The following is a 57,671-nucleotide window of genomic DNA, read 5'->3' as shown; positions in this document are numbered from 1 at the left end:
GGCCGTTCGATGTGGCGCCTCGCCCAGGAGGCACCGCGGTCGGCAACGTGCCCTTCATGGACCGGAGCTCGGCCGGCGCGTTCAACGGAGCTCCGGCGCCCGGCTACGGCGGCGCCTACGGGGGCGGCGCGCAGGGGTACGTCCCTGGGACGGCGCCGATGGATCCGCTGCCCAGGGCCTCGCACGCCTCCTCGGCGCACGGGGCGAAGCAGCCCGCGCGGCGCGGGACCTCGCTGTTCACCATCCTGCTGCTCGCCACGGGGATCACCGGGGCCGTCGTGGGCGGCGTCTACATCGCCAGCGAGCTCGGTCGGAGCGAGCAGGCCGACGTGGCGCCGGCCATGCCGACGTTCCAGCCGACCGCGACGGTGCCGTCGGAGCCGACCACCCCCGCGACGACGGCGCCCCCCGCCGTGACGCCGCCCCCGGTCGAGCCGCCGCCGGTGGTCGCCAAGCCCCAGCCCCGGCCGACGTCGACCTCGACCTCGAAGCCGCCGGCGACGCCGAGCGCGACGGGGACGCAGCCGGCGCCGACGACACGCCCGAGCGGGACGTCGATCCTCCCCAACCTGCCGCCGATCGTCATCCCGTCGACGTTCCCGTTCCCGTTCCCCGCGCCGACCGGCGCGCAGCCGCCGGCCAACCCCCAGCCCACCCCGAACACGACGACCCCGGCGCCGACGACGCCGCCCACCACGCCGTCCAGCAAGCCGCCACGGCGCGTGATCATCGTACCGAACAACTGACTCGCCCGGCGCAGGCGGTAGGATGCGATCTCGATGAGCAATCAGAATAGCGGTCCGCCGCCCGGATGGCCTGCGCCCCCGAGCGGCATGTACGGCCCTGGCAAGACCGTGCCCGGCGAGCCTCCGCTCGCAGGGCTCAACTCGCCTCAGGGCGCCTTCCCCGTGCCGCCAGGCACCGCGCCGCACGATCCAGGGTCCGCGGGCGGAGCCGTCCCGCGGACGATCGTCGAGGGCGGAGGCAACAGCGCGCCTCCGCCCGGCGCGCCGGCCCCTTACGGATCGCCGGCAGGCGCGTACGGCGCGCCGCCGGCCGGCGCGCCCGGCCCGTACGGCCCCGGCGCAACCGCGACTTACGGCGGCCCTCCCGGACCAGGGGGCGCCTACGGGCAGCCGCCCCCGCCTCCCGCGAGCCCGTACGGCGGCTCGCCGTTCGGGGCTCCGAGCGGGGCCGCCGGCGCGCCGGGGTTTCACGGCGGCGCTCCGGCGCTGCCGGGCAGCGGCGGGCCGTACGCGGCGCCGATCCCCGCGCGGCCTCGCCCGAAGAGCTCCGGCCCGACGCTCGCGCTGATCGGGCTCGCCGCCTTCGTGGTCATCGGGGGGATCACGACCACCCTCTTCGTGATGCGCAGCGGAAGCTCGTCCGACGACGCGACGGCGCTGCCGCCGATCGACGCGCCCCCGGCGCCGGCGTCGGTCGCCGGCGATCCAACGCCGCCGCCGCCCCCGGCCGCGACCACGACGCCCGAGCCGCCCCCGCCGGAGCCGGTCCCCGTCCCCGCGGCGGCCCCGAAACCGCCGCCGAAAGCGCAGCCCAAGCCGGCGAACCCGACCACCACGCCGACGATCCCGTCGACGACCGCTCAGCCGACGGTCCCGACGACGCCCAGCGCGACGACCCCGACGACCACCCCGTCCGCATCCTCGACGGGCCGGAAGAAGATCATCCTGCCCGGCAGGAATTGAGCGGATTTCCGCGGCCCGCCGCGCCGCCGCGGGCGCAATCCGAAGCTCTCGCCCGAGTCCGCTTGACAAGGCGGTCAGGGTGATCAGCTTCCGACCTCATGAGCAAATCCGGGATCGCCGCAGTTCTGTCCTTCCTCATTCCGGGCGTTGGGCAGCTCTACAACGGCGCGTTTCTGCGCTGCATCTTCTGGCTGATCGTCACCCCCGGCCTGTGGATCGGCACGGGCGGGTGGCTCGGCTGGGTCTGCCACCTGATCTCGGCCTACACCGCGTACCAGTACGCGAAGCGCTCGGGCGGCTGAGCCGCGACCCGCGAGGCGGCGCGCCGGGGCGAGCCGGCGCGCCCGCTCACGTCGCCTTCGCGAAGATCCTCTTCAGCACCTCGCCCGTCGCCGTCGGCTGACGCGCCAGCTCGCGCGGGGTGCCCTCGGCGACGATGCGCCCCCCGCCGGCGCCGCCCTCCGGGCCCAGCTCGACCACGTGATCCGCGCAAGCGATGACCGCCGGATGGTGCTCGATGATCACCAGCGTGTCGCCGCGCTCGACCAGGCGGTCGAGCACGCGGACGAGGCGCGTCACGTCCGCGAGGTGCAGGCCGGTCGTGGGCTCGTCGAGGACGTAGAGCGTCGGCTTGGGCCGCGCGCCGGCCGTCAGCTCCGCCGCGAGCTTGAGCCGCTGGGCCTCGCCGCCCGAGAGCGTGTGCGAGCCCTGGCCGATGTGGAGGTAGCCCACGCCGAGATCGCACATGGTCGAGAGCGGCGCGCGGATCCGCGGGTGCGCCGCGAAGACCTCGACCGCCTCCTCGGCGGTGAGATCGAGGACATCGCCGACGGACAGGCCGAGGTAGCGCACGTCGAGCGTCGCCGGCTCGAAGCGCGCGCCGCCGCACGCCTCGCACGGCGTGGTCACGTCGGGCAGGAACGACATCTCGTGCGCGATGACGCCCTGCCCCTCGCACGCGGGGCACCGCCCGCCCGAGGCCGTGTTGAACGAGAACCGCGCGGGGCCGTAGCCGCGCACCTGCGCGTCGGGACAGGCGGCGTAGAGCTTGCGGACCTCGTCCCAGACGCCCAGGAACGTCGCCGGGATCGAGCGCGGCGTCCGGCCGATGGGCGACTGGTCGACGGCCACCGCCCGCAGGATGCTCTTCGGCAGCCGCAGCGCCTTGTGCGGGCCCGGCTCGGGCGCCTCGAGCTTCAGCGCGCGGCGCGCGGCGGGGTAGAGCACCTTCTGGATCAGCGTGCTCTTCCCGGAGCCGGACACGCCGGCGACCACCGTCATCCGGCCCGCGGGGATCCGGAGCGCGTCGCCCTGGAGGTTGTGCGCGCGGGCGCCGAGGAGCTCGATGTGCTCGCGCGACGGCGGGCGCGCCGGGCGCGCGCTGAGCAGGGCGTCCTCGCCGGCGAGCGCGCGCGCGGTCGGCGAGTCGGGGTTCGCGAGCACCTCGCGCGACGGCCCCGCCGCGACGATCCTGCCGCCCTTGCGGCCGCCCGACGGGCCGAGGTCGATCAGGTGGTCCGCGGCGCGGATCGTGTCGGCGTCGTGCTCCACCATGAGCACGGTGCTCCCCATGGCGGCGAGCCGACGCAGGTTGGAGAGCAGCCGATCGGTGTCGCGCGGGTGGAGGCCGATCGTCGGCTCGTCGAGCACGTACAGCGCCCCGGTGAGGCCGCTGCCGAGCTGCGCCGCGAGCCGCAGGCGCTGCATCTCGCCGCCCGAGAGGGTCGACGCGCGCCGATCGAGCGTGAGGTAGCCGAGGCCCACCTCGCAGACGAAGTCGAGCCGGCGGCAGAGCTCCTTGTGCGGCGCCTCGGCGATCAGCGCGCGATCGCCCGTGAAGCGCAGGCCCCTCGCCCAGGCGGCGGCCGCCGCCACCGACCGGCCCGACGCCTGGTGGTAACGCTCGCCGGCGAGCCGGACGGCCCGGGGGATCGGCGCGAGGCGCGAGCCGCCGCACGCCTCGCACGGATCGGGCGTCGCGAGCGCGTCGTCGTCGAAGTCCGAGGCGCCGGTCCCCTCGCACGCCTCGCAGCGGCCCTGCTTCGTGTTGAACGAGAACCAGCGGGGATCGAGCTCCGGGACGCCGACGCCGCAGCGCGGGCAGGTGCGCGTGGTGGAGAGCAGCTGCTCGCCGCCGCGGCCGCCGGCGAGCTTCACCGCGCCCCGCCCGAACGCGAGGGCGCGATCGAAGAGCGCGCGATCGAGGGCGTCCATGCGCCCCTCGTAGATCACGAGGTCGATCGAGTGCTCCCGGCGCTTGTCGAGGCGGGGAGGGCTGTCGGTCGCGCACGGCTCGCCGTCGGCGAGCGCGCGGGTGATGCCGGCGCGGGCGGCCGCGGTGAAGACGTCGAGGTACGTCCCCTTGCGCGCCACGACCGCGGGGGCGAGCAGCGTCCGCGCGCCGCGCGTCGCGAGCAGCGAACGATAGACCTCGTCCGGCGAGCGCGCCTCGATCGGCACGTCGCAGTCCGGGCAGCGCGCCTCGCCGACCTTGGCGTAGAGCAGCCGCAGGTAGTGCGCGATCTCGGTCACGGTCGCGACGGTGGAGTTGGCGCCGGAGCGCGTGGTGCGCTGCTCGAGCGCGATCGACGGGGGTACGCCGGTGACGCGATCGACGTCCGGCCGCGGCAGCGTCGGGAGGAACTGGCGCGCGTAGGGGGTCAAGGTCTCGAGGAAGCGCCGCTGGCCCTCGGCGAAGACCACGTCGAACGCCAGCGTGCTCTTGCCGGAGCCGCTCGGGCCGGTCACGACGACGAGCTCGCCGTGCGGGATCACCGTCGAGACCTCGGCGAGGTTGTGCTCGCGGGCGCCCTCCACCTCGATGCGCCGCCGGTCGAGCGACGCGCGCGCCGCGCCGTTGCCGTTGCGCTTGCCGGATTTCGGGGCGGCGGCGGGCGCCGCGGCCTTGGCGCCGCGCCGCGGCCTCGGCGACGCGCCGTCGCCCCGCAGCGCGAACCACTCGGCCAGCGCGCCGCCGGTCCGCGTCGCCGTCCTGGCCACCGCCTCGGGCGTCCCCTCCGCGACCACGCTCCCGCCCTCGCTGCCCGCGCCCGGCCCGAGATCGATGACCCAGTCGGCCGCCGCGACGACGTCGAGGTCGTGGTCGACCACGATCACGGAGGCGCCCTCGGCCACGAGCACCGAGAGCGAAGCGTTGAGGTGCTTCACCTCCTCCGGGTGCAAGCCGGCGCTCGGCTCGTCGAGGAGGAAGAGCGCGCCCGCGCACGGCTCGCCCAGCGCGCGCGCGATCTTGAGCCGCTGCGCCTCGCCGCCGGAGAGCGTCGAGAGCGGCTGGCCGAGCGTGAGGTAGCCGAGGCCGAGCTGCTTGAGCGGCGCGAGCGCCCGCCGGATCGCGGGCTCCCGCTCGAAGGCCGCGAACGCCTCCTCGATCGAGAGATCGAGCACGTCGGCGACCGAGCGGCCGTCGAGCTTCACCTCGAGCACCTCGTCGCGGAAGCGCTTGCCCTTGCAGGTCGGGCAGGTCAGCGACACGTCGGCCAAGAACTGCATCTCGATCGTCTCGCTCCCCTCGCCGGCGCACGCCTCGCAGCGCCCGAGCGCGACGTTGAACGAGAAGTGGCCGGGCCCGAGATCCCGCGCCGCCGCCTCGGGCTGCTCGGCGAAGAGCGCGCGGACGCGGTTCCACGCGCCGGTGTAGGTCGCGGGGTTGCCCCGCGAGGTGCGCCCGAGCGGCGCCTGATCGACGAGCGTGACGGTGCGGATGTCGGCCGTGCCCTCGATGCGCCGGTACAGGCCCGGCGCATCGATGTCCTTGTAGCCGCGGGCCCTCGCGATGTGCCGGTAGAGCACGTCGTTCACCAGCGTGCTCTTGCCCGACCCGCTCGGCCCCGTGATCGCCACCACGACGCCGAGCGGGACGTCGACGGAGACGTCGCGCAGGTTGTTCTCGCGCGCGCCGTGGATCGTGATCTTGCCGCTCGGCGACCTTCGCTCCGCGGGCGCCGCGGGCAGCGGCCTCTGCGCGGCGAGCCCCTCGGGGGGCCCGTCGAAGGTGACGCGCCCGCCCTGCTTGCCCGCGCCGGGGCCGAGCTCGACGACGCGATCGCTCGCCCGGATGACGAGCGGCTCGTGCTCGATGACGAGCACGGCGTTGCCGCGGTCGGCGAGCTCGCGCATGGCCGCGATGAGCGGCGGGATGTCCGTCGGATGCAGCCCGACGGTCGGCTCGTCGAGCACGAAGAGCGCGCCCGTCAGCGACGTGCCGAGCGCCGCGGTGAGCGCGACGCGCTGCGCCTCGCCGCCCGAGAGCGTGCGCGCCTGGCGGGAGAGCGAGAGGTAGCCGAGCCCGACGCGCTCGAGGTAGCCGAGCCGCGCGATGAGCTCGCGGCGCGCCATCTCCCCCTGGCCCGTCTGGGGGCGCTCGGCCTCGAGCCGCGCGCGCGCCTCGCGGAGCTCGAGCTCGTGCCACGCGGCGAGATCGAGGCCGCCGACGCGGTAGAGGAGCGACTCGGGCGAGAGCCGCTTGCCGTGGCACGCGCCGCACACGTCGTAGGTGCGGTAGCGCGCGAGCAGCACGCGGACGTGCATCTTGTAGGTGCGCGTCTCGAGCCAGCGGAACCAGGCCTTCACGCCGGGGTACTTGCCCTGGCTCCACGTGCCCTCGCCCTCGAGCACGAGCGCGCGCTGCGCCTCGGAGAGGTCGCGCCACGGCCGGTCGGTGCGGATCCCGTTCCGCTCGCAGAAGGCGCGGAGCACCTTCCGCTCCCACGTGGTGGAGCGGCCGTTCCAGGGGCGGATCGCGCCGCCCGCGATCGATTTCGACGGGTCCGGGATCACCTTGTCGTAGTCGATGCCGAGGGTGCGGCCGAAGCCGCGGCACGAGGGGCACGCGCCGGTCGGCGACTGGTACGAGAAGAGCCCCGGGCGCGGCGGATCGAAGGCGCGCGCGCACGAGGGGCAGGCGAGCCCGCGCACGAGCCGGAGCCGCGTCGACCCCGCCCCGTTGCCGCCCGGCTCCTCGGCCTTGCGCTGCAGGTGGAGCGACGCGTCGCCTCCGCCGCCCTTCCACGCCTCCTCGATGGCGGCGCCGAGGCGCCGGCGCTCCCGCGGGGCGACTCGGACGCGATCGACGATGACCTCGACCTTGTCGGTGCCGCTCATCGCCTCGGAGGGCGCCACGCCGTCGAGATCGCGCGCCTCGCCGCGGACGAGCAGGCGCCGGTAGCCGGCGGCGAGCAGCGACTCGCGCACGTCGAGGAACCGCTCGGTCCCCGCGACGGCGATCGGGTACGTGACGAGCGCGGTCGCGCCCTCGTGCTCGCTCGCGGCGAGCTCGGCCGCCCGCACCGGGTCGGTCCGCGCGGCCGGCGCCTCGCAGGACGGGCAGACGGGCACCGCCTCGCGCGCGAAGAGCGCGCAGAAGTACGGCTCGAGATCGGCCATCGTGGCGACGGTCGACCGCGAGCTCTTGACCGGCGCGCGGCGGTCGACGGCGACGCCGGCCGCCACGGGCTCGAGCGCGTCGATCGGCGGCCGCTCGAGCCGCTCGAGGAACTGGCGAGCGTACGGGCTGAAGCTCTCGACGAACCGGCGCTGCCCCTCGGAGTAGAGCGTGTCGAGCGCGAGCGAGGACTTGCCGGCGCCGGACACGCCGGCGATGGCCACGAGCTCGCCGGGCCGGAAGTCGAGGTCGATGCCCTGGAGGTTGTGCGTGCGGGCGCCGCGGAGACAGATGGATTGCATAGAGGCGCGGATGGGTGGGCCCCGCGGGGGTGGCGTCCCGGGTGGACAGGCCCGCGTGAAACCGCGAGTGTTTAGCCCCCTTTCCGCCCATCGTCGCGGACGATCGTACGTGACGGCGCGCAGAGCACGCGCCTCGGGGCATTGCGCCCTTCGGCGCGGGATTCTCGCGTTCGTGTCGAGGCGCGCGGAGGGAGCGCGCGTGCTCCGAGCTGCCCCCGTCTGCCCGTGCGTCCGTCGCGACCGACGGACTCAGCGGCTGGCCGCGCTGGACTCAGCAACTAGCCGCGGGCGGACCCAGCGGCTAACCGCCGTTGACGAGGATGAGCGAGAGGTAGCCGTAGTCGTTGCTGGTCCAGTTCGGGCTCAACGTTTGGCCGCACATCCCGATGTTGTACGTGCCCGGGCTGAGGCCGGTGATGACGGCGTTGACCCCGAAGGGCACGCGCGTGCCTGCGGGGACCCGGCCTCCGGTCATCCCGAGACCGACCGCCTTCGGCGCCTCGAACACCGGGCCGGACGGCTCGGAGCGAACCCGCTGGTAGCACATGAACAGGCTGAGGCTGTTCGCTGGCTGGGTGCCCGATCCCAGGTACCGATGCGCCGTCGCGTAGATCGACTGGCTCGCCGACGAGACCTCCACCGAGCCCGTCGGGCCGAAGAAGTCGACGCCCGCTCCCACCGGGAGCGTGACGTGGTCGCCCGCGCCGCTGACCATCAGCGAGAGCACGACCCCCTGGGGCCCGGTCGGCCCGACGGGGCCCGTGAAGCCGCGGGGCCCCTCAGGCCCGATGGGGCCCTCGGGACCGGCCGGGCCCATCGGCCCTTGGGGGCCCGTCGGACCGATCGGCCCCTCCGGGCCGATCGGACCTATCGGACCTATCGGACCTATCGGACCTTGGGGGCCCACCGGACCGATCGGGCCAATCGGCCCCTGCGGGCCCATGGGGCCGACCGGGCCCTCCGGCCCGATCGGGCCCACCGCTCCCGCAGGCCCGACCGGGCCTTCGGGGCCTCTGGGGCCGGCCGGCCCTTGCGGCCCCGTGGGGCCTTCCGGCCCCGTTGCGCCCGTCGGCCCCGCCGGCCCCGTCGGCCCTTCCGGGCCCGTCGCGCCGGTCGGCCCGGTGGGGCCCGGCGGCCCTTCCGGGCCTTCGAGCCCTGCCGGCGAGCCGACCCACTCGCCGTCCTCGTTGATCACCTGGCCGCCGTTCACGGAGACCCCGCTCGCGTCGATCACCACCGTGCTGCCGTTCGCGGTGTTCACCGTGACCGAGGTCGGCGTGATGTCGCCGTTCACGTTCCCGGCGAGGAGCGCGTAGGGCACGCTCGCGACCGTCGCGCGCGGCTTCAGCTCGACGTCGTCGCCGACCGTGATGCCGAGGTACCGCTCGGCGCCGTCGAAGATCGCGCCCTGGAACGGCGTGATCGAGCCGAGGCGCACCGAGAAGAAGCCGTCCTCGAACGTGATCGCGTGGACCTCGCTCCAGATGGGCGTCGACGCGTCGCGCGCGTCGTACAGGGCGAAGACGACATCGATCGTCTCGTTGATCGGCGCGTCGCGATCGTCGAAGAGCCGGCCCTGATGGGTGATGGTCGCCGGCACCGCCGCGGCCGCGGTCCCTGCGCCCGCGAGAGCGCCCGCCGCCAGGGCGGCGGCCGTCATGCGCCGCGCGATCCTCGATGTCCTCATCGCCACATCCTCGTCATGGCAAGCTCCCGTTGGCTCCGAGGAGCCCACCCTGCATCCGCACCTTGGGCGAGGCCGACGTCCCCTGGTTCTGCGTCGGCTGGCCGAGCGTGAACACCATCCGGTAGCGGGAGCTCCTCGCGACCTCGCCGGCGGTCACCGTCTCGGTCGCCTCCACGCCCGTCTCGGCGGGCGCGCTCCCGCCCTGCCCTTCGCCGCCGTGGCCACCGCCGCCGACGCCGCCCTCCCCGCCGCTGCCCGCGCTCGCGCCCTGACCGCCGTCGCCCCCGACCCCGGCGCCGCTCGCGGCGTACGGCGCGTCGACCATCGAATCGGCGGCGCAGCTGCAGCTGCACGCGGGGGCCACCGCAGAGAGCGCCACCAGCGCTCCGAGCCAGGCGGAAAAGCCCCGTCCGCGATTCACTCCGTCCTCCGGTCCGACAGCACGTCGCGCTCGATGCATCCCATTGGACGAGCAGCGGCGCTCGGCGTCAAGCGACCGCACCGCGGCCGCGCGGCACAGGAGCGACGGCACGGCGCGGCGCCGCGGGCGCGCACGGCCCCCCACAGGGGCCGCGCCGCCCCGGCGCGCCGGCGCGAGCCGCCAAGAGACCGCCGTCGACGGCGCCGTGCGCGGAGAGGCGGTGGACAGACGGCGGCGCGCGCGCTATGCGGCCGCGTGAGCCGCGCTGGCAAAGAGAAGGAACGAGAGGGGGAGAAGCTCATCGTGCGCAACAAGCGCGCGACGTTCGACTACACCCTCGACGATCGGTTCGAGGCGGGGTTGGTGCTGCTCGGCAGCGAGGTGAAGATGCTCCGCGAGGGCGCCGCCGAGCTGACGGACAGCTGGTGCGCCATCGAGCACGGCGAGGTGTTCCTGAAGGGCGTCAACATCCCGGTGATGCCCGGGGCCGCCTTCGGGCACGAGGCGAAGCGCCCGCGCAAGCTGCTGCTCCACGAGAGCGAGATCGAGGCGATCCGCAAGGGCGTGGAGCGCGAGGGCATGACCGTGATCGCGACCCGCCTCTACTTCAAGAACGGCCGCGTGAAGGCCGAGATCGCCCTCGCGAAGGGGAAGAAGACCGTCGACAAGCGCGAGAGCCTGAAGGAGAAGGACGCCGCCCGCGAGGCCCGCGCGGCGATCGAGCGGGCCCGCGGCGGCGACCGCGGGCGCAGCCACGCGCCCCGCGCGGCGCGCGGCGAGGCTCGCCCGAACCCCCGGAGGCCGGAATGACCTGGCACCTCACCTGGTCGAGGGGCGGCGAGGCGGAGCTCGTCGAGATCGACGGCGACCGCGTGCGGCTCCGCTCGACCGCGTCGTCGGCCCCCGGCGCGCGCGTCGAGGGCGCGCTCCGGTCGACGGGGACGGCGATCCGGCTGAAGGTGGCCCGGTGCCGCCTGCGCGCCCCCCACGAGCCCGGCGAGCCGGCGCCGGCCGACCGCATCTACGAGCTCGAAGGCCGGCTCATCGACGCGACGCGTGAGGTCCGCGCCGAGCTCGCGCGGCTGGTCGCCGACGAGCCGCGCGAGCGTCCGGGCTGATCCGCGCCGCGCGGCGGAGCTGGCCGCGCTGCACCACGGCGAGCGTCCGGGCCGATCGGGACCCGCTGCGGCCCGTCCGGCAGCAGGTGTTGCGGTGACTCACGGCGACACTTACGCTGGTGATCCATGAAAATCGCGTCGCGCCCTCGTGTCATTTTGCGGCGCTGCTCGACGTATGATGTGGAGAAGATCCGCAGCATCGTGCGCAGCGGTCTCGAGGAGCTCTCGCTGCGCCCGCGCGGCCGGACGCTCATCAAGCCGAACGTCGTCGCGTCCGGCGCGCACTTCCCGCACGCCTATACGCGGCCCGAGTTCATCGAGGGGGTGATCGGCGCGCTCAGGGATCGCGACGACGGGCGCGTGACCGAGCTCGCCGTCGGCGAGCGGTGCGGCATCACGCTCCCGACCCGCATGACGTACGAGGGCGCCGGCTATTACCCGATGTTCCGGCGGACCGGGGTCAAGCACTACCACTTCGAGGAAGAGCAGCAGGTCGAGATCCGGCTCACGCACGAGGGCCGGCTGCGTGACTACCTGTTCACGCCGGAGCCCGTCGCGAAGGCCGACTTCTTCGTGAACTGCCCCAAGTTCAAGTCGCACCCCTGGACCACCGTCACCTTCTCGATGAAGAACTACATCGGGATCCAGGACGACCGGCACCGGCTCATCGATCACGACCACCGGCTGAACGAGAAGGTCGCCGACCTCCAGTACATCGTGCAGCCGCAGTTCATCGCGATCGACGCCATCACCGCCGGCGAGGGCCGGATGCTCACGCCGACGCCGTTCGACCTCGGCCTCATCCTCATGGGGAACAACCAGGTCGCCTTCGATTCGGTGTGCTGCCAGATCATCGGCGTCGATCCGAGGAGCGTCGACCACATCCGCCTGGCCTCGGAGCGCGGCTTCGGCCCGATGGACCTCGGCGAGATCGAGATCACCGGCGACGTGACGCTCGAGGAGGCGAGGCAGAAGGCCAAGGGGTTCAAGGTGGGCCTCGTCCGCGTCGAGAAGTACTTCGAGGGCACCAACATCACCGCCTACGCGGGCGCGCCGCCCGAGCCCGAGCACACCGACTACTGCTGGGGCGGCTGTCCAGGCGCCATCGAGGAGGCGATCGAGATCCTGCGCGAGTACGACAAGGAGTGCGACGCGAAGATGCCGCGGATGCACGTGGTGTTCGGCGCCTACGAGGGCCCCATCGACGCCAAGCCCGGCGAGAAGGTGGTCTTCATCGGCGACTGCGCGACGTACAAGGGCAAGATCGGCGATCAGCTGATCAGCATCGACAGCCTGTACCGCGAGCGGAGCGCGCGCGACCCCTACACCGCGAAGCACGACGACGTGCTGGCGAAGATGGTGAAGGTGACGACGAAGCTCGCGAAGGCCCGGAACGAGAGCGTCATCCGGCTCGAGGGCTGCCCGGTGAGCGTGGCGGAGCAGGTGCTCACGCTCGTCACGCTGGGCAAGACGAAGAACCCCTACTTCGCCGCCGATCAGGTGCTCGAGTTCAACAAGGCCTACGTCGCCTGGCGCGGGGCCTCGCTCGTGAAGCGCCTCGCCGGCAAGCCCTACCAGGTCCACGGGGCGTGCTCGCGCGGCGAGGCCGCCCCGGAGCTCCCGGCCGAGCCCCCTAGCCCGCCGGCCGCAGAGTGAGGTCGAAGAGGACCTCGAGCTCGTCCCGCACCTTGAAGGCGCCGAGCGGCCCCTTGACCTCGCGCACGCCGAGCGCGGCCAGCGAGACCTGACAGCCCCCCGTCACCCCGATGCGCCCCTCGCCGAGATCGCGCGAGGACAGGCGCGCCGCCAGCGCGGCGCTCCCCGAGGCGACCTGCACGCGCACGTCGGCGCGATCGCGCGCGGTCCCCGAGGCGCGGACCTCCACGACCTCGGTGCCCCCGAGCACCTCGCCCTGGATGCGGCGCTCGATGTCGCGGCGATCCCCGGCCGAGAGCGCATCCGGGTCGAGCCGGTCGCCGCGCAGGACCCCCGCGACGCGGAGATCGGCGACGCGGATCTCGAGCTCGGCCGTCCACGCGTCGCCGTCGAGCCGCGCCCGGCCGCGCAGCGCCGGCGCGGCGATCTCGAGGTCGTGCGCGAGCCGCGCGAGCATCCCGGCGGCGCGGGTGCGGATCGTCAGACGGGACGCGGCAGGCTCGAGGTGCAGCTCGTTCACGGGACGGGGATCCTTGTCACGCTTTCAGGAAGGAGGACGCCGCGCTCAGCGGCGCTTGGAGCGGCGCGGTCCGTCGGGGACCAGCACGTACCGGCTCGAGGACGGCTCGGGCTGGCGGAGGAGCTCGGCGCGGAGCAGCGCCTCCGAGAGCCGCGCCTCGATGACCTCGTCCGTGACGCCGGGCTCCAGGGTCACCACCGCGGCCTGGATGTCGCGCGCCAGCGCGTCGAACTCCGCGCTGTCGAAGGCGTAGATGTCGTCGGGGAACAGCAGCGCGAGCGGCTTCCGCTCCACGGCCGTGTTCGTCAGCGTCGCGAGGTCGCTCTCGACGATGAGCATGACGCGGGCCCGCAGGCACATCCCCCTGCAGCGCGCCGCGAGCGCCTCCGCCGAGCCGACGAGCAGGACCGAGCGAGGCGTGTTGACCGCCTTGGTGGCCTCGTCGTCGTCGTGAGTCATTCCTCGAAGAGTACGTGAGAACGGGCGGATGAAGCCATCCCCCTCGCGTGGCCGGCGGCTCCGCGCCTCGGAACGGAGGTCGAGCGGCCGGCCGCGGCAGCCGGACCGGCGGCGGAAGCCGTAACGCGCGCCCCCGCCGCCGCGGCGCGCGACGCTACTCCCTGCAGCGCGCCGCCGCGGCGAGCGCGAGGAGAACGGCGCTCAGCGCGAGCCAGCCGGCGCTCGCCGCCTGGCCGAGCCCGAGCGGCGCGGGACCGCCGAGGAGGTTCACGGCGTTGCCCCGCGGCATCAGCGCGCCGACCACCCCGGCCGAGCCTCCGAAGAGGAAATCGGCCGCGAGCGGCGCGAAGCGGCCGAGGCCGCGCCGGTGGAAGGTCGCGCCGAGCGAGAACCAGCCGGCGTAGGCGGCGCCGGTGAGCGCGCCGATCCACCCACTGATGAGCATGTCATGGACGAACGGCGCAGCGCCGGGCCCCCGGGCGGTCGCGACGACGACGACGGCGAGCAACGCGCCCACCACGGCGGCGGCGAGGGCCGTGGTCAGTGCGATGCCGAGCGCGACATGGTGGGAGGAGGCGCCGAAGCGGGCCGCCGGCCAGGCCGCGTCGCGCAGCGCGGTCCGATCGGCGGCGTCGGCGGCGAGGGCGAAGATCGTGAGCGGTGTGACCAGGCGGAACGTGGCGAGCAGCGCCCGGTCGACGGCGCCGGACGACCCGAACGCGACCTCGATGACCGCCGCCGCCACCGCGAGCGCCACGCCGAGGCCGAGCGCCAGCAGCGGGCGCCGCGCGCGGAGGCGGCTCAGGGCCATCTCCATGCCGAGCCGGACGCCCACCCGCGCGGGCGTCCCCCGCTCGGAGCCCCCCTCCGCGGGGGGAGCCGGCTGCGCTGCGTCGATCGGGGCGCTCTCACCCACCATGCTGGCGTCCTGTCTCCGCGGCGCGCGGCGAGCCGTCGGCGGCCGGCGCGTCGAACGCCGCCACGGCGACGGGGCCCTCGGGCGGCGCGCCGGGCAGCGGCGCAGCGCCGTCCCCCGCAGGCGCGCCGAACGGCCGGCGCGGGCGAACGGCGGCGAGGTGCAGCGCGGTCGCGGCCCGCACGTCGTGCAGCGACGGCGCCGGGGACGAGATCGCGATCAGCGCGACGTCCTCCCGCGCGGCCGCATCCACGAGCGCGAGCGCCGCCGCCTCCCGGTCCGCGGCCCGGATCCGCAGCGTCGAGGACGCCTCGGCCGGCCCCGGCTCCCACGCGCCCGCGCGCACCGCGGGGGAGCGCGCGAGCGCGGCGGCGAGCGCGCGAGCGCCGGGCGCGCCGGGCGCGCGCTCGTGGACGAGCACGTGGAGCTCGAGCTCGGGCCCCGCGGCGCCGGGCGCGGCCGGGCTCGGGGCGACCGCGAGGCGCTCGCCGTCGCCGGGCTCGGTCCGGGCGATGACGCCGCGATCGAGCACGTGGATGCGATCGGCGAGGGCGCGCGCGTCCACCGCCGAGGACGTGATGAGCACGACGCAGGCGCCGCCCGCCGCGAGCGCGCGCAGGCGCTCCCGGACCGGCGCGGGCGACGGCACGGCGACGTCGGCGAACGGCTCGACGAGGCAGAGCAGGAGCGGCTGCGGCACCCCCAGGGCGAGCGCCAGCTCGATGGCCCGGGCCTCGGCGAAGCCGAGCGAGGCCCGGCGTCGGGCGAGGAGCGGCGCGACGCCGAGCGCGTCGAGCAGCGCGGCGGCGCCGGTCGCGGGCGCGCCGCGGGCGCGGAGCGCCACCGACATGGACGACGCCACCGACGCGCCGTCGGGCAGCTCCGGGGCGATGGAGAGGACGCCGATCCGCGCCCGCGTCGCCGCGCTCCGGTGCGGATCGCGCCCCCCCACGAGGACGCGGCCGGCGAGGGGCGCGGCGCGCCCCGCGAGCACCTCGGCGAGCGCCAGCGTCCCGTCCTCCGGCGCGCCGAGGACGGCGTGCACGCCCGGGCCGAGCGCCGCCGCCGCGCCGAAGAGGCTCCCGCGGGGGCGCCCCGCCTCGCCGGCGCTGTCGCGCGCGCGCACGCCCTCGAGCGCCGCGATGGGCGCGCCCGGGGTCATCCGGCGGGGCCCCCGGCCGAGCGGGCCGCGAAGGAGAGGAACGCGCCGAGCGCGCCCGGGATCGACCAGCGCGCGTCGCCGGCGAGGTCGGCGAGGGCCCAGGGGACGAGGGTCAGCGAGAGGAACAGGGCGCGCCCGCGCGCGCCGGCGACGCGGCCGCTCGCCGCGGCGAGCCCGCCGAGCGTCACGCCGGAGACGGCGCCGAACAGGGCGAGCGCGGCGCCGAAGGCGAGGTGCTGGAGCGCGAGCAGCACCGAGCCGGAGAGGAGCGCCGCGAGCGCCGAGAGCGCGGCCAGCGGGAGCGCGACGACGCGCGCGATCTCCAGCATCGCGGCGAGGCTGCGCGCGCCGTGCAGCGAGGCCCGCGAGATCCCCCGCGCCGCGGCGAGCGCCTCGACGCCGTCGCGGCGGTCGGACGCGGGCCGGTCGTGCGCCGCGGCGAGGGCGATGGGGCCGGCGGCGCCCCACGCGAGCCAGCGCGCCGCGGACCCGAGCAGCCCCTCGAGCGACGCCGTCCTGTCGTCCAGCCGGAGCACGAGCGCGGTGGCGCCGTACCCGAGCGAGATCAGCGCCGCCATGGCGAGGCCGACCTGCCCGCCGCGCGCGCCGCGCAGCCGCGCGCACGCCAGCGCGACCGCGGCGCGCAGCGCCTTCCGCGCGGCCGCGCGCCGCCGCCCGGGATCGTCCGGACGCCTGCTCGGCGCGTCGCGCGGTTCGGGGTCGTGCGGGCGGGTCATCGAAGGGGCGTGCCGAGAGAGCGTGCAGGCGGGCGCGCGGGCGGAGCGGCGCGCTGCTAGCGCTGCCCTTCCAGGCGCGCGGGCGCAAGGCCAATGTGCCACGGGCCGGCGCGCCGCTGGAATGTGATCGCCGCCGCGCGAAAGCGCCACCCCCGCTGGGACGAAGCGCCCGCGCGCCGCGTGGACACGCGCACCCTGCCCAGGCCGTCGCCTAGTCGAACGAGAGCCCGCGACGGCCCTTGTGCCTGCGCTTGCGCTCCTTGTCGGCGACGCCGATCTTCCCCCACTCGTAGGTGATCCGGCGGCGGAAGACGCCCAGCGCGTCGCCGCCGTAGAGCAGGAGCTCGCGCGGGGAGTCGGTCTCCCCGAGCGTGGGCTCCCAGAGGTCCGTCGAGACGAACGCGAGCAGCGCGGGCGTGCTCAGGCGCATCCGCGCGACGAGGAGCCCGCACGTCGCCTTGTCGCCCGGCCGCGCCCGTTTCGCGCGCTTGCCGCGGCCGCGCGCCTCCTCCTTCGCGCCGCCCGGGCGCGCGCAGCCACCGCCGAGCACGAGCTCCTCGTTGCCCCGGGGGTGCCAGGTCCACATGCGCTCGACCTTGAACGTGGCCTCGGGCGATCCGGCCTGGGCCGCGGCGCGCGCCTCCTCCGGCGCGAGCTCGGCGAGCTGCGCCGCCGCGCGCGGGTCGACGAGCGGCTCCAGCCGGAGCGGGCGATCGCGCTTCACATCGAGCACCACCTCGAAGCTGTTCACCTCCCCGGCGCAGCAGCGCACGCCGACCTCGGGGCGGCGCGTGTCCGGCTTGACGCCTCGCCCGTGGGCGCAGCGCCCCACGAGATCGCCCGAGGGCCCGTTGCCCCCGCGCAGCGTCACGAGCCCCGGCTTGCTGGGGTCGCGCTGCCACTGGCTCGAGGTCCAGGTCCACACGCCGCCGTGGAGATCGTGCACCCCGAACGCGCTCGTGCACCCGGCGTTCACGCCGTTCGGCGTCAGCACCCGGCTCTGCCCGGTCGCGCACACCGCGGCCTTGTACGTGTCGCCGTACTCGTACGTGGTGTTCGCCGGCCCCTTGCAGGCCCGCTCGATCTCGAGCTCCGTGCAGAGGCGCTTGCCCTGCGCCTCGCAGAGCGCGCGCGCCTCGTCCTGCGTGACGTTCGTCGTCGGGATCGCGCCGACCTCGTTGGGGTACGAGAAGACGTCGATGTAGAAGCCGTGCATCACGACCTGCGCGCCCGCCATCTCCTCGTCGGCGATGCGCGGCAGGCGATCCGGCGGCGTGCCCGCGATGAGCACGCCCTTCGGGATCCACGCCATGCCGGGGCGCGGCTCCGGCTCGGCCTGGGCCACGTCCCAGGGCGGCGCGGCGTCGAGGTCGCCGTCCGTGCCCGGCGCGGCGCCGCCGCGCTCGCAGCCGGCGGTGGCCGAGAGGAGGGCGGCGAGCGACGCGGCGGCCGCGAGGGCCTTCCCCCTCAGCGCGCGGACGGAGCGCTGCTCGCCGGGGCCCACGGGCTCACTCGGGGTCGCGCTCGCGGAGGTTCAGCTCCTTCATCTTGAGCTGGAGCCCCTTGCGAGAGATCTTGAGGAGCCGCGCGGCGTGGGTGACATTGCCGTGCGTCTGCTTGAGGGCGCGCTCGATGAGGTCGCGCTCCAGCTTGCTCATCGCCGCCTTGACCTGCTCCTTCAGGCCGTCGGGCGTCGACGGCGCGAGGGCGGTGTCCGCGGCCGCGGGCGGCATCGACGCGCCGGGCGCCGACGCGGCGCCGCTGCGGATCTCCTCCGGCAGATCGTCGAGGCGGATGCGCGCGCCGTCGGCGAAGAGCAGCGCGCGCTCGACGACGTTCTCGAGCTCGCGGATGTTCCCCGGCCACGCGTGCGACGACAGGCGCTCGAGCGCCTCGGGCTCGGTGCCCTCGATGCTCTTCTTGAGGCGCGCGTTGAACTTCGCGACGAAGTGGGCGCAGAGGTGGGGGATGTCGCTCCTCCGATCGCGCAGCGCGGGGAGCGCGATCGGGACGACGTTGAGCCGGTAGAAGAGGTCTTCCCGGAACGTGCCCGCCGCGATCTCCCGCTTGAGATCGCGGTTCGTGGCGGCGACGAGCCGGACGTCGACGTGGATGGTCTTGATGCCCCCGACCCGCTCGAACTCGCTCTCCTGCAGGACGCGCAGGAGCTTCACCTGCATCTCGGTCGGGATCTCGCCGATCTCGTCGAGGAAGAGCGTCCCGCCGGAGGCGAGCTCGAAGCGCCCCGGCTTGGAGGCGACCGCGCCCGTGAAGGCGCCGCGCTCGTAGCCGAAGAGCTCCGACTCCATGAGATCCTTCGGGATGGCGGCGCAGTTGACCTTGATGAACGGCCGGTCGCGCCGGCTGGAGTTCTCGTGCAGCGCGCGCGCGACGAGCTCCTTCCCGGTGCCGCTCTCGCCGCTGATGAGCACCGTGGTCGGCGTGTCGGCGACCCGCTCGAGGATCGCGTAGAGCTCCTGGATGGGCGGGCTCTCGCCGATGATGCCGAAGCGGTCCGAGCCGCCCCGGGGCGGCGCCGCGGAGACGTCGCGCGTGGCGTCCGCGCTCGCGAGATCGCGGGTGCGGAGGGCCTTCTTCACGACGACGCGCACCTCGTTCTGATCGAACGGCTTCGTGATGTAGTCGAACGCGCCCGTCTTGAGCGCCTCGACGGCGTTGTCGACGGTCCCGTGCGCCGTGAGGAGCACGACTGGGCGCGAGGGGTCGTCGCGGAGCGCGGCCCGGAGCAGGTCCATGCCGTCGACCTTGGGCATCCGGAGATCGGTGATGACCAGGTCGATGTGGTGCTCCTTGAGGAACGCGAGCCCCTCCTCGCCGTCTTCGGCGGTGTGGACCTCGTAGCCATCCCGGCCGAGCTGGGCGCTGAGGACCCGCCGGAGGTTCGCCTCGTCATCGACGACGAGGATCTGCTTCTTTTCGGGGAGCATCACCGGGCGAGACTAGCAGAACCGGCAACCGGGCAAGCGCCGTGACCGATCCCTGGCGCTCCGGGGTCGTCGACCTCGACCAGGCCCGCGCACGGCGTGGTCGCGCCGGCGGGCGCTCGGCTCCTGCCCGCCGGCTCGCTCGGCCGGCCGTCCCGCGGTCGACGGGCCGAGCGCATTGCCCCGAGGTCCGCCGTGATGCCTTTTTCTCGCTGCCGGCGAAACGGATCAGTATGCTGCGCCCACTTCTCGTGGAGGGCGGCTCGGATGCGTGTGCTTCGGACTTGGCTGGTCGGTCTCGGCGCGGGGATGTTCCTCGCCGCGGGGTTGGCCGTAGCAGGAGATCCGGCCATCGAGTACCCCGAGTGCAACCGCACCGCGACACCCGCTGATCTGGAAGGCGCCAAGGGCGCGCACAAGGCCGCCACGCAGTTCTACGAGCGGGCCGACTACGACCGCGCCATCCAGTACTGGAAGGACGCTTACCGGCTCGACTGCGCGGCGCACGCGGTGCTCATCAACATCGCCAACGCGTACGAGAAGAAGGGCGACCGCGCCGAGGCGGTCACCGCGCTGGAGACGTACCTGGCCCGCATGCCCGACGCGACCGACGCGCAGACGATCCAGGACAAGATCCAGAACCTCAAGAACTCCATCCGGCCGGCGCCGACCCCGACCGCCAGCGAGTCGGCGTCCGCGCCCGTGCCGCCGCCGACGCTCCCCACCGCGTCGGCGACCCCGAGCCTCTCCGCGGAGCCGCCCCCGCCGCCGCAGCCCCCTTACGGGTATGCGCCCTGGGTCGCGACCGGCGCCGGCGTGGTCACGCTGCTGGTCGGCGGCATCTTGACCTCGAGCGGCTTCGCGGACATCGGCGCCGCCGAGGACAGCTGTCCGATGCGCGTCAACTGCGAGCCGGACGTGGCGGATCAGGGCAACCAGGGCCGCACGCAGGCGACCGTCGGCGGCGTGCTCCTCGGGCTGGGCGCCGCCGGCGTCGCGGGAGGCCTCATCTGGGAGCTCGGGTTCAACCAGCCCCGGCCGGTCTCCAGCGCGCCTGCGCCCTCCGCCGGGATCCGGCTGACCCCGGTCGCCGGCCCAGGCGCAGCCGGGGTCGGCGTGTCGGGCCGCTTCTGAGCAAGCTCCCCGGCGCGCCGCCGGCCTCCGAGCGGGCGCCGGCGTGACGCGCGCGGCGCGACCCGCTGCCCTGGCCCGCGGGGGTGCACCCCCGCGGGGAACGCCGTACCGCCCGCGAGCGAGCGCTCGCGGGCACATCGTCTACTCTTCCATCGTGCGTCTCAGCTCCTACGCCCACTTGCTCCTCACACGGACCTCTCTGAACAGAATCGCGCTTCCGGGCGCGCTGCTCGCCGCGCTGTCGGTCGCGGGCGCCGCGGTGCTCGCCCGCGGCGACACCCCCGCGCCCGCGCTCGCGCGGATCGGCCACCTCCTCGTGCCCGCGGCCGCCGCGGCGCCCGCGGCGGCGGCCGCGGCCGCCCGGGTCGCGATCCTCGCGACCTCGCCGGGGGCGACCCGGACCACGCTCCACATCTCCGCCGTCGGGGGCGCCCAGGCCGGCCCCGCGCTCGCCACCCTCCAGCACCTCGGCGACGCGGTCGTCCGTGCCCGCGTCGTGCCGCGGACGCCGATCGTCGTCGCGACCGCCGACACGCGCCCGTCGCGCGATCGCTCGTTCAACGCGGCCCTCTTCCGCGTCGAGCCGCACGCCGAGCCGGTCGCGCTCTGCGACGGCGTGGTGCACGCGAGCCGCCCGCTCGTGACCGCCGACGGGCGCGTCTTCGTCTCGCGCGGCGTCGCCGGCCCGGAGCCGCCGATGGACGGCGACCTCGCGCGGCTCAGGGTCGACGCGCTCACGATCGACGAGGTCGATCTCGCCACCGGCGCGACGCGCACCGCGCACCGGCACACGGGCTACCTCGCCTTCCTCGCCGGCGAGTGGAACGGCGAGCTCGTCGTCTACCGCGTCTCCCCGGGGTCGGCCGACCTCGTCCTCGTGAACCCCGACTCCGGCGCGACGCGGGTGATCGCCCCGTCGATCCCGCCGTTCGCGCGCGATTTCTCGATCGACGCGACCACGGGCGCGCTCGTGTTCCAGGAGCGGCACGAGGCCGATCCCGGCCTCTGGGTCATCGATCGCCTCGATATCGCCCGCGGCAAGCGCGCCCGGCTCGAGGTGAGCGCGAACGGCGGCCTCGCCCCGCACGCCTGGCCGGGCGGCGGGCTCGCGTACACGCCCGATCGCGCCGCCGGGCTGCGCGTGGTCGGCGCCCGCGCGCAGGTCCGCGGCCCGCTCGGCGCCGGCGTCGACGCCATCCAGGCCGTCTCGCCGGACGGGGCGTGGGTCGCCGCGCTGCACACGAACCCCTCCGCGTTCGCCGTCCCCTTCGCGATCCACGCGGAGAGCGGCGAGGCGTTCGCGATCCCCGCGCCGTCCGGCGCGCGCATCGCCGTCGCCGGCTTCACCACCGCCAAGGAGGAGCCGTGAGGCGCAGCCTTCCCCTGGTCCTGGCGGCGATCTCCGCGGCCGCGCTGGCGGCGCCGGCCGCCCGCGCGGCGTACTGCCCCTGCTTCACCGCGTCGAGCGCCTACAACGATCGCGGCTGCGCGGTCGAGGCCGTGCCCGGGATCAACCCGTCGGTCGCGGAGTGGAACGCCATCTTCGATCTCGTCTCGCGGGGCCCGGCGGCCTGGGGGGACGCCGGCCCGGAGACCATCGGTCTCGGTCAGGGCTGCGAGAAGCCCGAGGCGCCGCGGCAGGTCGACGCGACGTTCCCGTGCGAGCTGCTGAAGGCGATCGCCATGCAGGAGTCGGGGTGGCAGCAGTTCTGCGCGCCGGACCGGCCGATGGACCAGGCGGGGGCGAGCTCGCGGACGATCATCTCGTTCGACTGCGGCTACGGCGCCTCGCAGATCACGAGCGGCATGCGCGGCGGCGACAGCCCGGCTTTCGATCCGCGCCGCGTGGCCGCGGACCCGACGTACAACGCGGCCACGGGCACGCACATCCTCGCGATGAAGTGGAAGGCCACGCGCTGCGTCGGCGACCGGCAGCCGGCGATCGTCGAGCACTGGTACAGCGCCGTGTGGGCGTACAACGGGCTGTCGTACGTCAACAACCCGAACAACCCCAACTACGACGCGGGGCGCGGCGTCTACGATCCGGCGATCGGCGGCGCCGCCCCGTACCAGGAGCGGGTGTTCGGCCGGATGGAGCACACCGGCGGGCGCTGGGAGAAGATCGAGGTCGCCTACCCGGCCCTCGGCGAGATCGGCGCCGGCGGCGCGCCGGCCGCGCTCTCCGATCCGCGCTGCGCTTCGCCGACGGACTGCACGCGCACGCGCCCCCTCCACGTCACGCGCTGCGCCGACGACGGCGGCCCGACGGGCGACGGCGGCGCGGGCGGCGCCGGCGGCGGCAGTACGGGTGGCGGCGACAGCGGCAGCACAGGTGGCGGCGACAGCAGCAGCAGCGGCAGCGCAGGCAGCGGCGGCAGCACAGGCAGCGGCGGCAGCGCAGGCAGCGGCGGCAGCGCAGGCAGCGGCGGCAGCGCAGGCAGCGGCCGACCGGGCGGCAACGCTGGAGGCGCGCCCGTGACCGCAGGCCAGGGGGGCTCCGGACGCCCCGTGGACGACGAGGGCAGCGGCCACGGAACGACCACGACCACGGTGGGCCTCTACGGCCGGTGCTCCTGCGACCTGCCCGGGAGCGGCGGCGCCGCGGGCGCGGCGTCCTGGATGGCGCTGGGCGCCGGCGCGCTCGCCGCGGCGTGGCGGCGGAGGCTTCCGAGGCGCCGTCGCGGGGATTAACCTAGCAGGCCATGCCGCCTTCGCTCGGCTCCGAGCTCATCGCAGCGTGGGCTGCCCGGCGGGGCCTCGCCTTCACCGCGCGCCCCGACGAGGCCTGGTTCCGTCGCTGGGAGCCGTACGACACGATCGCGCCCCCCTCCGCCTATCTCTCCTCGTGCACGTGGACGGCGAACCCCGGGCACGCGGTCATCGCCGAGCCGTGGTACGCGGACGGCGACGCCGAGCCGCTCGAGCGATCGCTGCTCGGCTTCGCGGCGCACCCGGCGCTCCAGCGCCGCGCGTCCATGCGCGTCGGCGAGCATTTCCTGACCCGCGTCGCCTTCATCGAGAGCGCCCCGCCGCCCCGGGTCGTCCTCGACGACGCGCTCTGGGACGCCCACGTGACGACGTTCGCCGCCTCCCCGCGCGAGGCCGCCGCCGCGTTCCACCCGCGGCTGCGCAAGCTCCTCGCCCGCCGCGGCTTCCAGGGTCACCTCGAGCTCCGCTCCGGCGGGCTCGTGGTGCACTGCGCCGGCCTGCGGCCGATCCCGGAGCACTACGACCGGCTGCTCGGCATCGTGCGCGAGATCGTGAACGCGGCCGTCGGCTCGTGAACCTGGGAGGAGGATCCGTACCGGCCGACGCAGCGCTTGCCCTGGCCGACGACGATCTCCTGCGCACGGGTCGGCCGGGGCGCGCGCGCCTAGACCATCGATCACGTTGCTCGAGCGAGAAATGAGCCGCCAAGCCGCCAAGGACGCCAAGAAGACGACAATGTCTTGGCGTCCTTGGCGGTTCGAAAGTGGGCGGTCCGACCGCCTGTTGCACCTCGCAGGGACACGTCGGTGGGCGGTCCGACCGCCCGTGATCATGCGGATCCACACCTCGCTGGGCGGTCCGACCGCCCGTTGCACCTCGCAGGGACGCCTCCGAGGGCGGTCCGACCGCTCGATGCACCTCGCAGGGACGCCTCCGAGGGCGGTCCGACCGCTCGATGCACCTCGCAGGGACGCCTCCGAGGGCGGTCCGACCGCTCGATGCACCTCGCAGAGACACCTCGGAGGGCGGTCGGACCGCCCGTTGCGACGCGCAAGGACACCTCGGTGGCCGATCGGACCGCCCGTCGCCAGGCTGCACGAGCGCAGCCATGGAAACACGGAGCACCGCCCGAGCGCGCGCCGCCCTGATCCAGCCAGCCCTGTCGACGCGTCCGACACGCCGGTCTAGGCTCCCCGACCATGGCCAAGGTCCTGGTCGTCGAGGATGAGCCGGCCATCGCCGAGTCGATCGCCTACTTCCTGCGCCGCGACGGGTTCGCGGCCACGGTCGTCACCACGCTCGCGGCCGCCGAGCGGGAGATCGACAAGGCGGACCTCATCATCCTCGACCTGATGCTCCCCGACGGCAGCGGCTTCGATCTCATCGGCCAGGTGCGGCGGAGCGGGGCGCGCGCCGCGATCATCGTCCTGTCGAGCCGCGACAGCGAGGCCGACCGCGTCGCCGCGCTCGAGACCGGCGCCGACGACTACGTGACCAAGCCGTTCTCGCCGCGCGAGATCGTGGCCCGGGTGCGGGCCGTCCTGCGCCGCGCCGCGCGGCCGCAGGCGCCCGACGCCGCCCCGGCGCCGCTGCCGCTCATGGTCGACGAGGCCACGCGGAGGGCGCACGTCAACGGCCAGAAGGTCGACCTCACCCGCGTCGAGTTCGACCTGCTCGCCTGCATGCTCGCCGCGCCGGGCAGGGTGTTCACGCGCGCGCAGCTCATCGACCGCGTCTGGGGCGACGGGTTCGCCATCACCGACCGGACCATCGACTCGCACGTGAAGGGGCTCCGGAAGAAGGTCGTCGAGGCCGGGGGCGACGCCGACCTCATCGAGACGGTGCGCGGCGTCGGCTACCGCGTCACCGACAAGCCGAGCCCCCCGGAAGGCGGCTAGCCCATGGTGCGCCTCGTCGTCACCGCGGCGGCGGCGGTCTCGATCATCCTGCTCGTCGCGCTGTTCGCCTCCCGCCTCGTCCGCGCCCGGACGGCCGGGATGAGCATCCGGATGCAGATCTTCATCGCGCTCGGCGGCATCGTCGGCGCGTTCGCGTTCGGGCTCGGGCTGCTCGTCATCGATCGCATCGAGGCGCGCGCGACGCTGCTCGCCGAGGGCAGCGCGCGCGACGAGGCCGCCGCGTTCGCCGCCGTCGCCGCGATGGAGATGGAGGTCCGCGACGTCGACCTCGCGGCCGTGCGCGCGCTCGACGGCGAGGGCCCGACGGCCCAGAACATCGCGCTGCTCGACCCGGAGGGGCGCGTGCTCCGGGCCCGCGGCGCCTCGCCGGGCGAGCCCGGGACGGTCTTCGTCACCGCGCCCATCGAGGTCCGCGGCCGGCGCGTCGGGAGCGTGCAGGTCGTGAAGCCGACCATCGTCGTGCAGCGGATGGTCGCCGACTTCGCCCCGCCGATCCTCGTGATCAGCACCGTGCTCGGCGCCGCGGCGGCGCTCTCGTCCTTCCTGATCGGCCGCGCCATCGCGACGCCGATCGAGGCGCTCACCGAGTTCGCCGTGCGCGTGAGCGAGGGGGAGGTGCGCGCGGCGCCGCCGCCGGCCCAGGGCCGCGAGGTCCAGCGGCTGACGCGCGCCATAGACTCGATGCGGCGCCAGCTCGAGGGCCGCCCCTTCGTCGAGACGTTCGCCGCGGACCTGTCGCACGAGCTCAAGAACCCGGTCGCCGCGATCCGCGCCAGCGCCGAGGTGCTCTCCGAGGGCGCGCTCGACGACCCCGAGGAGGCCGCGCGCTTCGTCGCCCGCATCCGCGAGGCGATCACCCGGATCGAGGCGCTCCTCGGGGAGCTCCTGTCGCTCGCCCGCCTCGAGGCGCGCGGCGTGGAGCACGCCGCGGTCGTCGACCTCGTCGCGATCGCGCAGGCCGCCGCGGCGCGGGCGCGGGAGCGCGGCAGCCGGGTCGAGCTCGACGCGCCGAGTTCGGCGGCCGTGCGCGGCGACGAGCTCTGGCTGTCGCGCGCGCTCGACAACCTGCTCGACAACGCGCGCACGCACGGCGACGCCGCGGCGCCCATCCACATCGCCGTGTCCCGCCTGGGCGGACAGGTCGCGATCGCGATCCGCAACCGCGGCGAGATCGGGCGGCACGTCGCCGGCCGCCTGTTCCGCAGGTTCGTGACGACCCGCGCCGACCGGGGCGGCACCGGCCTCGGCCTCGCGATCGTCAAGGCGATCGCCGAGGCCCACAGCGGCTCGGCCGAGTGCACCCACCGCGGGCCGCCCGAGGTCGAGTTCAAGATCTCGCTGCCGGGTGCCTGAGCCCGCTCGCAGACCACGAGCTCCCCCGCTCCATCGTCACCCCCCGGGGAGGATCTTGGTTTCCGGGAGGTTTCTCCGGTTTGACAGCGCGCCCGATCGGTGGTGCGAAGACGCGGCCGGCCGCCCGGCGGAGCGCTCCGCCGGGCGCGCGCTAAGGTCCACGGGCGGCGGCCCTTGAGCTCATCCGCGACATCCTCCACAGAACCTCCACAATCGCATCACCGTCTGCCCCCCTACCGCGCCGAAGCTCGGCGCAAAGTGGGTCGTCGTCCCCACCAGGAAAACCATGACGTCCAGCACTCTCCCCAAGCACGTCGCGATCATCCTCGATGGCAATGGCCGCTGGGCAGCGGCGCGGGGTCTCCCCCGGATGCAGGGGCACCGGCACGGCGCGCAGGCCGTGCGCCTCTCGGTGCGCGCCTGCCGCGATCGCGGCATCCCGTACCTCACGCTCTACGCGTTCAGCGTCGCGAACTGGTCGCGGCCCAAGGACGAGATCGACGCGCTGATGCGCATCTGCCAGGAGTTCGCCGAGGGGGAGCACGACGAGCTGATCCGGCGCGGCATCGCGGTGCAGATCGTCGGCGACCTCGAGGACATCCCGACCCCGACGCGGCGCGCGATGGAGAAGCTCGTGGAGGACACCTCGGGCGGCACCGAGATGACCCTGGCGCTCGCGCTGAGCTACGGCGGCCGCCGGGACATGGCGAACGCGATGCGCGCGCTCGCGGTCCGCGCGCGCGCCGGGCTCGTCATCCCGGAGGAGATCAACGAGAAGTCGCTCCGGAACTTCCTGACGACCAGCGCGATGCCGGATCCGGATCTCATCATCCGCACGGGCGGCGAGAAGCGCCTCAGCGACTTCCTGCTCTTCGAGGCCGCGTACGCGGAGCTGTTCTTCACCGACACGCTCTGGCCCGATTTCACCGAGGCGACCTTCGACGAGGCGCTCGCGATCTACGCCCGGCGCCAGCGGCGCTACGGCCGGACCGGCGAGCAGGTCCGGCGGATGGCCGCGTCGGGCTGAACCGGCGCCGCGCGGCCTCCACGCCGCGCGCGCAGCGGCGCTCGCGGCGCTCGTCGCGCTCGTGGCGCTCGATTCCGGGGCCGCGATGCAGTACGAAAGACGCGCTTGTCGTCCACGCGCCCGTAGCTCAGCTGGATAGAGCAGCGGCCTTCTAAGCCGCGGGTCGCAGGTTCGAATCCTGCCGGGCGTGCCGAACGTCCTCGGTGCGTCGCTTGACGGTCCTGCCCGCAGCGGACCACCATGTTCCTGGCATCATGGAGAAGCGGGTCGTGCTCGTGCTGGGCGGTCTGGTGCTGGGCGCGGCCTGCGCGCTCGCGGCGGGGCGGGTGCGCGCCCAGGGGGTCGCGCCGAGCGCCCCCGCGCCGCGGTGGGAGCAGGACTGCGAGCAGGCGCACGGCGTCGAGGAAGCGCGCGCCGTCGCGAAAGCGCGCGGGGAGAGCGGCTGGGAGCTCGTGGCGCTCGACGCCGGCGTGATGTGCTTCAAGCGGCCGGCCCCGGCGCCTCCGAAGCCGGCCGATCCCTGGCCGGGCTACTGACCCGCCGCCGCGGCGCGCGCCGCGCCCGCCGTTCGAGGCGGAGCGGCCCCGGCGGCGCCGCGGCCGCCGCCCTTCTCGGCCCGCGCGCTGCGTGTCAGCGTTCGGCATGATCGATCTCTGCGATCGGCGCTACGCGCTGCCCGCGCGCAAGACCGTGGTGTTCTGCGTCGACGGCTGCGCGCCCGAGTACCTCGACCAGGCGCTCGCGGACGGGCTGATGCCTCGGCTCGCGGCCACGCTCGCCGGAGGCGGCCTGTACGTGCGCGGCCGCGGCCAGATCCCGAGCTTCACGAACCCGAACAACGTGTCCATCGTGACCGGCCAGCCGGCGCGCGTGCACGGCATCTCGGGCAACTACTACTTCGACGCCGCCTCGGGGGAGGAGGTGCCGATGAACGACCCGCGGTTTCTGCGCGTGCCGACGCTCTTCGAGAAGATGGAGCAGGCGGGCGTCCGGACCCTCTGCATCACGGCCAAGGACAAGCTCCGCGCGCTGCTCGGCGCCTGCCGCGACGGGGGGCCGCGCCCGATCTCGCTGTCGGCCGAGAAGGCGCACGAGCAGGCGCTCCCGGAGCACGGCATCGCCTCGATCACCGCCGCCGTCGGCCGCGAGAACCCGTCGATCTACGACTGGGACATCTCGCACTACGCGATGGAGATGGGCCTCGCGCTGCACGAGCGGGTCTCGGCCACGCTGCTCTACGTGTCGCTGACCGACTACGTGCAGCACAAGGAGCCGCCGCGCGGGCCGATGTCGGATCGGTTCTACGCCCGCTTCGACGCGCTCTTCGGCGCGTACCTCGACGCCGGGTTCGTCTGCGGCATCACCGCGGATCACGGCATGAACGACAAGACCGCGCCGGACGGCTCGCCGAACGTGCGCTACCTCGAGGACGCGCTCCGCGAGGCCGGCCTCTCGGGCTTCCGGGTGCTCCTGCCGATCACCGACCCGTACGTGGTGCACCACGGCGCGCTCGGATCGTACGCGACCGTGTATGTCAGCGCCTCGGCGCAGCCGCGCGCCGCGGAGGTCCTCGCGCGGCTCCCGGGCGTGGAGCTCGTCCTGCCCCGCGACGAGGCCGCGCGGCGCTTCGAGCTGCCGCCGGACCGGATCGGCGACCTCGTGATCCTCGGCGATCGGAGCACGGTGCTCGGCAAGAGCGCGGCCTACCACGACCTCTCCGCCGTGCGGCGCGGGCTCAGGTCCCACGGGGGCCTGCACGAGGCCGACGTGCCGATCCTCGCGAGCCACCCGCTCCGGCCCGAGGAGCGCGCGAGGCTCCTCGGCGCGGACGCGGACGCGGACGCGGCGAGCGGGCGGCCGTGCGCGCTGTCGAACGCGGACGTCTTCGATCTCTTGCTGAACCGACTCTCGATCGCCACGGCCTAGCGCCATCGATCGAGCACCTGAAGGGGGACAGGATGGGCTCGACGCTCTCCATCGAACGACCTGGGTTCCATTTTCCGTGCCTGATCGGGGGCAGGCCGGTGAGCCGGGACGAGCGCATCCTCGTGCGCTACCCGTTCACGGGCGAGGTGATCGGCAGCGTGCCGAGGCTCGACGAGCGGGAGGTGACGCGGGCGATCGAGACCGCGTCGTCCGGCCCGCCGCGGCTCTCGCGCCACGAGCGCAGCCAGATCCTCCTTCGAGCCGCGGCGCTCATCGAGGCGCAGGCGGACGCGGTCGCGCGGCTCATCACGTGGGAGAGCGGGCTCTGCCTCAAGGACACGGCGTACGAGGTGCGGCGCGCGCTCGACGTGCTCCGGTTCGCCGCGTACGAGGCGCTCCGCGACGACGGCCAGTGCCTCGCGTTCGACATCTCGGCGAACGGCAAGCCCCGCCGCGGCTACACGCTGCGCGAGCCGCTGCGCCTCGTGACGGCGATCACGCCGTTCAACCACCCGCTGAACCAGGTCGCCCACAAGGTCGCGCCGAGCATCGCGAGCGGCAGCGCGATGGTGCTCAAGCCGTCGGAGAAGACGCCGCTCTCCGCCGTCTATCTCGCGGCCGTGCTGCACGAGTCGGGGCTGCCGCCCGGCATGCTCAGCGTGGTGACCGGCGACCCGGCCGAGATCGGGCGGGCGCTCGTGACCCACCCCGCGGTGGAGCTCGTGAGCTTCACGGGCGGGGTCGAGATCGGCAAGCGCATCGCCGGCATGCTCGGCTACCGGCGCGCGGTGCTCGAGCTCGGCGGCAACGATCCGCTCATCGTGCTCGACGACGCGGATCTGGACGAGGCGGCGCGGCTGGCCGTCTACGGCTGCTACAAGAACTCGGGGCAGCGCTGCACGGCGGTGAAGCGGCTCATCGTGAGCGAGCGCGTCGCGGACGAGTTCGCCGCGCGCCTCGCCGCCGCGTCGGCAGAGCTCAAGGTCGGCGACCCGCGCGACCCCGCGACCGACATGGGGACGGTGATCTCCGAGGCCGCGGCGCGGCAGCTCCAGGCGGCCGCGGCGGACACGCTCGCGCGGGGCGCCAGGCTGCTGTTCGGGAACGAGCGCCGCGGGGCGCTGTACGGCCCCACCGTGATGGATCGCGTGCCGCGCGACGCACCGTCCGTGCAGCAGGAGACCTTCGGCCCGCACGCGCCGATCCTCCGGGTGAGGGACGTCGACGAGGCGATCGCGGTGGCGAACGGGACGAGCTACGGCCTCTCCGCCGGCGTCTGCACGAACGACATGAGGCACGTCCACCGGCTCGTCCGGGAGCTGCGCTGCGGCACGGTCAACGTGCGCGAGGTGCCGGGGTACCGCTCCGAGCTGTCGCCGTTCGGGGGCATCAAGGACAGCGGCACCGGGGTCAAGGAGGGCGTCGTCGAGGCGATGAAGGCGATGAGCACCGTGAAGCTCTACACGGTGCCCTGGGAGTGAGCGGCCCCCGGCGCTTCCCCATACCGCCGCGGCGCGCGACGTTGTAAGCCGATCGGCATGAGCGGAGAGCCCCTGTCGGAGCGAGAGTTCGACGCCGTGGCCGATCGGTCGCTGCGCGCGCTGGATCGGGCGATCAACGAGATCCCCGACGGCGTGGAGGCCGACCTGCAGAGCGGCATCCTCACCCTGGAGTTCGAGGACGGCATCAAGTACGTCGTCAACAGCCACCGCGCGGCGCGGCAGATCTGGATGGCCGCCGAGCGGGCGGCGTGGCACTTCGACTACCTGCCGTCCGAAGGCCGCTGGGTGGCGCAGCGGACCGGAGAGGAGCTCTGGAGCACGCTCGAGGCCGTCGTCTCCCGGAAGCTCCGCCGCGACGTGAAGCTCGAGCGCTGAGCCCCGCCGCTCACAGCGCGAAGCGGACGCCGAGCGCGCCGAGCGGACCCGTCACGGAGGCGCCGACCCGCAGATCGAAGGCGACGCGGTCCCACGGGCGGAACGAGAGGCCGAGCTCGGGGAAGACGACCCACGGATAGACGACCGGCTTCAGGCCCTGGGGCTTTCCCTTGGGGCGGGTGAACCAGCTCGGCTCGGCGTAGCCGGGGTAGTGATCCGCGTCGTAGTCGAGCTGGTTGCAGTACCGGAAGCTCCCCTCCGGGTTGTTCGGTCCGCGGCACTTCTTGTAGCGGTACGGGTCCCCCGGCACGAAGGTGCTCTGGTCGCCGGCGACGGCGTCCCCGGGGTACGCCTGGGTCCGGTAGAGCTCACCCATGAACATCCAGCCCACGCCGAGGCCCGCCCCGACGCGGAAGGCGAACCGCTCGTCGCGATCGAGCGGAATGTTCCAGACCAGGCGGGCGTCCGCCTGGAGCGCCTGGAGGTCGCTCTCGATGATCTCGTAGTCGGTGTCGGGGTGCCCGTTCGGCAAGAAGGGCGTCTCCTGCAACCGGAAGCGCGCGTAGGCGACCGAGAAGACGAGATCGAACCGCCCGAGCCGCGTGGACAGCGAGACGTCTCCGCCGGGGAAGAAGGCGTGCCGCCCGCCCTCTCCGAAGAGCTCGAACATGACCTGGGGGACGAAGAAGCCCCGGAAGCCGGCGCCGAGCCACACGTTCCGCTGCTTGCGCGCGGCCGGCGACGTGGGCTCGGGCAGCTCGTCCGGCGGCGTGGGCTCGGGCATCTCGACCGGCGGCTTCCCCTTCGCGTCGGGCCCGGCCGCGACGCGCGGCTCGTCCTCCGCCGGCTCCTTCGCCACGGGCTTCGTCGGCTTCTTCTCAGGCGGCTTCGTCGCCACCGGCTTCTGCGGCTTCTTCTCCGGCGGCTTCGTCGCCACCGGCTTCTGCGGCTTCTTCTCCGGCGGCCTCTTCGCCACGGGCTTCTGCGGCTTCTTCGCCGGCGGCTTCGTCGCCACCGGCTTCTTCTCCGGCGGCTTCGCCGCCGCAGGCTTCTCCGGCGGCTTCTTCTCCGGCGGCTTCGCCGCCACGGGCTTCTCCGCCGGCTTCGCCGCGCCGGGCTTCGACTTGAGGCGCAGCTTGAGCTCGCGCCGTTGCTTCTCCTTCAGCGTGATCTTCTGCGAGAGCTCCTCGTACCCCTCGGCCCTGGCGACGACCGAGATCGGCTTGCCCGGATCGAAGCGCCGCGGCGTCGATGGGTCGCTGATCGCCTCGCCGTCGATCTCGACGACGAGCCCCGCGTAGGGCTCCACCGGCACGACGACCAGCGTCGGGATGCGCGCGTCGAGCTGCGCCGCCTTCTTCTTGGCCAATGTGATGGCCACGACATCCCGGCCGGTGTACCCGGGCTCCTTCTTCTCGCTCGCGACCGTGTGATAGATCTCGCTCGCCTTCAGCAGCTCGCCCTGCTTCGCGTAGCAGTCGGCGAGCGGGACCGCAGAGCTCGGGCGGTGCCGCTGGCCCTCGGCGGACTCGAGGAGCGGGATCGCCCGCTTGCAGAACCCGCCCCGGGCCGCGTTGATGCCCTGGTTCGCCTCCTTGTCGCCCGGCGCGGCGAGCGCCGCATGGGCGAACAGCACAGCCAGGACGCCGACGAGAGAAGCGATCGGAAGACGCAAGAGGCGCTCAGTCTACCACCTCATCCACGGCGCGCGCGGGACGGACGCGTCGATCGCGCCCACGGATGTCGCGAACGGCACGGCGGCCCGAGGTAAGGAGCAGCGCGGGCGCCAATGTGGCGGTGCCTCGCGCCGCTCCTTACCTCGGCTCGACCTCGGCTCGGGCCGCCTCGACGGAGCGAACGCGGCCTGGACGGCCCGCCGTCCGGGCGGCCGCGCAGGCCGCCGGGGAAACACGGGGCTTTTCCGGGATCCCGAGCGCCCCCGGACGCGTGCCCGGAACGCCGAAGCGCTGCAGACGAAAAGCTCGACGGACTCCTCTTTACACCTTCGACGCTGACCGAGAGCCCCTGTAAGCTCCCCCGGAATGGCTTCCGGCGCAGGTATCGAAGAACCGCACGGGCTGGGCGAGAGCACCGGCGCAGAGGGATCGGGCGGCGGCGTTTTGTCCGGACCCGTGCGGCGCACATTGAAGGCAGGCGAGATCCCGAACACGTTGATCGAGTGCGTGCACTCGGTCGAGTGCGCGGGCTGTCCGCTCATCGCGGGCGATTACGCAGAGCAGCTCAGCACGAAGCGCGCGCGGGTCGTGTCCGCGGCCGCGCACTATCCGTCGCTCGAGCTGCTCCAGACGAGCCCGGTCATCCCGGCTGATCCGATCACCGGCTATCGCGGCCGAGCGAAGCTCATCGTCGCCCCCTCCGGCGCGATCGGGCTGTACGGCCGCACAGGGCATCACGAGGTCGTCGACATCCCGGGCTGCCGGGTGCTCGCCCCGGCCCTCGCGGCGGTGACCTCGCGGCTCCGCGAGCTGATCGCGTCCCCGCCGCCGGAGGTCCGGCCGCTGCTCTTGCCGTACGATCCGGCGAGGGGCGGCGTGCTCCGCGCCCTCGACCTGCGCGAGGTCCACCTCGCGCCGGGCACGCCGCTCTACGCGGAGATGGGCGCGACCGAGGACAACCCGGCGTTCGTGCTGATCACGTTCGTCCTCCAGCGCGAGCGCGCGTGCACGCGCGACGAGCTGCGCGAGGCAGGCCGCGCCATCCGCCCGATGCTCCCTCGCGTCATCGGCGTCGCGGCGAACTTCCACGACGCGGAGGCGCCGCAGATCCTCGGCCCCGAGACGGCCGTGCTCGACGGCGTCTCGCACGCGGAGGACCGGATCGGGCAGACCTACCACATCGCCGCGTTCGGCTCGTTCGTGCAGGCGCACCGCACGCAGGCCGCGCGCGTGCACGCCCTCCTGCTCCGCGAGATCGCGTCGCTCGAGAACGACGGGCCCGTGATCGAGGGCGAGGCCCCGATGGGCCCGGCCTCCCGGCGCAAGGAGCCGCCGCGCATCCTCGATCTGTACGGCGGCTCGGGCGCGATCTCGCTCGCCCTCGCGCAGGGCGGCAACCGCGTCCTGATGGTCGAGTCGTTCGCGCCCGCGGCGGCGAACGCCCGCGCGGCGGCCGAGGCCCAGGGGCTGAGCCAGCGCGTGGAGGTGCGCACCGGCGACGTCGCGGAGATCGTGAGCTCCCTCGTCAACGGCTCGGAGAAGTTCGACGGCATCGTGGTGAACCCGCCGCGCCGCGGCGTCTCCCCGACCGCGCGCGAGGCGATCGCGCGCCTCGGCGCGCCGCTGCTCGTCTACGTCTCGTGCGATCCCGACACGCTCGCGCGCGACCTCGATCACCTCTGCCGCCTCGGGTACTCGTCGACGGAGCTCACGCCGCTCGACATGATCCCGCTCACGGAGGAGATCGAGACGATCGCCGCCCTCCGGAGGACGCCGCCGCCGGCGCCGAAGGTCATCTACGACGACGACGGCGTGCTGGTCGTCGAGAAGGGCCCGCACGAGCCGGTGGCCCCGCAGCCGGAGTACCTCGGCTCGCTGCTCGCCCGCTGCGCTCGCATCCCGGGCAGCACCACGACGCCCGTGGTCGTGCACGCGCTGGATCCGGGCACGAGCGGCCTGGTCATGCTCGCGCGAAACGAGGAGGCGGCCGCGCGCTGGGGCGAGGCGCTCACGAAGACGGGGCGCCTCATCTACCTGGCCGCGGCCAAGGGCGTGACCCCGGGCAAGGGCGCGATCACCCGCGACCTCCGCGAGGGGACGCGCACGTACACCGCGCGCACGCGGTACCGCCGCCTCGCCGTCGCCTCGGGCCACTCGATCCTCCGCGTCATCCCGGACGGCGGGCGCACGCACCAGATCCGGCGGCACCTCGCCGCGATCGGCCACCCGATCCTCGGCGACGAGCGCTACGGCCACGTGCCCACGAACCGCTACTTCGAGGAGAAGCACGGGCTCGATCGCTCGTTCGTGCACCTCGTGCGCATCGAGATCGAGCACCCGCGCACCGGCGTGAAGATGATCATCGAGTCGACGCTGCCCGGCGACCTGCGCTCGGCGCTCGAGCGCTCGACCGGCCCGTCGGTCCTGCGCTTCCTCGAGCAGAAGCACGCCCTCGGCGAGCAGCGGGCCGTCGCCGTGCTGACGACGGCCACGGACGAGCCCGCCCCGAGCAGCAGGATGATCCCGCTGCGCACCGAGGACTCCGAGTCCGCGCCGCCCCCCTCCATCCGCAGCCCCGGGCCCATCTCGATCCGCGTCCCGGATCTGGACGAGTCGCCCCGGACCATCCGGCACCCCATCATCTCGACCGGCGACGAGGACTGAGCGGCCCGCGCCGCCGTTCCCGCGCGCGCAGCCGGCCGGCCGGCCGGCCGCCGCGGTCGCGGTCGGCGGTCGCGTCGCCCTCGGCCGCGACCACCTCGCTCGCGGCGGTCGCTCCCTTACCCGCGACGCCGTCCGCCTTACCCGAGCGCCTCAGGGTGGGCCGGTCCTCGCGGGGCGCGGGTCCGTCCGTGTGCCCGACCCGCCCACCTTGGAGCGATGGGCTGCGAGCGGATCTGGTAGGCTTGACGGCCGCATGTCCACGTTTCCAGAAGACCGCCCTCGCATCCTCGTCGTGGACGACGAGAAGGTGATCCGCGACATGCTGGCCGACTTCCTCGGCATGGAGGGCTACTACGTCCGCACTGCGGAGGACGGGACCAGCGCGCTGAGCGAGCTCACGAAGGGCCATTACGACCTCGTGATCAGCGACCTCAAGATGCCGCGGATGGGCGGCATCGCGCTGCTGGACGAGATCGGCAAGACGGCGCCGAACGCGCTCACGGTCATCATGACGGGCTTCGGCACCGTCGAGACCGCGATCGACGCGATGAAGCGCGGCGCCTACGACTACGTGCTCAAGCCGTTCAAGCTGGACGAGGTGGTGCACGTGGTCCAGCGCGGCATCGAGAAGCAGCGGATGGCCGCCGAGAACATCCGGCTGCGCGAGGCGGTGTCGCTCTACAAGGTGAGCGAGGCGATCGCGGCGAGCCTGTCGCTCGACCAGGTGCTCGAGACCGTCGCGGACAGCTGCCTGCACGAGGTGCGCGGCGATCTCATCTCGACCTGGCTCGACGACGGCGAGGGGAGCTTCTTCGAGCGGCAGCACCTCCGCGGCTCGTCGCTCCCGCCGGAGGCCGATCTCGGGCGGCTCGATCCGGCGGTCGTGCTCGATCATTTCCGCCCCGAGGCGCTGCTCCTCGAGCAGGGCATGAAGGGGCTCAGGTTCTTCGCGGCGGAGCCGTCGCTGCCGCTCCAGTCGCTGGTCGCGGTGCCGCTCCGCATCCAGAAGCGGCTCATGGGCTTCGTCGCCGTCGCGTCGTTCACCCGGACGAAGCGCTTCGACGAGGGGCAGCGCAAGCTGCTCAGCATCATCGGCTCGCGCGCCGCGGCGGCGATCGAGAACGCGCGCCTCTACCAGGACCTCCAGGCGACGTTCCAGCAGACGATCGAGGGGCTCGCCAAGGCCATCGACAAGATGGACCGCTACACCGCGGGCCACTCGGATCGGGTCGCCGTGTACGCGGTGATGCTGGCGCAGCGGCTCGGCCTCGGCCCGCACGAGATCGAGATCGTCCGGCAGAGCGCGCTCATGCACGACATCGGCAAGATCGGGTGCGTGCTCAACCTGAACAAGCCGGGCAAGCTCACGAACGACGAGTACGAGGTGTTCAAGCGGCACCCCGTCTACGGGCGCGACATCCTCGATCCGATCAAGTTCCTGCACCCGCTCATCCCCGGCGTGCACCTGCACCACGAGCGCTGGGACGGGCGCGGCTACCCGCTCCGGATGCGGGGCAACGAGATCCCGATCATCGCGCGCATCATCTCGGTGGCCGACACGTACGACGCGATGACGAGCGACCGCTCGTACCGCCGGGCGCTCCCGCACGAGGTCGCGGTGGCCGAGATCGAGCGGTGCTCGGGCTCGCAGTTCGACCCCGAGGTCGCGGCGAGCTTCACGACGCACATCGAGGCCTACCGCGACGAGCGGCGCGCGCACGGCCAGAAGATCCCGGAGTAAACCATGCCGAACACCTCGCTCCGCGATCTCCTGGAGCCGCCGCGGGACCAGGGCGCCCAGCTCGGGCCGCCGAAGCCGCGGCGCGCGCGCGCCGTGTGGATCGGCCGGCGCCGCTACGCCCCCATCCACGATCTGCAGAAGCAGCTCGTCGAGGCGCGCGCCGAGGGGCGCATCGGCGACACGATCCTGCTCCTGGAGCACGACCCCGTCATCACGCTCGGCCCGCGGGCGAACCCGGAGAACGTGCTGCTCGACTCCGGCGCGCTGAACGAGCGCGACATCGACCTCGTCGCGACGGGCCGCGGGGGCGACGTCACCTACCACGGCCCCGGCCAGCTCGTGTGCTACCCGCTGCTCGATCTCCGGCCGGACCGGTGCGACGTGCGCAGGTACGTGCGGTCGCTCGCGGAGGTGATGATCCTGCTCGCGCGCGAGCACCACGTCGAGGGCGGCGTGGTCGACGGGATGATCGGCGTCTGGGTCGATCGCGCGGCCCCGGAGCAGTGGGGCGGCTCCGCGTGGGCGGGCGAGCTCGCCAAGCTCGGCGCGATCGGCGTGCGCCTGTCGCGCTGGCTCACCATGCACGGCTTCGCGTTCAACATCGCGGTGGACCTCAAGGCGTTCGAGCTGATCGTGCCCTGCGGCATCCGCGACCACGGCGTGACGTCGCTCCACCAGCTCACCGGGAGGACGCTCACCGTCGCCGAGGTCGCCCTCGCCAGCGCGCCGCAGCTCGCCCGCGGGCTCGAGCTCGAGGTCGACCGCGTCGAGGATCTCTCGGCGGTCGCCGATCTCGCCGGGGCGCTGCTCGCCCCGGACGCCGCGGCCGGCGAGAGCCGCAGCGCTCCGTAGCGCGGCGCGACGCGGCGAGCGAAGGCGGCGAGCGGCCGGCGACGCCGCGCGGCCGAGGCGGCGGGCCGCGCCGCCGAGGCAGTGTCGCTCGGCCGTGCCGTGGGCTAATAGCGGTCCCGTGCGCGCGCAGCCCACGACACGGCCCCGTGAAGGCGACGGCTCCCTCCTGCGCCGCGGCCCCGCGGCCCCGCGGCCGCGCTGGCGGCGCGCCCTCGCCCTGGTGCTCGCCACGGCGACCGTGGCGCTCGTCGTGTCCGCGCTCCTCGCGCCCGTCGCGGTGGTCTTCGCCGGCAGGCGCAGCGCCGCGGCGTGCCTCGCGTCGATCGAGGCGCCGCGCGGCCCCGCGCTCCCCGACTGCCGGCCCGAGATCCGCTGGTTCGCGCTGCCGTCGCGGCTGCCGTGGACCTACGGCGCGGCGAGCGCGCTGGCCGAGGAGCTCGGCGCGCGCGCCGCGGTCGCCGAGTACGTCGACGCCGCCGTCGGCCGGCCCGATGGCGCGGCGCTCGCCCGGGCGGCCGAGGCGGTGGCGACGGCCGAGGCCACGGTCGCCGCCGGCTCCAGGCGCATCACGTTCGACGAGCTGGGGCCCTCGTGCGGCGCGCCGAGCCTCGCGCGCGAGGCGGCGCGGCTCGGCGACCGCCGCGCGCTCCTCGGTCAGCCGGATCGCTGGCCCGACTGGCACGTGCGCGTGCACACCCTCCGCGCGGCGCTCGCCGAGGGCGACCTGCCGCGCGCGCTCGCGATCGCGAACGGCTACGCGGGGATGGACCCCCGCGACGAGGATCTGCGCACGACGGTCGCCGCGATCCTCTGCCTCGGCACGAGCGCGGACGCGAAGCGCGGCGCCGAGCTCCTGACGCTGATCCAGGACGACCGGGCCTCGAAGCGCCACGCGGGCATGGTGCGCAACTGGGGCGAGGTCCGCGCCGTCCTCGTCGCCTGCGCCGCCCGGGCCGGCGTGGAGCCCCCGCCGATGCCGGAAGCCCCCGAGGCCGGCGCGGCCGACGTCGTGGAGGTGCGGCTCGCGCAGCGCGCCCGCCTCGCCGCCGCCCGCGGGGACGCCGCCGAGGCGAAGGGGCGCGCCGTGCGCGCGATCCGGGACCTGCTCGCCTCCGCCGACGCGCTCGATCCGGACGCCCGCGGCGATCTGCTCGCCGTGGCGCTGGCGGAGGACGGCGCGCTCGACGCCGTCGAGGCCGCCGCGCTCGCGCGGCCGGAGGGCGACGCGACCGAGGCGGCCGGCGCGGACGCCCTCGCGGTCGTGGGCGCCGGAGCCGGCGCTGCCCCGGCGCGCCCGGCGGCCGGCGCGGCGCTCTCGCGGAGCGAGGGCTCGCTGCGCGCGCTCGACTGGCTGCCGGAGCGCGGGCTCGCGAGGCCCGTGGTCGCCGGCTCGCTGCGCGCGCGCGCCGCGGCGCGCGCCGCCGAGCTGGCCGCCGCCCCCGAGCTCTCGCCGCCCGACGGCGATGCCCTGCGGGCCGCCGCGGGAGCCCTCGCGTTGGCGGCCGCGCGCGAGCTCGCCCTCGAGGGCGACGCGCCCCGCGCGATCGACGCCCTGGACCGCGTCGGCGCGCTCGCGCCGGAGGCGGCCCGCGCGCTCGCGCGATCGAGCGCGTGGACCCTCGCCGGCGATCGCGCGCGCGCGCTCGACCTCCTCGAGCGCGCCGATCTCGCCGCGGCGCCGCCGGCCCTCCGCGCGGCCGTGCACCTGCAGCGCGCCGAGCTCCTCGCCTCGCTGGGGCGCCGGCTCGACGCCGCGCGCGCGGCGGTGCTCGCCGACGAGGAGGCCGCGGCCGCGCGCGCGGCGGGCGCCGGCGACGCGCCGCCGGGGCTCGCCGGGCTCGCGCTGCTCGAGGCGCGCGCGCGGTGGACCCGGCTCGCCCTCGCCGCCCCCCATGGCGGCTCGCCGCTCCGGCAGGGCGGCCCGCCCGCGCTGCTGCCGGCGGACCTCTCGGCCGCGTGGCCCTGGGTCGGCTTCGCGCGCCTCGACGCGCCCTGGGCGCGCGGCGACCAGCCGGCGTTCGCGCGCGCGCTCGCCGCCTGGAGCGCCGCGCGCGACGCGCCGCCGGCCACGCGCCGCGCGCTCCGCTACGCCGCCCTCCGCCGCCGGGGCGACGCGCCGCCCGCGCTCGTCCCGTACGCCGCGCTCGCGGCGCAGCTGCTCGGCGAGGGCGAAGGGGACGCCGAGGTGTGGCTCGATGCCTTCCTCGCGCTCGACGCCCCCCGCTTCTCGCTCCGACACGTCGCCTTCGCCCGGGCCGAGGCGGCGCGGTGGCGCGGAGACGACGGCAGCGCGGCCGCGTGGCAACGCCGGTACGAGGTCCTGCGCGCCGTGGCCTCCGACCCGGCCCGCGCCGAGATCGCGCGCTACCTCGGTCTCTGAGGCCCGCGCGCCCGCGCGCGCCGTGCACATCGCACCGGGACGGACCCCATCGCGCCGGCGTTCCGCGGCGTGCCCCCGAAAAACCTGGAGAGCACATCATCGTACATCTGGCGGTGGGGGTGCTCGGTTCCTACGCTACAGCCTGGCTCGCGAAGAGCTGCTCGCGGAGAGAGTCGTCATGTGTCCTCATTGCGGAAAGAACGCGCCGGTCATCCACCGCGGGCTCGCGGCGTACTGCACCGCGTGCGGCCGGGAGCGCCTGCCCTTCGCGGGCAAGTCGGTCAGCCTGGCGGGGAAGCCGTCCAGGGTCGGCGGGGCCGTCGCGGGGGCGCTCGGCTGGCTGGTCCTCATCGGGGGCACCGCGCTGGCGCTGCTCCTCGGATTGGGCGCGGCCGCGCTGTTCCCGGGCTCGATCGCCGGCCTCGCGATCGGCCTGCCGATCGGGTTCATCGCCCTGACGCTCGGTCTGCTCCTCCTCATCAGCGGGCGGAAGCTCTCCCGGTCCGGGGTGAAGGCCTCCCGCGACGCGCAGGTCCAGGCGATCTTCTCCCTCGCGTCGCACCGCCGCCGCCCGCTCACCGCGCAGGAGGTCGGCGTCGCGCTCGACCTGCCGGCCCCGGAGGCCGACGCCCTGCTCACCGAGCTCGCCAAGGAGCGCCCCGACGAGGTGGGCGTCGAGATCGGCGAGCGCGGCGAGATCCTCTACACCTTCCCCGGCGTCGCCGGGGCGGCCGGCGTCCGCTTCCCCCAGCCCTCGCTCCGCATCGATCCGGGCCACGGCGCGGCCGACCCTGCGGCGCGGATCTACGCCGACGAGCTCGAGGAGGAGGACGTGGGCGCGTCCCGCGCCTCCCCCCGCCGCGAGCAGCTCCGCTGAGCATGTCCCGCGGCGCGCGTGCTAGCCTCGCGCCGCGCGCGCCCCTCGAGCGCCCGGCGCGCGCCGTCGTCGCCCTCGCTCCCTGGTTCGGCGCGGGGGCGCCCTGGGCTGCTCGCCGCCACCGACCATGAGACGCTCCCCTGCCGCCCCGCTGACCGCCGCCGCCGCCGCGCTCGCGCTCGCCGCGCTCCTCACCCCCTCGCGGGCCGACGCCTTCGAACGGCAATGGCACGCCGGCGCCAGCATCGGGTACGCGCTCCTCGCCGACGGCGGGACGTACCCGGGGCTCGGCGGCGGCCTGCACGTCGCCTACGGGCTCACGGACGCGTTCAACGCGATCGTCGAGCTCGACACCGCGTCGCACCCGGGGGGCGATCTCATGTTCCTCGGCGCCTCGGCCGGCGCCACCTACGTCATCGATATCCTGCAGTGGGTGCCGTACATCGGCGTCATGACCGGCGCGTACGACAGCGTGCGCCTCGCGCCGTGCGGCTCGTATGGCCAGCCGAGCTGCCACCGTGGGCAGTTCGGGGTCTCGGTCCCGTTCGGCATCGACTACGCCTTCAACCGCCAGTTCGCCGCGGGCTTCGCCGGCAAGTACACGCTGCTCCTCCCCGGCGCGGGCGACGGTCCGGGGAGCTACTTCACGGCGTTCGCCCGCGCGGAGTTCCTCTGGGGCTACTAGGTCGCCGCGCGCACGGGGGAGAGGTGACCGCGAGCCCTACGGAAGGAGCGGACCGTGGAACAGCTTTGGCAGCGCGTCTCTGAGGGCAGGCACACCGCCTTGCTCGACATCGTCCCCGGCGAGCCTCCGCCCCACCTCGGGCTGCGCGTCCTGCGCGTGCGCTGCGACGTGCCGGAGGTGACGCTGGGGCCGCTGCACGAGGTGCGGACCAAGGTCGAGCGGCTCGTCGGCGGGGCGCCCCCGCTGCTCGATCAGGCGCGGAGCCGCGTCGTCTCGGGGCTCCGGCGCCGGCTCCTCGGCGACGTGCACGAGCGGATGGTCGACGTCGAGTTCATCGAGACCGCGAACCGCCTCGCGCAGCAGACCGATCGCCGGTGGGCCATCGTCTTCGACGCGGTGGAGCTCGCCGATCACGCCTCGCTCGACGTGCTGCGGCGGGTGGTGGCCCGCCCCGAGGCGCTCCGGGTCGCGCTCGTCCTGTCCTTCCGCCTGCACGCGCCCGCCGGCCCCGCCGGCGAGCTGCTCAACGCGGTGCGCGCCGCCCTCGGCGCCGACGCGATCCTCCGGCCGCCGGAGGCGACGACCACGCTGACGAGCGTGAGCGCGCCCCCGCCGCCCGCGCAGATCGCGCTGCGCGAGCTGCCCGGCGAGGTGCTCCGGGTGCTCCGGGCCGGCGCGATCGTCGGCTCGGGGTTCGAGAGCGAGCTCGTCGCCGCGCTCCTCCGCGTGGACGCGGTCGACGTGCTCGAGGCGCTGCAGCGCGCCGCCGACGCGGGCGTTCCGGTCGAGGACCGCGGCGAGGGGCGGTTCCATCTCCCGCCGGCGACCGTCGAGGCGCTCCGCGGGTCGATCCTCCCGTCGCTCGCGCGGCTGTGGCACCGGCGGCTCGCGACGCTCCTCAGCGAGGAGCCGGTCGCGCCGGACGCCCCCGCCGCGCACGAGCCGCGCGCCGCAGCGAGCGCCGCCGCGCCCGACCCCGCGAAGAGCCTCGCCGCGGCGCCTCCCGCGCCGCCCGCGCCCAGCGCCGCGCCGCCGGCGCACGCCGCGGCGCCGCCGACCCAGCACGCGGCCACCCTGGCGCCGGCCGTCGAGCGGCACCTCGCCAGCGGCACTGGCCTGAGCGCGCCGCGCGGCGACGAGGCGGCCGCGCGGGCCGCCGGGCTGGCGAGGCCCGGCGCGGCGGGGCCGATCGCGACCACCCCGTCGTCCACGTCGATCCCCGCCGTCGCGACGCCGCGCACGAGCGCCGCGATGCCCCCGCCGACGGCCGCCTCGCCGGGGGCGCCCGCCGCCGCCGCGCTGCACGGCCACGAGGGCAGCGGCGCGGCGGCCGCCGACGAGCGGGACAAGGGCGCCGACGCCGCGCTCCTGGCGGCGCGCGGCGGGGTACCTCGCGCGGCGGAGACGCTGCGGCCGCCGCCGGCCGCGGCTTATGCCGGCGGCCCGCCCATGAACAGCGCGCGCCGCGCGCCGCCGCGCGTCGGCCAGGACCGGTCCACGCCGATCGCGCCCGCCGGGCCGGGCAACCCGCCATGGCCCTACGCCGAGCTGTTCCACCGCAACCCGGAGAGCCGCCGCCTCTCCGAGCCGCCCGAGTCCGTCCGGTTCGACGCCCCGCCCGACTCGCTGGACGCGCCCATCCCGGGCCCGGTGCGGGTGCCCCGCGATCTCGCGCCCGGCGGCGCCGGCGCCCCGGCGGACGAGCCGAGCCGCTCGCTCCGCGGGGCCGCGCTGCGCGTCCCCGCCGCGCTGTCCGAGCGGTCGTCTCCCGGCGGATCCCGCCCGTCCTTCCGGCCTCCGGCGACCGACGCCGCCGGCGGAGCGCGCGTCGACCCGGCGCGCGCGGCGGCCGAATCGCTGCGCGGCGCGGCGCCGCTCGGCGTGTCCATGCACCCGGCCCCGCCGGAGCCCGACCCCGCCGAGGCGCCGAGCGCCGCGCCCGGCGCCGGACGCCGGCCCCACGACGCGCGCGCGGCAGCCCACCTGACCGAGGCCGGCGAGCTCGAGGAGGCGGCGCGGCGTTACCGCGCGGCCGCGGCGGAGGCGGCCGCCATGGGCGCGTACCCCCAGGCGCTGAGCTACGGGCAGAAGGCGCTCGCGCTGCTCGACGGCCTGCCGTCCACCCCCGCGCGCCGGCGGCTCCGCATCGGCGCGCTCGCGGGCATCGCCCGGGTGCAATGGCAGGCGGCCGTCCCGGATCCGGCGTTCACGCTCGCGGGCGCGCTCGAGGTGCTCGACGCCGCGCGGGCGCTCCTCACGCAGGGCGACCCGCCGGAGCTGCACGCCGAGGTCGCCGCGCTCATCGCGAGCGTCTGCTACGACGTCGGCGACCTGCGCTCGCTGGAGCGCGCGCTGGAGGAGCTCACGACGGCGAGCCGCCTGCTGCTCGACGCCGGGGACGCGCTCGGCTCGGCCCGGCTGCTCAACGATCAGGCGGCGGTCTACGTGCGCATGGGCGATCCCGTCCGGGCGACGCACCTCCTCACCGAGTCGCGCCGGGTCTTCGAGGAGCGGGCCCGGGTCGATCCGCTGGCGCGCGTCGAGCTGGCCGAGACGGATCACCTCTTCGCGCGGATCCCGCTCCACGTCCCCGCCCGGCCCGGGCGCGAGTCCGACGCCCTGTCGATGGGGATCGATCACGCGCTCGCCGCCGAGCGCACCTACAAGCAGCTCGGCGACACCCGGGAGCTCGCCCGGGTGTGGGAGACGATCGGCCGGCTGGAGCTCCGCAAGGGCCGCCTCGATCGCGCGACGCAGCGCCTCACCGCGGCGATCGAGGCCGAGGAGGCGCTCGGCGATCTCATCGGGCTGGCCCGCTCGACGGCCGCGCTCGCGGAGGTGCTCTCGGCGAAGGGGCTGCACCGCGAGGCGCTCTCGCTCCTGGCCGAGTCCATGGCGATGAACCTGGAGAAGGGCTCGCCGCTCGGGCTCGCGTACAACCGCCGGGCCTTGAACGCGCTCGTCCCGAACATCTCGCTCCAGGGGGAGGAGGCCGAGCTGCTGCGGAATATCGCGGCGGAGCTCGCGGCGGCGGAAGCGGCCCTCGGCCGCCTGAAGCTCCCCGGCGAGCCCGACTGAGCCGCCCCGCGAGCCCGACGGAGCAGCCCCGGTCGCCGCCGCGGCCTCGGGGCTCGCCGGGGGGTGGTGGCCCAATTTGCCCCGGAGTGATTCACATGAAGGCGGGAAGGCAGGAAGATCATTGATCTTTTCTTCCCGCCTTCCCGCCTTCATGTTCAAATCCGGCCACCACCCGCCGGGGCGCCGCCGCGCCGGCGATCCGGGCCGGTCGCGCCGCGGCCTTTGACCTTGCCGGGGCGCGGCCGCTCCGGCGAAATGCGCCGCATGTCGTCCCGCTCGACGCGGCGCCCGCGCCACGACGGCGCGCTGCGCCCCTTGGTCGGCTTGTTGGCCCTCTCCGCCGCGTGCGCGCCCGCCCCGACGGCGCCTGCGCCGGCCGCGCCCCGGCCCGCAGCGCCCGCGCCTTCGCCGTCGGCCCCCGCCGAGGCGGCGCGGCCTGCGCCCGCGCCGGAGCGGCCGGGGTACGAGGGGCACGGCGCGGCGAGCGTCGCTCCCGAGATCCTGGCGCGTTACGCCCCGCCTCCGCTCCCGGACGACGTGTCGCGCCGGATCCAGGCGCTGCTCGACGTGCGCGCGCCCGGGGGCGGCGTCCTCGGGCCGGACGGCAAGGCGCTCTACTTCACCTGGACGATCACGGGGACGAGGCAGGTCTTCCGGCTCGACGGGCCGCAGCGCTTCCCGCTGCAGCTGACGGGCGGCGAGGATCCGACGGTGGTGGTGGACGTCACGCCGGGCGGCGCGCACCTCGTCCTCTCGCGCGATCGCAAGGGCGAGGAGAACCCCGGGCTCTATCTCCAGGACGCGAAGGGCGGGCCGCTCCTCGCCATCCAGCACGAGCCCGGCGTGCAGACGCAGCTGCAGCTCGTCTCCGACGACGGGCGAACCGTCTATCACCGGGCCAACGACATCAAGAAGGACGCGTATGCCATCTACCGGTATGACATCGCGTCGAAGCAGCGCGAGCTCGTGTTCGATCGCGAGGGCATCTGGCGCGCCGTGGACGCCGCGGCCGGCGGCCGCCTGCTGCTCGCCAAGGACGTCGGCTCCAACATGAGCGAGCTCTACGAGTGGGCGCCGGGCGCGCCGGGCGCCGCGAAGGCCGATCCCGCGGCCGGGACGCTGACTCCCCTCTTCGGGCAGGGCGAGCGCGAGGACTACAGGGCCATGTACGGCGCGGCGCCCGGCGAGGTCCTCGTCCTCACGCCGCGCCTCGGGGAGCACCGCCGGCTCTACAGCTGGAAGGCGGGGAAGCTCACGCCGATCACGCCGGAGATCCCGTTCGACGTCAGCGCCTTCTCCATCGATCGGGCGCGGAGGCGGGTGCTCTACACGGTGAACGAGCGGGGCTACACGCGGCTCCGCGCGCTCGACGCGAGGTCGTACCGCGAGGTCAAGCTGCCCGCGCTGCCGGCGGCGGATCACGTGGTGCCGGTCGCGACGACGCCGGACGGCCGGTTCACGACGCTGCTCCTGGAGACCTCGAGGGCGCCGGCGGCGAGCTATGTCCTCGACTGGACGACCGGCAAGCTGACGCAGTGGCACACCCCGAGCACGCCCGAGATGCCGCCGGACGCGTTCGCGGCGGTCACGCTGGAGTCCTATCCGGCGCGCGACGGCGCGCAGATCCCGATGTTCGTGCGGCGCCCTGCCCAGTGCGAGCGGCCGTGTCCGGTGATCGTCCATTTCCATGGCGGCCCGGAGAGCCAGACCAGGGCGGGGTTCAACGCGCGGGCGCAGATCTTCGTGGACGCGGGGTTCGTGTTCGTCGAGCCGAACGTCCGGGGGAGCGACGGATACGGCAAGACGTGGCTGCACGCGGACGACGGCGCGAAGCGGCTCGACGTGGTCACGGACATCGAGGACGCCGCGAAGTTCGTCAGGGCGAGCTTCGGTCACGAGGGCCGGCCGCCGAGGGTCGGCGTCTTCGGCGGCAGCTACGGCGGCTACGCCGCGCTGATCGGCATGACGATGTTCGCCGGCGCCTACGACGCGGGCGCGGCCGTCGTCGGCATGAGCAACCTGGTGACGTTCCTCCAGAACACCGCGCCTTACCGGCGCATCCTCCGGATCTCCGAGTACGGTGATCCCGAGAAGGACCGGGAGGCGCTGCTCAAGCTGTCGCCGATCACCTACCTCGATCGCGTGAAGGCGCCTCTGCTGATCATGCAGGGGGTGACCGATCCGCGCGTGCCCGCGGGCGAGTCGGTGCAGATCCAGCAGGCGCTGGAGGCGAAGAAGATCCCGTCGGAGCTCATCCTGTTCGCCGACGAGGGGCACGGGGTGCAGAAGCGCGACAACCAGGTGCTCCAGTACGGGCACCTGGTGCGGTTCTTCCGGACGCACCTCGGGGCGCGGTAGGCCCGTATTCCCGACGGCTCGACATCGGTGCTCCCCGCGCCGCGCGGCGAGCGCGCTCGCCTCGGCCCCACGGCGTCGAGGCCTGCGCGTCGGACGCGGTCAGGCGCCGGAGAGGACAGGAGGCTTCACGCGGCGCGGGTGGCCGGACGCTGCGCCGGGCTCACCGGCTCGCCGGGGGCGCGGCCCGCGCCGGCGAGATCGTCGAAGATCTGCGGCATCAGGGGCACCTTGCCGTGGAGCCGGAGCACGCACTCCACGAGGAGCTTCGCCGCACCGTAGACGGTGAGCCACTCGGCGCGCGCGGCCTTCACCTCGGGGGTCATCGTGCGGCGGGCGAGCCGGGTCTTGCGCACGCTCCGGAGGAACGGATCGAGGGCACCCCGGGCGCGCTCCAGCTCGGCCCCCCACGCCTCGCCCTCGGGCAGCGGACGCTTGCGCTGCTCGAGCACCTCCGCCGCGTGCGCCAGCGCCTCGGCGAGCTTCGCGGGGCGGGCGCGGAGCACCGTGGCGAGGCTCTGGCCCTGAAGGAGGTCGCGGGCGAGCGCGACCCCGCCGGGCCGAGACGCGGCGCGCTCGACGAGGCGGCGCAGCAGGTCGCGGCCCCGCGCGACCGCGTCGGCCTGGCGTCTCCTCGCGGCGCTGGACGCCGGGGCCGCCGCCGCAGCCGCGATCGCCTCCAGCATCGCCTTGCGCGAGGCCGCGGTCGCGGCGTCGAGCCGCGCCGCGACGGCGCGCAGCGCCTGCTGGAAGCCCGCGTCGACCGGCACGACGAGCGTCCGGATCTGCGACGCGGTGAAGCGGCCGTATTCCTCGATATCGCGCTGATAGATGTAGGAATCGGACATGGGGGCAGCTCCACGGCGCAACGGGCGGGCCCAGCCAGAGCTCTCTACCCGAGCCGCGCGAGCGGCGGGAGGGGATTTCGTGGGCTTCACCCCTCTATCCCAGCATCTACGGTTTTATCCTTCGGGATAGGCCATCCTCGTGCCCGGCGCTCGTTCCGCGCGGCTCCCCCCGGAAAACCCCGCCCGAGGCCGCCTGGCATCCTCCCTGCAATAACCCCCAGCGTCCACGCCAGAGTAGCTCAGCGGTAGAGCGCGAAAACAACTCCGGACGGTGTTCTCCGGCGCGATGAGCGCCGGCAGTGAGATCCGGGGTTACTTCCCTCCTAAGGACGAGGTCGCGGGTTCGAATCCCGCCTCTGGCACAAGGGCGCAGCGCGGCAGTGAGCGTCACGGCTCCTTCGTTTCGACACGACAAACCCCGTGACCACCATCCTCCGCGCTGCGCCCGCTCTCTCGACCCCTCGCCGCGCGTGCGCCGAGGGAGGAGGTGTCATCATGGCGTTCTTTCAGCATCTCAAGCGTAAGGCTCAGCGCGACAGCGCCTCGCACCTGAACTGGATGGGCGGGCGCTCCTACGACATCGCCGATCCGCTGAAGCGCCTCCGCCTCGCGGCCTCCTCGTGCTTCTTCGGCGAGCCCATGTACTACCACCGCGATCCGGCGGACCCGCGCCCGGCGAAGGCCAAGAAGAAGGCGGCCGACCGCGCGCGCCTCTCCGACGCGGACGTGAAGCGCCTGCGCGAGACGCTCGGCGCCGTGGATCCGGCCGAGTGGCGCGCGCTCTCGCCGGCGGCGCTGATCGAGAAGGCCATCGACGAGGCGCTCGCGGCCGACCCGGAGGCGACGCTCGCCGAGGCGGCGCGGCTGCGCGAGGAGGAGCACCTCCGCACGACGCCGCAGGTCATCCTGGTGCGGGCGGCGAACGCCGCCGCGGTGCGCGGGACCGGCCTCGTGCGCCGCTTCGCGCCGCGCATCCTGAAGCGCGCGGACGAGCCGGCGGTCGCCCTCGCGTACCAGCTCTACCGCTTCGGCAAGCCGGTGCCGAACGCGCTGAAGCGCGCGCTGCGCGACGCCCTCGAGCGCTTCGACGATCACGCCCTCGCGAAGTACCGGCTCGAGGGCAAGGGGAGCAAGACCGTGGACGTCGTGAACCTCGTGCACCCGAAGAGCCCGAGCGTCGACCGCCTCGCGAAGGGCGCGCTCCGCGCGACCGGCCGCACCTGGGAGGCGATCGTCTCGGCCCGCGGCTCGAACCGGTGCGCGTGGCGCAAGGCGCTGCCGGCCATGGGCCACATGGCCCTCTTGCGCAACCTGCGCAACCTCATCGAGGCGGGCGTGCCGGCCGAGGCGTTCCTGCCGAAGCTCGTGGCGACGGCCGCGGAGGGCAAGCAGCTGCCCTTCCGGTACTACAGCGCCTACCGGGCGGTGAAGGGGTGCGCGCCGGGCGCCGTGCTGGACGCGGTGGAGCAGTGCCTGCACCGCGCGCTCGGCGAGGTGCCGCGCTTCCCGGGCCGGGTGATGGTGCTCTGCGACAACAGCGGATCCGCGCAGGGCACGACCACGAGCAGCCTCGGCACCATGCGCGTCTCCACGATCGCGAACCTCACGGGGGTCGTGGCCGGGATGCGCGCGGACGACGGGCACCTCGGCGTGTTCGGCGACCGGCTCGAGACCTTCGCGGTGCGCAAGCAGGAGAGCGTGTTCTCGCAGCTCGACCGCGCGGAGCAGATCGCCCGCACGATCGGGATGGCGACCGAGAACGGCGTGTGGCTGTTCTGGGATCGCGCGATCCGCGAGCGGCAGCGCTGGGACGCGGTGTTCGTGCTGAGCGACATGCAGGCCGGCCACGGCGGCCTCTACGGGTCGCGCCCGAAGGACTACGCGGACTTCGCCTGGAACGGGCACTACATCGACGTGGCCAAGCTCGTCGCGGCGTACCGCGCGGCCGTGCACCGCGACGTGCGCGTGTTCCTGGTGCAGGTCGCCGGCTACCAGGACACCCTGGTGCCCGAGTTCTACGATCGCACGTACATCCTCGGCGGCTGGGGCGAGGGGCTCCTGCGCTTCGCCGCGGCGATGGCGCAGGCGTAGCGGCGCGCGCCGGACGAGGCGCCACCCCCGCGCGTCGCCGCGGCGATGCGCGGGGGCGGCGCCGTCACGCCGTCACTCCGAGCCCGGCTGCGGCTCGGAGGAGCAGCTCGTCCTCGTGCCGCACATGCCGCTGGCCGGGAGGAAATCGGCGCACGGATCGACGACCTGCAAGGTCCAGAGACACCCGTCCAGCGAGCTGAATCCATCGACCTGCTGCCAGGTCGTCGCCGCGTCCGCGAAGACCGGCCCCTTGTGGCACGCGTCATCCAGGGGCGCGTACCCGCGGTAGTAGATGTCGTTGCCGATCTGGAGCTTCGCGACGCCCTCCCCAGGATCGGTGTCCGCGACGATGTTGCCGTAATTCACCACGCTCCCCTGCGACCAGGGCACCGCCGCCACGTTGCGGAGCCGGACCTTCACCCCACCCCACCGGTCATGAAAGCTCGCGTCCGCGGCCGAGCTCAGCGACGCGACCTCTTCCGCGGTCAGCGCGTGCGGCTCTGGCAAGGGCGCGCGCGCGTCCCCGACCTTCTCCATCTTGGTGAGATAGGCGAGCTGGCGCTGCCGGGTCTTGCTCTCGACGTACGGCAGGGGATCAGCGCTGCAATCCTCCCAGCACTGGTGCTCGTCGGCCTCGCACGCCGCCTCGTCGTCGTGACATGCGCGCTCCTCCTCATCGCACTGGAGATCTCCGCATGTGTCCGCGCCGCAGAAGTCCAGCAGGAAATAGGACGTCTCTCCGACCACGTTCAGGACGTCTCCCGGCATGACGTCATCGGGGATCTCCCCCCCGGCGGGCTCCTCGCCGAGCTTGGCGCAATACAGCTTCCCGCCGGACCCCGTGGTGGCGTCGCTCCCCCGATCCACGGCGAGGATTCCGGAGTAGGGCGCGGTCTCGGTCAGCCCCGGCGCGGAGAGATACACGCCGTAGGTACAGCGGCCCGCGCTGCTCTGGGACACCAGGAACTTCGGGCTCATCGCCACGACGCCCCTCACCTCCACGATCCCCGACGCGACCGTGCCCATGGTGACGTCCTGGATCGTCACCACCTGGGCCGGCGGCGGATCCTCCGTCCCTCCCCCGCCCCCACCGGCGCTCCCCGTCGTGGCCGCCCCCGCCTCGCCCCCGCTGCCGCCCTCTCCCGCGTTCGTCCCTGCCCCGCTGCCGCCCGTGCTGGTCGTCCCTCCGGGCCCCCCTGGCCCCGCCGGCGCGCCGTCGCTGTTCCCCTCCGGCTGACACCCGCCGGCGCCCACGAGGAGCGCCACGGCGCAGAGCGCCCCCAGCCCCAGCAGCCCAACATCCCTGCTACGCATGCGAACCTCCACGACGACAAAGAGAACGCCGTGCGCCCCTCGCGGAGCGATCGCGACGCCATAACGCAACGCGCTGCGAGCAGCCGCACCGACCATGTCGGTGAGCCGCTCACAGCGAGCGCATTACGACCGTAGCACAGGTTGCGTTACGCTTTTGCGCCGAGCCCGAAGCCGTCGTGCAGCGCGCGGACGGCGAGCTCAGCGTACTTCGTCGAGACCAGGCACGAGATCTTGATCTCGCTCGTGGAGATCGCCTGGATGTTGATCCCCTCGGCCGCGAGCAGCTGGAACATCCGCGCCGCCACGCCCGAGTGCGTGCGCATCCCGAGGCCGACGATCGACACCTTCACGATGTCCTCCTCGTAGCGGATGCCCACCGCGCGCACGCCGCCGGCGATCTTCTCCATCACCAGCTTGGCCCGCGGAAGATCGGCCTTGCCGACCGTGAAGGTCACGTCGGCCTTCACCTCGCCGGACGCGCCGCGCGCCTCCAGGCCGTAGCTCGGCGCGTTCTGGATGATCATGTCGACGCTGATGTTCTCCTCGGCCAGCGCGCCGAAGATCTGCGCCACGACGCCCGGCTTGTCGTCGACGCCGACCAGCATCACCCGCGCCTCGTTGCGGTCGAGGGCCACGCCCGTCACCGTCACGCTCTCGAGCGACTGCTCCTCGCCGACGACCCACGTGCCCGGCACGTCCGAGAACGACGACCGCACGTGCACCGGGACACCATACTTCATCGCAACCTCCACGCTCCGTATCTGAAGGACCTTCGCGCCCAGCGAGGCGAGCTCCAGCATCTCTTCGTAGCTGATCCGCTCGATCTTCCGCGCCGTCTTGCAGATGTTCGGGTCCGTCGTGTAAACGCCGTCGACGTCCGTGTAGATCTCGCACTCGGCGCCCACCGCCGCCGCGATCGCCACCGCGCTCGTGTCGCTGCCGCCGCGCCCGAGCGTCGTGATGTTGCCCGCGTCGTCCACGCCCTGGAAGCCGGCGACCACCGCGATCTTCCCCCCCGCCAGCGCCTCGTGCAGCCGCTGGGCGTCGATCGCCTTGATCCGCGCCTTCGTGTACGCGCTGTCCGTCAGGATCTTCAGCTGGTGGCCGAGGAAGCTCCGCGCCTTGCCGCCCTGCGCCTGGATCGCGATCGCCATCAGCGCCGCCGAGACCTGCTCGCCGGTCGCCGCGAGCGCGTCCATCTCCCGCGCGTCGGGGACCGGCGCGATGTCCGACGCCAGCTTGAGCAGCCGGTTCGTCTCGCCGGCCATCGCGCTCACGATGACCACGACGTCATGGCCGGCCTGCTGTGTGGCGAGCGCCCGGGCGGCCGCCCGCTGGATGCGCTCGATGGACCCGACGGACGTGCCGCCGAACTTCTGGACGATGAGGCTCACGCGAGGTGTGGCCAACTAGTCCAACATGGACGCCCGGGTCAAGAGGAAATTTGACAGCGGCGTGAAGCAGACGAACACGGCACGACCGGGACACGCCGACCGGGACACGCCGGGGGGAGCGCCGCCGTCCCACCCACCCACGCAAACCGTGGATACCCCGGACAACCGCGCCGCGCGCGGGGCCGCGCGCGGGCCCGGCGGCCGGGAATAAACCCCCGGCTCAGCCGCTTCGGGTCGGCGCTGTTGACACAGATCCCCCCGCCGCTACGATGGCGCCCCCTTCGCCTGGGTAATGGGCGATCCAGGGCCCCGACGGCGAGGTTGCCGGTGAGGGGCGGGGGATCGCCAGGGGCGAACCGCGGAGCAGGGCGCTCCGCTTCTCAAGGAACCATCGTAAGGAGGTCATTTTGGCTAGCGATGTGATGATCGAGGCGAGCTCGCTGACCAAGCGCTATGGGTCGCTGCGCGCGCTCGACAAGGTGAGCTTCGAGGTCCATCGCGGCGAGGTCGTCGGCTTCCTCGGACCAAACGGGGCCGGCAAGTCGACGACGATGCGCATCCTCACCTGCTTCATCTCGGCCTCGGCCGGGACGGCGCGGGTCCACGGATACGACGTCTTCGACGAGCCGCTCGATGTCCGGCGCAAGCTCGGGTACCTGCCCCAGCGCGCCCCGCTCTACGGCGAGATGAACGTCTGGGAGTACCTGTCGTTCGTCGCGGACATGCGCGGGCTCGACCAGTCGGTCTTCAAGAAGCGGATGAAGGGGATCGTCGAGGTGTGCGGCCTCGCCCAGGTGCTCGGTAAGGACATCGGCACCCTCTCCCACGGCTATCGCCAGCGCGTCGGCCTCGGCCAGGCGCTCGTCCACGACCCGCCGATCCTCATCCTCGACGAGCCGACGAGCGACCTCGACCCGAACGAAAAGGCGGAGGTCATCCGTTACATCAAGGAGATCGGCAAAGAGCGGACGATCCTCCTGTCCACCCACAACCTCTCCGAGGTCGAGGCCGCCTGTGCCCGCGCCATCATCGTCTCCAAGGGGCGCGTCGTCGCCGACGGCCCCCTCGACGACATCCGCGCGAAGAGCGGCAAGGTCCGCTACGTCGTCACCGTCCACGAGAAGAAGGTCTTCGAGGGCGGCGACGGCTACCGGTCGAGCGCGCGCAAGCCCCCGACGGCCCAGGAGGTCCAGGAGGCGCTCGCCGGGCTGCCCGGCGTCACCAGCGTCACCGAGCTGCCGACCGACGACAGCGCCCACAGCTTCCAGCTCCTCGGCGCGCTCGGCGGCGACGTCCGGCCCGAGCTCTTCCAGCTCATCGTGCAGAAGGGCTGGCTCCTCCTCGAGATGCGCCGCGACTCGCAGAGCCTCGAGGACGTGTTCAAGGCGCTCACGCGCGGCGACGAGCGCAAGGACCGCGGCCGCCGGCTGATCACCGACGACCTCGACGACGAGGACGAGGCGAGCGCCGCGGCCGACGACGAGGACGAGGACGACGAGGACGAAGACGAGGACAGCGCCGGCGACGAGGCGAAGCGCGCCGGCGACGAGGACGAAGGCGCCGACGACGAAGCGCCGGCCAAGAAGAAGGGCTGAACGGTATGAGCACCACCCTGACCATCGCGAAGCGGGAGTTCCGCTCCAACTTCGATTCCCCCCTGGCCTATGTCGTGATCTGCTTCGGGCTGATCGCGCTCGGCGTCACCTTCTTCTTCATGAACGGCGGCTTCTGGCAGGCGGACCGCGCCTCGCTCGTGCAGCTGTTCTCGTGGGCGCCGATCGGGCTCTCCTTCCTCATCATCCCCGTCATCACGATGCGGCTCCTCGCCGAGGAGAAGCGGAGCGGCACGCTCGAGATGCTGATCACCCTGCCCGTGCAGGACCACGAGGTCGTCCTCGGCAAGTTCCTCGGGGCGTGGGGGCTCGTCCTCGTGCTCGTCTTCTCGACCATCCTCTACCCGATCCTGATGTTCTCGTGGCCGTGGCACCTCGGCGCGCTCGACAGCGGGCCGGTGATCTCGGGCTACATCGGCCTCGTGCTCTACAGCGCGGCGGCGGTCTCGATCGGCCTCCTCATCTCGTCGCTGACGGACAGCCAGGTGATCGCCTTCTTCATCACCTTCCTGCTGCTCGGGTTCCTGCACGGCGTGGACAACCTCGCCGACTACGCCCCGTCGGCCATCCGCGACATCCTCGCCTTCATCAGCTTCGACACCCGCCTCACGCCGTTCGCGCGCGGCATGGTGTCCACCCGAGACATCGTCTTCTTCCTCTCGATCACCGCGGGCTGCCTCATGGCCGCGTTCAGGGCGCTTGAGCGCAGGAAGTGGGCGTAAGGATTACCATGGAACGCAAAGCCAAAGCCGCGACGCAGACAGGCGTCTATCTGGCCATCGTGGCCGCCATCCTCGTGGTGGCCAACGTCATCTCGCACGGCGTTTACAAGCGCTTCGACATGACGAAGACCGAGAGGTTCACCCTCTCGAAGGGCTCGGCCCACCTCGTCCGCGAGGGGCTCAAGCAGGATCTCCAGATCGACGTCTACGTCACCCGGGGGCTCCCGAAGCACGAGGCGTTCATCCAGGACCTCACCGACCTGATGAACGAGTACGAGCAGGCCTCGAACGGCAAGCTCCACTACTCGATCATCGAGGCGAAGACGGACGAGCAGCGCGCCGCCGCCAAGGAGGCGGGCCTGCAGGAGGCCGCGTTCGGCGAGGGGAGCGAGACCGGCCAGGACCAGGCGACGATCACCCGCGGGTTCATGGGCATCGCCTTCAAGTACGGCAGCGAGAAGGAGGCGATCCCGATGCTCTCGCCCGATCAGGGGCAGGGCCTCGAGTTCTGGATCACGAACACCATCCGGGAGATCCGCGACAAGGCGGACGGCATCGACACGAAGATCGGCGTCGTGACCGGCAAGGACGAGATCAAGCTCACCGACCCGAACCTCGTCGCCTCGCAGGGCGGCCGGGGCGGCCCGTCGATGCGGGCGCTGCTCGAGCACCACTTCCCGTTCTACAAGTTCGAGGACGTCGACCTGAAGGGCGGCGACGCCGAGATCAACAAGGAGCTCTCCGGCCTCGTCATCACGCAGCCGGGCAAGGAGTTCACCGAGAAGGAGCTGCGCCGCATCGACCAGTTCCTGATGCTCGGCGACAAGTCGCTCGCCGTGTTCGCCGGCGCGGTGAACCTCAAGGCGTCCGACCCGTCGATGAAGGCGACGCTCAACACCTGGGGCCTCGAGAAGCTGCTCGACGGCTACGGCGTCGAGATGAAGAAGGAGGCGATCCTCGACTGGAGCCGCTCGATGGCCATCCCGGTCCAGTCGCAGTCGGGCCAGCTCATGTGGTTCCGCGCGCCGGGCATCCTCCAGCTCCAGGAGGACAGCCGCTTCGACGAGAACGAGCAGATCCTCGACTCGTCGTTCCCCGGCTTCTTCCGCCTCCCCGAGCTCGCCTTCCCCTTCCCGTCGACCCTCGTGCCGCACCCGGAGAAGCAGCCCGAGGCGGCGATGAAGGTCGTCGCGCGCTCCACCCCGAAGACCACGGCCGACACGTCCGAGACCATCGACATGAAGTTCTCGGCCGACTGGAAGCCGAAGGGCGAGTACGCGCAGCGCGCGATCGGCGTGACGATCGAGGGCAAGCTCAAGAGCGCCTTCGGCGGCCAGGAGGGGCTCGGGATCACCGCGCCCGCGGAGAGCGCGAGCCCGAGCCGGATCCTCGTGCTCTCGGCGTCGCAGTTCCTCGCGAACCCGTTCGCCCGCGCGGGCAACCCGCCCCCCATGCCGCCGCAGATGGCGATGATGGGCGGGATGGGCGGCGACGAGGACCTCCTGATGCTCTCGCAGCCCTACGCGCAGAAGTACCTGACCGCCACCATCCTGGCGTTCAAGAACACCCTCGACTGGATGGCGGGCGACAGCACGCTGCTCGCGGCGACCGCGAAGATGTTCGGCGAGACCAACCTGACCTACGCGGACATCGAGAAGCCGAAGCAGGAGGCTTCGGACGACGAGGCCACGCTGGCCAAGAAGGCCGAGGAGTACCGGGCGGAGCGCAAGACCGTGCAGCAGCGCGTGCAGTGGACGCTCACGCTCCTGCCGGCGATCCTCTTCGCGGCGTTCGGCATCGTCCGGTGGCGGCGGCGCGAGAGCGCGCGCGAGAACATCACGCTCGACTGACGCAGTGCGATGGTGGGTGAAAGAGCCATGAAGACCGAGCATAAAATCTACATCGCCCTCGTCGTCCTCGCGCTCCTCGGCGTCGGCGTGTTCCTCACGCAGAAGCGGCAAAAGGACCAGCTCGCCGCCCACTCGGCGACCGCCGCGACGGCGGACTTGCCGAGCGTCGGGGTCTCGAAGGACGACGTCGAGAAGATCACGAAGATCTCGATCAAGAACGCCGACAAGTCCGACGTGACGCTCGAGAAGAAGGGCGACACGTGGGAGGTCACGAAGCCCGTGAACGCCAAGGCGAACGCGGCGAACGTGCGGAGCCTGCTCGACAACCTGAAGGAGCTCAAGCTGAAGGAGGTGATCGACAGGACGAGCGGCACCTACGGCCAGTACGAGCTCACGGACGAGAAGGCCGTCCACGTGGTCGCGTACAAGGGCGACGAGAAGGCGCTCGACATGTACTTCGGCAAGAGCGGGTCGCGCGGGCAGATGTCGCGCGTCGACGGCAAGGACGGCGTCTACATCGCGGGCGGCTACTCGAGCTACCTCTACACGCGGG

At 74.0% G+C, this 57,671-nt stretch carries 44 protein-coding genes and 2 tRNA genes (2 of these 46 running past the window's edge); 32 read left to right on the top strand and 14 right to left on the bottom strand.

Annotated features, from left to right (window positions below; all coding sequences use genetic code 11):
- From WMF20_RS14830 to WMF20_RS14820, 3 genes are all read left to right on the top strand, one after another.
- A protein-coding gene (locus tag WMF20_RS14830) for a protein kinase domain-containing protein (RefSeq protein WP_437614178.1) crosses the window boundary here: on the top strand, window positions 1–746 show its final stretch. It extends 1,315 nt beyond the left edge of the window; only the last 746 of its 2,061 coding nucleotides appear in the window; the start codon falls outside the window, past its left edge; it ends in the stop codon at window positions 744–746.
- 33 nt (window positions 747–779) lie between these two features.
- The gene (locus WMF20_RS14825) at window positions 780–1,709 is read left to right on the top strand and encodes a hypothetical protein (RefSeq protein ID WP_437614176.1); all 930 of its coding nucleotides are present in this window, start codon (window positions 780–782) and stop codon (window positions 1,707–1,709) included.
- Between the two features lie 98 nt (window positions 1,710–1,807).
- Window positions 1,808–2,011, top strand: coding sequence for a hypothetical protein (locus WMF20_RS14820; protein WP_129574962.1), 204 nt, complete (start codon window positions 1,808–1,810; stop codon window positions 2,009–2,011).
- Between the two features lie 46 nt (window positions 2,012–2,057).
- Here WMF20_RS14820 and uvrA read toward each other — a convergent pair whose 3' ends face one another.
- The 3 genes from uvrA to WMF20_RS14805 form a co-directional block, all read right to left on the bottom strand.
- Window positions 2,058–7,412: an excinuclease ABC subunit UvrA gene (uvrA, locus tag WMF20_RS14815; protein ID WP_437614174.1), complete on the bottom strand. Its 5,355-nt coding sequence runs from the start codon at window positions 7,410–7,412 to the stop codon at window positions 2,058–2,060.
- Between the two features lie 301 nt (window positions 7,413–7,713).
- Entirely contained in the window at window positions 7,714–9,099 is a 1,386-nt protein-coding gene (locus WMF20_RS14810) for a collagen-like protein (protein WP_437614172.1), read from the bottom strand.
- A 13-nt stretch (window positions 9,100–9,112) separates the two neighbouring features.
- Window positions 9,113–9,478, bottom strand: coding sequence for a hypothetical protein (locus tag WMF20_RS14805; RefSeq protein ID WP_437614170.1), 366 nt, complete (start codon window positions 9,476–9,478; stop codon window positions 9,113–9,115).
- Window positions 9,479–9,775: 297 nt separating this feature from the next.
- On the opposite strand from WMF20_RS14805, the gene smpB reads away from it, so the two are divergent.
- The 3 genes from smpB to WMF20_RS14790 all read left to right on the top strand — a co-directional run bounded on the left by smpB (window position 9,776) and on the right by WMF20_RS14790 (window position 12,294).
- Complete coding sequence (gene smpB, locus WMF20_RS14800; RefSeq protein ID WP_129574959.1) at window positions 9,776–10,330, top strand: SsrA-binding protein SmpB; 555 nt, start codon at window positions 9,776–9,778, stop codon at window positions 10,328–10,330.
- Window positions 10,327–10,638, top strand: a complete 312-nt coding sequence (locus WMF20_RS14795; RefSeq protein WP_129574958.1) for a hypothetical protein — start codon at window positions 10,327–10,329, stop codon at window positions 10,636–10,638. Before smpB ends, WMF20_RS14795 begins: the two co-directional genes overlap by 4 nt.
- 201 nt (window positions 10,639–10,839) lie before the next feature.
- Entirely contained in the window at window positions 10,840–12,294 is a 1,455-nt protein-coding gene (locus WMF20_RS14790) for a DUF362 domain-containing protein (protein WP_237245340.1), read from the top strand.
- Here WMF20_RS14790 and WMF20_RS14785 read toward each other — a convergent pair.
- The 7 genes from WMF20_RS14785 to WMF20_RS14755 all read right to left on the bottom strand — a co-directional run bounded on the left by WMF20_RS14785 (window position 12,272) and on the right by WMF20_RS14755 (window position 19,036).
- Entirely contained in the window at window positions 12,272–12,814 is a 543-nt protein-coding gene (locus tag WMF20_RS14785) for a hypothetical protein (RefSeq protein ID WP_437614167.1), read from the bottom strand. The genes WMF20_RS14790 and WMF20_RS14785 overlap by 23 nt on opposite strands.
- A gap of 45 nt (window positions 12,815–12,859) precedes the next feature.
- Window positions 12,860–13,273 (bottom strand): hypothetical protein, encoded by a 414-nt coding sequence (locus tag WMF20_RS14780; RefSeq protein WP_129574955.1) that lies wholly within the window; start codon window positions 13,271–13,273, stop codon window positions 12,860–12,862.
- 154 nt (window positions 13,274–13,427) lie between these two features.
- Window positions 13,428–14,192: a hypothetical protein gene (locus tag WMF20_RS14775; protein WP_437614165.1), complete on the bottom strand. Its 765-nt coding sequence runs from the start codon at window positions 14,190–14,192 to the stop codon at window positions 13,428–13,430.
- Window positions 14,182–15,351, bottom strand: a complete 1,170-nt coding sequence (locus tag WMF20_RS14770) for an ABC transporter ATP-binding protein (RefSeq protein ID WP_437614163.1) — start codon at window positions 15,349–15,351, stop codon at window positions 14,182–14,184. The genes WMF20_RS14775 and WMF20_RS14770 overlap by 11 nt, the downstream gene beginning before the upstream one ends.
- On the bottom strand, window positions 15,348–16,088 hold the full coding sequence (locus WMF20_RS14765; RefSeq protein ID WP_437614161.1) for a hypothetical protein: 741 nt from the start codon (window positions 16,086–16,088) through the stop codon (window positions 15,348–15,350). Before WMF20_RS14765 ends, WMF20_RS14770 begins: the two co-directional genes overlap by 4 nt.
- 211 nt (window positions 16,089–16,299) lie before the next feature.
- A complete protein-coding gene (locus WMF20_RS14760; RefSeq protein ID WP_129574952.1) occupies window positions 16,300–17,592 on the bottom strand; it encodes a formylglycine-generating enzyme family protein in 1,293 nt (430 codons plus the stop codon).
- Between the two features lie 4 nt (window positions 17,593–17,596).
- Entirely contained in the window at window positions 17,597–19,036 is a 1,440-nt protein-coding gene (locus WMF20_RS14755) for a sigma-54-dependent transcriptional regulator (RefSeq protein WP_129581378.1), read from the bottom strand.
- A gap of 270 nt (window positions 19,037–19,306) precedes the next feature.
- Here WMF20_RS14755 and WMF20_RS14750 point away from each other — a divergent pair, with 270 nt between their 5' ends.
- The 12 genes from WMF20_RS14750 (at window position 19,307) to cyaY (ending at window position 30,978) form a co-directional block, all read left to right on the top strand.
- Window positions 19,307–20,167 carry a tetratricopeptide repeat protein gene (locus tag WMF20_RS14750; RefSeq protein ID WP_437614158.1) on the top strand — a complete coding sequence of 287 codons (861 nt, stop codon included), beginning with the start codon at window positions 19,307–19,309 and terminating at the stop codon, window positions 20,165–20,167.
- Between the two features lie 154 nt (window positions 20,168–20,321).
- On the top strand, window positions 20,322–21,536 hold the full coding sequence (locus WMF20_RS14745) for a hypothetical protein (protein ID WP_437614156.1): 1,215 nt from the start codon (window positions 20,322–20,324) through the stop codon (window positions 21,534–21,536).
- Complete coding sequence (locus tag WMF20_RS14740) at window positions 21,533–22,858, top strand: hypothetical protein (RefSeq protein ID WP_437614154.1); 1,326 nt, start codon at window positions 21,533–21,535, stop codon at window positions 22,856–22,858. The genes WMF20_RS14745 and WMF20_RS14740 overlap by 4 nt, the downstream gene beginning before the upstream one ends.
- Window positions 22,859–22,869: 11 nt before the next feature.
- Window positions 22,870–23,451, top strand: coding sequence for a hypothetical protein (locus WMF20_RS14735; RefSeq protein ID WP_437614152.1), 582 nt, complete (start codon window positions 22,870–22,872; stop codon window positions 23,449–23,451).
- Window positions 23,452–24,075: 624 nt separating this feature from the next.
- The gene (locus WMF20_RS14730; RefSeq protein WP_129574948.1) at window positions 24,076–24,774 is read left to right on the top strand and encodes a response regulator transcription factor; all 699 of its coding nucleotides are present in this window, start codon (window positions 24,076–24,078) and stop codon (window positions 24,772–24,774) included.
- Window positions 24,775–24,777: 3 nt separating this feature from the next.
- Window positions 24,778–26,148 (top strand): histidine kinase dimerization/phospho-acceptor domain-containing protein, encoded by a 1,371-nt coding sequence (locus WMF20_RS14725; RefSeq protein ID WP_129574947.1) that lies wholly within the window; start codon window positions 24,778–24,780, stop codon window positions 26,146–26,148.
- Window positions 26,149–26,434: 286 nt separating this feature from the next.
- Window positions 26,435–27,175 (top strand): polyprenyl diphosphate synthase, encoded by a 741-nt coding sequence (gene uppS, locus WMF20_RS14720; RefSeq protein WP_129574946.1) that lies wholly within the window; start codon window positions 26,435–26,437, stop codon window positions 27,173–27,175.
- A gap of 116 nt (window positions 27,176–27,291) precedes the next feature.
- Window positions 27,292–27,365 (top strand) — tRNA-Arg (locus WMF20_RS14715).
- 64 nt (window positions 27,366–27,429) lie between these two features.
- Window positions 27,430–27,711 carry a hypothetical protein gene (locus WMF20_RS14710; RefSeq protein WP_020735016.1) on the top strand — a complete coding sequence of 94 codons (282 nt, stop codon included), beginning with the start codon at window positions 27,430–27,432 and terminating at the stop codon, window positions 27,709–27,711.
- Between the two features lie 106 nt (window positions 27,712–27,817).
- On the top strand, window positions 27,818–29,101 hold the full coding sequence (gene phnA, locus WMF20_RS14705; RefSeq protein ID WP_437614149.1) for a phosphonoacetate hydrolase: 1,284 nt from the start codon (window positions 27,818–27,820) through the stop codon (window positions 29,099–29,101).
- Window positions 29,102–29,133: 32 nt separating this feature from the next.
- Entirely contained in the window at window positions 29,134–30,582 is a 1,449-nt protein-coding gene (phnY, locus tag WMF20_RS14700; RefSeq protein WP_437614147.1) for a phosphonoacetaldehyde dehydrogenase, read from the top strand.
- A 57-nt stretch (window positions 30,583–30,639) separates the two neighbouring features.
- Window positions 30,640–30,978 (top strand): iron donor protein CyaY, encoded by a 339-nt coding sequence (gene cyaY, locus WMF20_RS14695; protein ID WP_129574943.1) that lies wholly within the window; start codon window positions 30,640–30,642, stop codon window positions 30,976–30,978.
- A gap of 10 nt (window positions 30,979–30,988) precedes the next feature.
- Here cyaY and WMF20_RS14690 read toward each other — a convergent pair whose 3' ends face one another.
- Window positions 30,989–32,653, bottom strand: a complete 1,665-nt coding sequence (locus WMF20_RS14690) for a hypothetical protein (RefSeq protein ID WP_437614145.1) — start codon at window positions 32,651–32,653, stop codon at window positions 30,989–30,991.
- A gap of 457 nt (window positions 32,654–33,110) precedes the next feature.
- On the opposite strand from WMF20_RS14690, the gene WMF20_RS14685 reads away from it, so the two are divergent.
- From WMF20_RS14685 to WMF20_RS14650, 8 genes are all read left to right on the top strand, one after another.
- A complete protein-coding gene (locus WMF20_RS14685) occupies window positions 33,111–35,318 on the top strand; it encodes a pseudouridine synthase (protein ID WP_437614143.1) in 2,208 nt (735 codons plus the stop codon).
- A 253-nt stretch (window positions 35,319–35,571) separates the two neighbouring features.
- The gene (locus tag WMF20_RS14680; RefSeq protein ID WP_129574941.1) at window positions 35,572–37,059 is read left to right on the top strand and encodes an HD domain-containing phosphohydrolase; all 1,488 of its coding nucleotides are present in this window, start codon (window positions 35,572–35,574) and stop codon (window positions 37,057–37,059) included.
- A gap of 3 nt (window positions 37,060–37,062) precedes the next feature.
- Window positions 37,063–37,911: a lipoyl(octanoyl) transferase LipB gene (gene lipB / locus WMF20_RS14675; protein WP_437614141.1), complete on the top strand. Its 849-nt coding sequence runs from the start codon at window positions 37,063–37,065 to the stop codon at window positions 37,909–37,911.
- Window positions 37,912–38,029: 118 nt separating this feature from the next.
- The gene (locus WMF20_RS14670; RefSeq protein ID WP_437614139.1) at window positions 38,030–40,291 is read left to right on the top strand and encodes a hypothetical protein; all 2,262 of its coding nucleotides are present in this window, start codon (window positions 38,030–38,032) and stop codon (window positions 40,289–40,291) included.
- Between the two features lie 178 nt (window positions 40,292–40,469).
- The gene (locus WMF20_RS14665; RefSeq protein WP_437614137.1) at window positions 40,470–41,168 is read left to right on the top strand and encodes a hypothetical protein; all 699 of its coding nucleotides are present in this window, start codon (window positions 40,470–40,472) and stop codon (window positions 41,166–41,168) included.
- 127 nt (window positions 41,169–41,295) lie between these two features.
- Window positions 41,296–41,853 (top strand): hypothetical protein, encoded by a 558-nt coding sequence (locus WMF20_RS14660; protein ID WP_437614135.1) that lies wholly within the window; start codon window positions 41,296–41,298, stop codon window positions 41,851–41,853.
- Window positions 41,854–41,907: 54 nt separating this feature from the next.
- Entirely contained in the window at window positions 41,908–44,931 is a 3,024-nt protein-coding gene (locus tag WMF20_RS14655; protein ID WP_437614133.1) for a hypothetical protein, read from the top strand.
- A gap of 264 nt (window positions 44,932–45,195) precedes the next feature.
- Window positions 45,196–47,289, top strand: coding sequence for a S9 family peptidase (locus WMF20_RS14650; RefSeq protein ID WP_437614131.1), 2,094 nt, complete (start codon window positions 45,196–45,198; stop codon window positions 47,287–47,289).
- 125 nt (window positions 47,290–47,414) lie between these two features.
- On the opposite strand, the gene WMF20_RS14645 is transcribed toward WMF20_RS14650, so the two are convergent.
- A complete protein-coding gene (locus WMF20_RS14645) occupies window positions 47,415–48,134 on the bottom strand; it encodes a hypothetical protein (protein ID WP_437614129.1) in 720 nt (239 codons plus the stop codon).
- 228 nt (window positions 48,135–48,362) lie between these two features.
- Here WMF20_RS14645 and WMF20_RS14640 point away from each other — a divergent pair.
- Both WMF20_RS14640 and WMF20_RS14635 read left to right on the top strand, forming a co-directional pair.
- A tRNA-Arg gene (locus WMF20_RS14640) sits at window positions 48,363–48,496 on the top strand.
- Window positions 48,497–48,629: 133 nt separating this feature from the next.
- Window positions 48,630–50,225, top strand: coding sequence for a TROVE domain-containing protein (locus WMF20_RS14635; protein WP_437614127.1), 1,596 nt, complete (start codon window positions 48,630–48,632; stop codon window positions 50,223–50,225).
- A gap of 72 nt (window positions 50,226–50,297) precedes the next feature.
- On the opposite strand, the gene WMF20_RS14630 is transcribed toward WMF20_RS14635, so the two are convergent.
- Together WMF20_RS14630 and WMF20_RS14625 are read right to left on the bottom strand one after the other, a co-directional pair.
- A complete protein-coding gene (locus tag WMF20_RS14630; protein WP_437614125.1) occupies window positions 50,298–51,539 on the bottom strand; it encodes a hypothetical protein in 1,242 nt (413 codons plus the stop codon).
- Window positions 51,540–51,685: 146 nt separating this feature from the next.
- Complete coding sequence (locus WMF20_RS14625; RefSeq protein ID WP_437617123.1) at window positions 51,686–52,933, bottom strand: aspartate kinase; 1,248 nt, start codon at window positions 52,931–52,933, stop codon at window positions 51,686–51,688.
- Between the two features lie 407 nt (window positions 52,934–53,340).
- Here WMF20_RS14625 and WMF20_RS14620 point away from each other — a divergent pair, with 407 nt between their 5' ends.
- The 4 genes in view from WMF20_RS14620 to WMF20_RS14605 are tightly spaced (at most 27 nt apart) and all read left to right on the top strand, a layout consistent with a single transcriptional unit that may run on beyond the window.
- Entirely contained in the window at window positions 53,341–54,528 is a 1,188-nt protein-coding gene (locus tag WMF20_RS14620) for an ATP-binding cassette domain-containing protein (protein WP_437614123.1), read from the top strand.
- 5 nt (window positions 54,529–54,533) lie between these two features.
- Entirely contained in the window at window positions 54,534–55,268 is a 735-nt protein-coding gene (locus tag WMF20_RS14615; protein WP_129574921.1) for an ABC transporter permease, read from the top strand.
- Window positions 55,269–55,276: 8 nt separating this feature from the next.
- Window positions 55,277–57,118, top strand: a complete 1,842-nt coding sequence (locus WMF20_RS14610) for a GldG family protein (protein WP_129574920.1) — start codon at window positions 55,277–55,279, stop codon at window positions 57,116–57,118.
- Window positions 57,119–57,145: 27 nt separating this feature from the next.
- Window positions 57,146–57,671, top strand: the start of a protein-coding gene (locus tag WMF20_RS14605) for a DUF4340 domain-containing protein (protein WP_129574919.1). Its footprint extends 581 nt past the window's final position; 526 of the gene's 1,107 nt are visible here — the first part of the coding sequence; the start codon lies at window positions 57,146–57,148; its stop codon lies off the right edge, out of view.

Source organism: Sorangium sp. So ce834, assembly GCF_051521425.1.
GTDB classification, from domain to species: Bacteria; Myxococcota_A; Polyangia; order Polyangiales; family Polyangiaceae; genus Sorangium; species Sorangium cellulosum_D.
Note: the sequence above shows the minus strand (reverse complement) of the source record. Positions and strands in the feature narration are given on the sequence as shown.

Bases quoted from the DNA above. Each gene is read 5' to 3' on its own strand.
- WMF20_RS14825 (WP_437614176.1), top strand. From the start codon at position 780: ATGAGCAATCAGAATAGCGGTCCGCCGCCCGGATGGCCTGCGCCCCCG.
- WMF20_RS14820 (WP_129574962.1), top strand. From the start codon at position 1,808: ATGAGCAAATCCGGGATCGCCGCAGTTCTGTCCTTCCTCATTCCGGGC.
- uvrA (WP_437614174.1), bottom strand. From the start codon at position 7,412: ATGCAATCCATCTGTCTCCGCGGCGCCCGCACGCACAACCTCCAGGGC.
- WMF20_RS14810 (WP_437614172.1), bottom strand. From the start codon at position 9,099: ATGAGGACATCGAGGATCGCGCGGCGCATGACGGCCGCCGCCCTGGCG.
- WMF20_RS14795 (WP_129574958.1), top strand. From the start codon at position 10,327: ATGACCTGGCACCTCACCTGGTCGAGGGGCGGCGAGGCGGAGCTCGTC.
- WMF20_RS14780 (WP_129574955.1), bottom strand. From the start codon at position 13,273: ATGACTCACGACGACGACGAGGCCACCAAGGCGGTCAACACGCCTCGC.
- WMF20_RS14775 (WP_437614165.1), bottom strand. From the start codon at position 14,192: ATGGTGGGTGAGAGCGCCCCGATCGACGCAGCGCAGCCGGCTCCCCCC.
- WMF20_RS14770 (WP_437614163.1), bottom strand. From the start codon at position 15,351: ATGACCCCGGGCGCGCCCATCGCGGCGCTCGAGGGCGTGCGCGCGCGC.
- WMF20_RS14765 (WP_437614161.1), bottom strand. From the start codon at position 16,088: ATGACCCGCCCGCACGACCCCGAACCGCGCGACGCGCCGAGCAGGCGT.
- WMF20_RS14755 (WP_129581378.1), bottom strand. From the start codon at position 19,036: ATGCTCCCCGAAAAGAAGCAGATCCTCGTCGTCGATGACGAGGCGAAC.
- WMF20_RS14735 (WP_437614152.1), top strand. From the start codon at position 22,870: ATGCCGCCTTCGCTCGGCTCCGAGCTCATCGCAGCGTGGGCTGCCCGG.
- WMF20_RS14730 (WP_129574948.1), top strand. From the start codon at position 24,076: ATGGCCAAGGTCCTGGTCGTCGAGGATGAGCCGGCCATCGCCGAGTCG.
- WMF20_RS14725 (WP_129574947.1), top strand. From the start codon at position 24,778: ATGGTGCGCCTCGTCGTCACCGCGGCGGCGGCGGTCTCGATCATCCTG.
- uppS (WP_129574946.1), top strand. From the start codon at position 26,435: ATGACGTCCAGCACTCTCCCCAAGCACGTCGCGATCATCCTCGATGGC.
- WMF20_RS14710 (WP_020735016.1), top strand. From the start codon at position 27,430: ATGGAGAAGCGGGTCGTGCTCGTGCTGGGCGGTCTGGTGCTGGGCGCG.
- phnA (WP_437614149.1), top strand. From the start codon at position 27,818: ATGATCGATCTCTGCGATCGGCGCTACGCGCTGCCCGCGCGCAAGACC.
- phnY (WP_437614147.1), top strand. From the start codon at position 29,134: ATGGGCTCGACGCTCTCCATCGAACGACCTGGGTTCCATTTTCCGTGC.
- cyaY (WP_129574943.1), top strand. From the start codon at position 30,640: ATGAGCGGAGAGCCCCTGTCGGAGCGAGAGTTCGACGCCGTGGCCGAT.
- WMF20_RS14680 (WP_129574941.1), top strand. From the start codon at position 35,572: ATGTCCACGTTTCCAGAAGACCGCCCTCGCATCCTCGTCGTGGACGAC.
- lipB (WP_437614141.1), top strand. From the start codon at position 37,063: ATGCCGAACACCTCGCTCCGCGATCTCCTGGAGCCGCCGCGGGACCAG.
- WMF20_RS14665 (WP_437614137.1), top strand. From the start codon at position 40,470: ATGTGTCCTCATTGCGGAAAGAACGCGCCGGTCATCCACCGCGGGCTC.
- WMF20_RS14660 (WP_437614135.1), top strand. From the start codon at position 41,296: ATGAGACGCTCCCCTGCCGCCCCGCTGACCGCCGCCGCCGCCGCGCTC.
- WMF20_RS14650 (WP_437614131.1), top strand. From the start codon at position 45,196: ATGTCGTCCCGCTCGACGCGGCGCCCGCGCCACGACGGCGCGCTGCGC.
- WMF20_RS14645 (WP_437614129.1), bottom strand. From the start codon at position 48,134: ATGTCCGATTCCTACATCTATCAGCGCGATATCGAGGAATACGGCCGC.
- WMF20_RS14635 (WP_437614127.1), top strand. From the start codon at position 48,630: ATGGCGTTCTTTCAGCATCTCAAGCGTAAGGCTCAGCGCGACAGCGCC.
- WMF20_RS14630 (WP_437614125.1), bottom strand. From the start codon at position 51,539: ATGCGTAGCAGGGATGTTGGGCTGCTGGGGCTGGGGGCGCTCTGCGCC.
- WMF20_RS14615 (WP_129574921.1), top strand. From the start codon at position 54,534: ATGAGCACCACCCTGACCATCGCGAAGCGGGAGTTCCGCTCCAACTTC.
- WMF20_RS14610 (WP_129574920.1), top strand. From the start codon at position 55,277: ATGGAACGCAAAGCCAAAGCCGCGACGCAGACAGGCGTCTATCTGGCC.